This window comes from Gemmata palustris (assembly GCF_017939745.1).
GTDB lineage: Bacteria > Planctomycetota > Planctomycetia > Gemmatales > Gemmataceae > Gemmata > Gemmata palustris.
The window spans coordinates 1727791-1785461 of record NZ_JAGKQQ010000001.1 but is presented as its reverse complement, the minus strand read 5'-3'; the positions used below and the strand labels follow the sequence as shown (position 1 = coordinate 1785461).

At 65.6% G+C, this 57671-nt stretch carries 41 protein-coding genes, 1 tRNA gene and 8 pseudogenes (1 of these 50 running past the window's edge); 31 read left to right on the top strand and 19 right to left on the bottom strand.

The genetic code is table 11. The features are described from left to right. From J8F10_RS07205 to J8F10_RS07195, 3 genes are all read left to right on the top strand, one after another. Nucleotides 1–495, top strand: partial view of a MarR family winged helix-turn-helix transcriptional regulator gene (locus tag J8F10_RS07205; RefSeq protein WP_315854085.1) — the 3' portion only. 3 nt of this gene lie to the left of the window's left edge; 495 of the gene's 498 nt are visible here — the last part of the coding sequence; the start codon falls outside the window, past its left edge; the stop codon is at nt 493–495. A 218-nt stretch (nt 496–713) separates the two neighbouring features. After that, on the top strand, nt 714–1841 hold the full coding sequence (locus J8F10_RS07200) for an efflux RND transporter periplasmic adaptor subunit (protein ID WP_210653166.1): 1128 nt from the start codon (nt 714–716) through the stop codon (nt 1839–1841). Continuing rightward, on the top strand, nt 1838–4963 hold the full coding sequence (locus J8F10_RS07195) for an efflux RND transporter permease subunit (RefSeq protein ID WP_210653165.1): 3126 nt from the start codon (nt 1838–1840) through the stop codon (nt 4961–4963). Before J8F10_RS07200 ends, J8F10_RS07195 begins: the two co-directional genes overlap by 4 nt. A 106-nt stretch (nt 4964–5069) precedes the next feature. On the opposite strand, the gene J8F10_RS07190 is transcribed toward J8F10_RS07195, so the two are convergent. Further along, a complete protein-coding gene (locus tag J8F10_RS07190; protein WP_210653164.1) occupies nt 5070–5972 on the bottom strand; it encodes a hypothetical protein in 903 nt (300 codons plus the stop codon). After that, entirely contained in the window at nt 5969–7498 is a 1530-nt protein-coding gene (locus J8F10_RS07185; RefSeq protein ID WP_210653163.1) for an Hsp70 family protein, read from the bottom strand. The genes J8F10_RS07190 and J8F10_RS07185 overlap by 4 nt, the downstream gene beginning before the upstream one ends. A gap of 135 nt (nt 7499–7633) precedes the next feature. Here J8F10_RS07185 and J8F10_RS07180 point away from each other — a divergent pair, with 135 nt between their 5' ends. Continuing rightward, nucleotides 7634–8455 carry an arginase family protein gene (locus J8F10_RS07180; protein WP_210653162.1) on the top strand — a complete coding sequence of 274 codons (822 nt, stop codon included), beginning with the start codon at nt 7634–7636 and terminating at the stop codon, nt 8453–8455. Nucleotides 8456–8526: 71 nt separating this feature from the next. Here the strand turns inward: J8F10_RS07180 and J8F10_RS07175 are convergent, their stop codons facing one another. Beyond that, a complete protein-coding gene (locus J8F10_RS07175) occupies nt 8527–9060 on the bottom strand; it encodes a hypothetical protein (RefSeq protein ID WP_210653161.1) in 534 nt (177 codons plus the stop codon). A gap of 493 nt (nt 9061–9553) precedes the next feature. Here J8F10_RS07175 and J8F10_RS07170 point away from each other — a divergent pair, with 493 nt between their 5' ends. From J8F10_RS07170 to J8F10_RS07155, 4 genes are all read left to right on the top strand, one after another. Further along, a complete protein-coding gene (locus tag J8F10_RS07170; protein ID WP_210653160.1) occupies nt 9554–10111 on the top strand; it encodes a hypothetical protein in 558 nt (185 codons plus the stop codon). Between the two features lie 106 nt (nt 10112–10217). Further along, nucleotides 10218–10290, top strand: a tRNA-Ala gene (locus tag J8F10_RS07165). 114 nt (nt 10291–10404) lie between these two features. Beyond that, nucleotides 10405–11499: a tyrosine-type recombinase/integrase gene (locus J8F10_RS07160; RefSeq protein WP_210653159.1), complete on the top strand. Its 1095-nt coding sequence runs from the start codon at nt 10405–10407 to the stop codon at nt 11497–11499. A gap of 251 nt (nt 11500–11750) precedes the next feature. Further along, nucleotides 11751–12806 (top strand): phospholipase D-like domain-containing protein, encoded by a 1056-nt coding sequence (locus J8F10_RS07155; protein ID WP_210653158.1) that lies wholly within the window; start codon nt 11751–11753, stop codon nt 12804–12806. Between the two features lie 168 nt (nt 12807–12974). Here the strand turns inward: J8F10_RS07155 and J8F10_RS40285 are convergent. Beyond that, nucleotides 12975–13709, bottom strand: a pseudogene (locus J8F10_RS40285) (restriction endonuclease); the annotation flags it as partial. Between the two features lie 38 nt (nt 13710–13747). Between J8F10_RS40285 and J8F10_RS38540 the strand changes: the two are divergent. Together J8F10_RS38540 and J8F10_RS38535 are read left to right on the top strand one after the other, a co-directional pair. Continuing rightward, nucleotides 13748–13933 (top strand): annotated as a pseudogene (locus J8F10_RS38540) (transposase); the annotation flags it as partial. Between the two features lie 229 nt (nt 13934–14162). After that, a complete protein-coding gene (locus J8F10_RS38535) occupies nt 14163–14567 on the top strand; it encodes a transposase (RefSeq protein WP_315854084.1) in 405 nt (134 codons plus the stop codon). 20 nt (nt 14568–14587) lie between these two features. On the opposite strand, the pseudogene J8F10_RS40695 reads toward J8F10_RS38535, so the two are convergent. Continuing rightward, nucleotides 14588–15538 (bottom strand): annotated as a pseudogene (locus J8F10_RS40695) (restriction endonuclease subunit R); the annotation flags it as partial. Between the two features lie 74 nt (nt 15539–15612). Here J8F10_RS40695 and J8F10_RS40690 point away from each other — a divergent pair. Continuing rightward, nucleotides 15613–16020: pseudogene (locus J8F10_RS40690) on the top strand (hypothetical protein); the annotation flags it as partial. Nucleotides 16021–16111: 91 nt separating this feature from the next. Continuing rightward, the gene (locus J8F10_RS40685; RefSeq protein ID WP_210653154.1) at nt 16112–16339 is read left to right on the top strand and encodes an IS1 family transposase; all 228 of its coding nucleotides are present in this window, start codon (nt 16112–16114) and stop codon (nt 16337–16339) included. Nucleotides 16340–16347: 8 nt separating this feature from the next. Here the strand turns inward: J8F10_RS40685 and J8F10_RS07115 are convergent. The 3 genes and pseudogenes from J8F10_RS07115 to J8F10_RS07105 form a co-directional block, all read right to left on the bottom strand. Beyond that, nucleotides 16348–17654 (bottom strand): annotated as a pseudogene (locus tag J8F10_RS07115) (DEAD/DEAH box helicase family protein); the annotation flags it as partial. A gap of 8 nt (nt 17655–17662) precedes the next feature. Continuing rightward, entirely contained in the window at nt 17663–17869 is a 207-nt protein-coding gene (locus J8F10_RS07110) for a hypothetical protein (RefSeq protein WP_210653151.1), read from the bottom strand. A 45-nt stretch (nt 17870–17914) separates the two neighbouring features. Further along, nucleotides 17915–18502 carry a DNA methyltransferase gene (locus J8F10_RS07105; RefSeq protein WP_210653150.1) on the bottom strand — a complete coding sequence of 196 codons (588 nt, stop codon included), beginning with the start codon at nt 18500–18502 and terminating at the stop codon, nt 17915–17917. A 339-nt stretch (nt 18503–18841) separates the two neighbouring features. Here J8F10_RS07105 and J8F10_RS41095 point away from each other — a divergent pair. Next, nucleotides 18842–20165 (top strand): annotated as a pseudogene (locus tag J8F10_RS41095) (IS701 family transposase). On the opposite strand, the gene J8F10_RS07100 reads toward J8F10_RS41095, so the two are convergent. The 4 genes from J8F10_RS07100 to J8F10_RS07085 are packed head-to-tail and all read right to left on the bottom strand — an operon-like array spanning nt 20162 to nt 25686. Beyond that, nucleotides 20162–21082, bottom strand: coding sequence for a site-specific DNA-methyltransferase (locus tag J8F10_RS07100; protein ID WP_210653149.1), 921 nt, complete (start codon nt 21080–21082; stop codon nt 20162–20164). The pseudogene J8F10_RS41095 and the gene J8F10_RS07100 overlap by 4 nt on opposite strands. A gap of 9 nt (nt 21083–21091) precedes the next feature. Then, the gene (locus J8F10_RS07095) at nt 21092–21844 is read right to left on the bottom strand and encodes a DUF4391 domain-containing protein (RefSeq protein WP_210653148.1); all 753 of its coding nucleotides are present in this window, start codon (nt 21842–21844) and stop codon (nt 21092–21094) included. A 39-nt stretch (nt 21845–21883) separates the two neighbouring features. Continuing rightward, entirely contained in the window at nt 21884–22336 is a 453-nt protein-coding gene (locus tag J8F10_RS07090; RefSeq protein WP_210653147.1) for a PIN domain-containing protein, read from the bottom strand. Next, entirely contained in the window at nt 22333–25686 is a 3354-nt protein-coding gene (locus tag J8F10_RS07085; protein WP_210653146.1) for a helicase-related protein, read from the bottom strand. The genes J8F10_RS07090 and J8F10_RS07085 overlap by 4 nt, the downstream gene beginning before the upstream one ends. A 291-nt stretch (nt 25687–25977) precedes the next feature. Between J8F10_RS07085 and J8F10_RS07080 the strand changes: the two genes are divergently transcribed. The 4 genes from J8F10_RS07080 (at nt 25978) to J8F10_RS07065 (ending at nt 34123) form a co-directional block, all read left to right on the top strand. Next, a complete protein-coding gene (locus J8F10_RS07080; RefSeq protein ID WP_210653145.1) occupies nt 25978–27261 on the top strand; it encodes a PD-(D/E)XK nuclease family protein in 1284 nt (427 codons plus the stop codon). Further along, a complete protein-coding gene (locus tag J8F10_RS40280) occupies nt 27254–30271 on the top strand; it encodes a DEAD/DEAH box helicase family protein (protein WP_210653144.1) in 3018 nt (1005 codons plus the stop codon). The genes J8F10_RS07080 and J8F10_RS40280 overlap by 8 nt, the downstream gene beginning before the upstream one ends. A 55-nt stretch (nt 30272–30326) precedes the next feature. After that, on the top strand, nt 30327–32288 hold the full coding sequence (locus J8F10_RS07070; RefSeq protein ID WP_210653143.1) for a DNA cytosine methyltransferase: 1962 nt from the start codon (nt 30327–30329) through the stop codon (nt 32286–32288). A gap of 938 nt (nt 32289–33226) precedes the next feature. After that, nucleotides 33227–34123 carry a hypothetical protein gene (locus J8F10_RS07065; RefSeq protein WP_210653142.1) on the top strand — a complete coding sequence of 299 codons (897 nt, stop codon included), beginning with the start codon at nt 33227–33229 and terminating at the stop codon, nt 34121–34123. A gap of 4 nt (nt 34124–34127) precedes the next feature. Here J8F10_RS07065 and J8F10_RS07060 read toward each other — a convergent pair whose 3' ends face one another. After that, nucleotides 34128–34316: a hypothetical protein gene (locus tag J8F10_RS07060; protein ID WP_210653141.1), complete on the bottom strand. Its 189-nt coding sequence runs from the start codon at nt 34314–34316 to the stop codon at nt 34128–34130. Between the two features lie 467 nt (nt 34317–34783). On the opposite strand from J8F10_RS07060, the gene J8F10_RS07055 reads away from it, so the two are divergent. From J8F10_RS07055 to J8F10_RS07030, 6 genes are all read left to right on the top strand, one after another. Then, nucleotides 34784–36043: a hypothetical protein gene (locus J8F10_RS07055; protein ID WP_210653140.1), complete on the top strand. Its 1260-nt coding sequence runs from the start codon at nt 34784–34786 to the stop codon at nt 36041–36043. 83 nt (nt 36044–36126) lie between these two features. Further along, nucleotides 36127–36321, top strand: a complete 195-nt coding sequence (locus J8F10_RS07050) for a hypothetical protein (RefSeq protein ID WP_210653139.1) — start codon at nt 36127–36129, stop codon at nt 36319–36321. Then, a complete protein-coding gene (locus tag J8F10_RS07045; protein ID WP_210653138.1) occupies nt 36314–36634 on the top strand; it encodes a hypothetical protein in 321 nt (106 codons plus the stop codon). The genes J8F10_RS07050 and J8F10_RS07045 overlap by 8 nt, the downstream gene beginning before the upstream one ends. 2 nt (nt 36635–36636) lie before the next feature. Continuing rightward, entirely contained in the window at nt 36637–37500 is an 864-nt protein-coding gene (locus J8F10_RS40275; RefSeq protein WP_210653137.1) for a toprim domain-containing protein, read from the top strand. Nucleotides 37501–37902: 402 nt separating this feature from the next. Then, a complete protein-coding gene (locus tag J8F10_RS07035; protein ID WP_210653136.1) occupies nt 37903–39126 on the top strand; it encodes a hypothetical protein in 1224 nt (407 codons plus the stop codon). Between the two features lie 168 nt (nt 39127–39294). Continuing rightward, nucleotides 39295–39513 carry a hypothetical protein gene (locus J8F10_RS07030; protein ID WP_210653135.1) on the top strand — a complete coding sequence of 73 codons (219 nt, stop codon included), beginning with the start codon at nt 39295–39297 and terminating at the stop codon, nt 39511–39513. A 112-nt stretch (nt 39514–39625) separates the two neighbouring features. On the opposite strand, the gene J8F10_RS07025 is transcribed toward J8F10_RS07030, so the two are convergent. Further along, nucleotides 39626–40198, bottom strand: coding sequence for an NUDIX hydrolase (locus J8F10_RS07025; protein ID WP_210653134.1), 573 nt, complete (start codon nt 40196–40198; stop codon nt 39626–39628). A gap of 354 nt (nt 40199–40552) precedes the next feature. On the opposite strand from J8F10_RS07025, the gene J8F10_RS07020 reads away from it, so the two are divergent. The 8 genes and pseudogenes from J8F10_RS07020 to J8F10_RS06985 all read left to right on the top strand — a co-directional run bounded on the left by J8F10_RS07020 (nt 40553) and on the right by J8F10_RS06985 (nt 48254). Next, nucleotides 40553–40768: a hypothetical protein gene (locus J8F10_RS07020; protein ID WP_210653133.1), complete on the top strand. Its 216-nt coding sequence runs from the start codon at nt 40553–40555 to the stop codon at nt 40766–40768. 628 nt (nt 40769–41396) lie between these two features. Continuing rightward, nucleotides 41397–44684 (top strand): formate dehydrogenase, encoded by a 3288-nt coding sequence (gene fdh / locus J8F10_RS07010; protein WP_315854083.1) that lies wholly within the window; start codon nt 41397–41399, stop codon nt 44682–44684. Between the two features lie 125 nt (nt 44685–44809). Further along, the gene (locus J8F10_RS07005) at nt 44810–45796 is read left to right on the top strand and encodes a 4Fe-4S dicluster domain-containing protein (RefSeq protein WP_210653130.1); all 987 of its coding nucleotides are present in this window, start codon (nt 44810–44812) and stop codon (nt 45794–45796) included. Nucleotide 45797: 1 nt separating this feature from the next. Further along, entirely contained in the window at nt 45798–46700 is a 903-nt protein-coding gene (gene nrfD, locus J8F10_RS07000) for an NrfD/PsrC family molybdoenzyme membrane anchor subunit (RefSeq protein WP_210653129.1), read from the top strand. Between the two features lie 101 nt (nt 46701–46801). Next, nucleotides 46802–47140, top strand: a pseudogene (locus tag J8F10_RS40680) (multicopper oxidase domain-containing protein); the annotation flags it as partial. Between the two features lie 23 nt (nt 47141–47163). Further along, nucleotides 47164–47409 (top strand): annotated as a pseudogene (locus tag J8F10_RS06995) (NAD-dependent malic enzyme); the annotation flags it as partial. A 139-nt stretch (nt 47410–47548) separates the two neighbouring features. Beyond that, nucleotides 47549–47704 carry a hypothetical protein gene (locus J8F10_RS38520; RefSeq protein ID WP_246523002.1) on the top strand — a complete coding sequence of 52 codons (156 nt, stop codon included), beginning with the start codon at nt 47549–47551 and terminating at the stop codon, nt 47702–47704. Between the two features lie 79 nt (nt 47705–47783). Then, a complete protein-coding gene (locus J8F10_RS06985; protein WP_210653127.1) occupies nt 47784–48254 on the top strand; it encodes a TIGR03067 domain-containing protein in 471 nt (156 codons plus the stop codon). Between the two features lie 338 nt (nt 48255–48592). Here the strand turns inward: J8F10_RS06985 and J8F10_RS06980 are convergent, their stop codons facing one another. From J8F10_RS06980 to J8F10_RS06960, 5 genes are all read right to left on the bottom strand, one after another. Beyond that, the gene (locus J8F10_RS06980; protein ID WP_210653126.1) at nt 48593–52114 is read right to left on the bottom strand and encodes a hybrid sensor histidine kinase/response regulator; all 3522 of its coding nucleotides are present in this window, start codon (nt 52112–52114) and stop codon (nt 48593–48595) included. Continuing rightward, on the bottom strand, nt 52111–53970 hold the full coding sequence (locus tag J8F10_RS06975; RefSeq protein WP_210653125.1) for a serine/threonine-protein kinase: 1860 nt from the start codon (nt 53968–53970) through the stop codon (nt 52111–52113). The genes J8F10_RS06980 and J8F10_RS06975 overlap by 4 nt, the downstream gene beginning before the upstream one ends. Before the next feature lie 864 nt (nt 53971–54834). After that, the gene (locus J8F10_RS06970; protein WP_210653124.1) at nt 54835–55224 is read right to left on the bottom strand and encodes a tyrosine-type recombinase/integrase; all 390 of its coding nucleotides are present in this window, start codon (nt 55222–55224) and stop codon (nt 54835–54837) included. After that, complete coding sequence (locus J8F10_RS06965; protein WP_210653123.1) at nt 55221–56315, bottom strand: hypothetical protein; 1095 nt, start codon at nt 56313–56315, stop codon at nt 55221–55223. Before J8F10_RS06965 ends, J8F10_RS06970 begins: the two co-directional genes overlap by 4 nt. Nucleotides 56316–56694: 379 nt before the next feature. Then, nucleotides 56695–57285: a DUF2628 domain-containing protein gene (locus J8F10_RS06960; protein ID WP_210653122.1), complete on the bottom strand. Its 591-nt coding sequence runs from the start codon at nt 57283–57285 to the stop codon at nt 56695–56697. Nucleotides 57286–57671: the final 386 nt, after the last annotated feature.

The following is a 57671-nucleotide window of genomic DNA, read 5'->3' as shown; positions in this document are numbered from 1 at the left end:
CGACCAACGCTCTTGACATTCGATGCGAGTTGCATGTACAACATGGGTATGGAAGACCTCCCACCCGAGTACCGAATCGCGAACGAGTGCCTGGCCGGTCGGGTTCGGGTGCTGAACCGCGTTGTCACCGGCGTCTTTGACGACGCACTCCGGCCGCACAAGGTGCGCGTCAGTCAGATGAACGTGCTGGTTGCGATTGCGGCGGGCGGACCGGCGCGCGCTGCCGATGTGTGCCGGCGGTTGCGGCTCGAGAAATCAACGCTGAGCCGGGATCTCGATCGCCTCATCGAGCGCGGGTGGGTGCGAACCATTCCCACGGACGGCCGAACGCAACTTCTGGAAGCGACGACCGCGGGGCGGGAACTCATCAAGAGTCTGATGCCCGTTTGGGAAGAGGCACAAGCGCGCGTGAACGAGCTAATCGGCCCGGAGTTGGCCCGCAACATTTTCAACGCGATCGAAGGACTGCGCACTGCCGATCAGGAGTCGCGGTAGTTTTTTGCGGATTTTGTTGTATATGCAACGGAATTGCTTCCGGCGTTGCAACTTTGGCGGGGCAGGGTGGGCCTCGCGCCGTGTGTTGGGTGAGCGAATTCGCAGCGAGATGTAAGGCGCCGAGAGTACATGGGGTATGCTCACGACATCGATGTTGTATATGCAACATTTTGGGTAAAAGTTGAAATGGGACCGCCGAATTCGGCACGGGAGAGCAGATGAACAAGCGAATTCGATTCCTTGTGGGGGCTTCCATCGCGGGGCTCGCGGCGGGCGGAGGAGCCGTCGCGTACTCCACCGGCGCGCCACCCACGACCGCGACCAAAAGCGCGTTACCAGCGCCGTCCACAACCGTGTCGCGTGCGGTTCGAGTGAAAGAGGTCCGGTCCGAATCGGCGGCGAGCGAGCAGACCTACACGGGGGTCATTCGTGCCCGATACGAGACCGATCTCGCGTTCCGCGTCGGGGCCAAGATCGTGTCGCGACACGTCGAGGTCGGTCAGCGCGTGTCAGTCGGTACGCTGCTGTTTCGACTCGACGCGACCGACTACAAGCTCGCGGTGAAGGCGGCCGAAGCCGATCTGATCGCGGCCGAGGCCGAGGTAGTGCAGTCGGTCGCTGAGCACGAGCGACAGGTTCGGACCTACCGGAACGGGGTCGGTAGCGGGTCCGATCTGGACAAGGCGCGCTCGGCACAGGACGCCGCGGCCGGTCGGCGCGACCGGGCGAAGGAGTCCCTGACGCTCGCGCGGAACCGGCTCTCGTATTGCGAACTCATCGCCGACGCCGATGGCGTGATTACGACTCTCCCGGCGGAGACCGGGCAGGTCGTGGCCGAGGGGCAGATCGTTGCACGACTCGCTCGGGACGGAGAGCGCGAAGCGGTCGTGAATCTCCCCGAGAATCAGGCGATCGCGGCTCGAACGGCCCGCGCTTCTGTCACTCTGTGGTCCGCTCCCGGGGAGTCCTTCCCTGCCGTGCTTCGCGAACTCGCGCCGATCGCGGACCCGGTTACGCGCACGTATCAGGCTCGCTTCACGGTCCAAAATCCGAGTCCGAAGGTCGTGCTCGGCATGACCGCGACGGTTCACTTGTCGCCGTCGGGCGCGGAACCCGGATACATCCTCCCGCTGTCGTCGTTGCTCCGCACGGGGCCGAAGCCGGCGGTTTGGGTGGTAGAGCGTTCCACCGGTGCTCTCACACTCGTGCCGGTCGAGGTTCGGGAGTACCGGCACGAGACGGTGGTTCTGTCCGGCGGGGTTCGGTCCGGTCAGTGGGTGGTGACCGCCGGCGTTCAGAAACTCGACGTGGGTGTTACCGTCCGGGCGTGGGAGGAAACCCCGTGAACGCTCTCAATCTGTCGGCATGGGCAGTCAAGCACCCGGCGTTCGTCCTGTACCTCATCCTCGCGGCGGCCGTAGCGGGGTTGTACGCCTACCTCGGAATGGGTCGCGCGGAAGACCCGTCATTTACCATCAAGACGATGGTCGTGTCGGTGGACTGGCCCGGTGCGACGAGCGACGAAGTCCAGCGGCAAGTCGCCGACAAGATCGAGGAGAAGCTCCAGGAGACGCCGTACCTCGACTACCTGCGCACCTACTCACTCCCGGGCCGGGCGGTCGTCACTGTACAACTCCGCAACGACACCCCGCCGAAGTCTGTACCCGACATCTGGTACCAGGTGCGGAAGAAAGTGGGGGACATCAAGCACACGCTGCCGGAAGGCGTTCGCGGGCCGTTTCTTGATGACGAGTACGGCGATGTGTACGTGGCGATTTACGCCTTTACGGGTGCGGACTATACCCCGGCCGAACTCAAGCGGATTGCCGAAGACGCACGCCAGCGGCTCCTGCGCGTGAAAGATGTGAACAAAGTGGTGCTCGTCGGGGAGCGGCCGGAGAAGGTGTTCGTCGAGTTCTCGCACCGCAAGCTCGCGACCCTCGGGGTCGGTCCGCAACAGGTCTTCGACAGCCTCCGCCGGCAGAACGCGATCACCCCGGCCGGGAGCGTCGAGACCCCGACCGACCGCGTATACGTTCGAGTGGACGGGCCGTTCACAGCGGCCGAAAAGGTCCGCGCGGTCCCGGTTCACGCCAGCGGGCGCGTGTTTCGAGTGGGTGACATCGCGGACGTTCGGCGCGGGTACGAAGACCCACCGACATTCACCGTCCGGCACAACGGGAAGCCGGCGATCGAAGTCGCTGTCGCGATGCGGAACGGCGGTAATGTGCTCACCCTCGGGCGCGCCCTTGATGCCGAACTCAGCGCGATCGAAGCCGATCTCCCGGCCGGCGCCGCAGTCGAGCGCGTCGCGTTTCAGCCGCACGTGGTCGAGGAGTCGGTCGGCGAGTTCACCCGGTCTTTCGTGGAAGCACTCGTCATCGTTTTAGTGGTGAGCTTCCTCTCGCTCGGCTGGCGCAGCGGCGTCGTGGTGGCGCTCAGTGTTCCGCTTGTTCTCGCCGCCACACTGGTCGTGATGAACGCAGTGGGGATGGCTCTGGACCGGATCAGCTTGGGGGCGCTCATCCTCGCGCTGGGGTTGCTCGTGGACGACGCCATCATCGCGGTGGAGATGATGGTGGTGAAGATGGAGGAGGGCCACGACCGGATCACGGCGGCCACGTTCGCGTGGAGTAACACCGCGTTTCCGATGCTTACCGGAACCCTTGTCACGGTGGTCGGGTTCTTGCCGGTCGGTTTCGCGAAGTCCGGGGCAGGGGAGTACGCGGGCGGCATCTTCTGGGTGGTCGGCATCGCCCTGATCGCGTCGTGGCTCGTGGCGGTGGTGTTCACGCCCTATCTGGGGGTGAAACTGCTCCCCAATCTTTCTTCGCGACCTGTCGCCCACGGCGCTGGGTTTCACGGCCGCCCCAACGACGCGAATCACCCGCACCACGATCCGTACCACACTCGGATGTACCGGGTGCTGCGGTGGGCCATCACCGCGTGCGTGCGGCACCCGCGCACAGTTGTGGCTCTGACGGCGATGATGTTTGCGGGCTCGGTCTACGGGATGAAGTTCGTTCCGAAGCAGTTCTTCCCGCAATCGTCGCGGTCCGAACTGATGGTCGAACTGAGACTGCCCGGCGGGTCGTCGTTCACCGCGACCGAGGCCGAGGTCGCCAAGCTCGAAGCCGTGCTCGCGGGCGACCCGGACATCGATCACTTCACCGCCTACACCGGGGCTGGGGCGCCGCGCTTCTATCTGGCGCTCAATCCCGACTTGCCGGACCCGAGCTTCGCCAAGTTCGTGATCCAGGCACGCGATCCCGAAGCACGCGAGCGGCTCCGGACCCGACTGATGGAGCGATTCGCATCGGATACCGAGTTCGCGCTACCCCGCGTGCGCGTGGTGCGCCTCGAATTCGGCCCACCGGTCGGGTTCCCGGTTCAGTTCCGCGTGGTTGGCCCGGACCCGGCCAAGGTGCGCGTGATCGCTCACCGCGTGCGCGACATCATGCGCCAGAACCCGCACGCACGCGACGCTCAGCTCGAATGGGACGAACCGTCCAAGGTGGTGCGCCTGAAGGTCGATCAGGACCGCGCACGAGCGCTCGGACTGACTCCGCAAGATGTTTCTTCAACGCTCCAGACGCTCCTGACCGGTGTACCCGTGTCCCAGTACCGGGAGGGCATCGAGTTGATCGACGTCGTTGCTCGCGCGGTGCCGGAGGAGCGACTAAAACTCGGCGCGCTGCCGGACCTGACCGTCATCGCACCGGCCGGGCACGCGGTCCCGCTCTCTCAGGTGGCGACGGCCTCTTACGAACTCGAAGAGCCGATCCAGTGGCGCCGGGACCGGGAGACGGTGCTGACCGTCCGAGCGGACGTGGTCGATGGGGTGCAGGCCCCGGACGTGACTGCGCGTATCCTCACCGAACTGCGATCACTGAAGGCCGAACTCCCGCCCGGTTACCGGATCGACACCGGGGGAGCCGTGGAGGAGAGCCAGAAGGCGAACGAGGCGCTGTTCGCCGTGTTCCCAGTCATGATCGCGATCATGCTGACGCTGCTCATGGCCCAGGTTCAGAGCTTCAAGAAACTGTTCCTCGTGTTCGTGATTTCGCCGCTGGGACTCATTGGTGCGGTATCGGCGCTCCTGCTGTTCCACGCGCCGTTCGGGTTCAACGCCTTACTTGGCGTGATCGCGCTCGCAGGTATGGACATGCGGAACTCGGTCATTTTGATCGACCAGATCGATCACGATACCGCGAACGGGGCGTCGCTGTGGGACGCGGTGATCGAGTCCGCCGTTCGGCGCGCGCGGCCCGTGGTGCTGACGGCAGCGACCGCAATTCTGGCCATGCTCCCGCTCACCCGGAGCGTGTTCTGGGGACCCCTTGCGGTGACGATTATGGGGGGGCTTTCGGTCGCCACGTTCCTCACGCTCGGGAATCTGCCGGCTCTGTATGTTCTGCTGTTCCGCGTGAAGAAACCGGTGGCTCCGACTGAAGCGTTCCAAAATTGACTCCTGCGGAACAGTTGAAGTCGCGCGAACTTTACTCGTGCGACTTCAACTGTTCGCACTGCTGGTGGTTCGGCGCGATTCCGCAGTGCGATAAGGGGGCGGCGCGTTATTTCGGGGCGTGCTTCGCAGCCCACGTTCCTAACAGTTTGCACAGGTCCGCGGTGCCCAAATCCTTCCCGATGTAGCCGTCGAAGTTTTCAACCGGTTTCCCGAGCGCGAAGTCCGCAACGTAGCGCTCGATGGTCTTCTTCGCGACGCCGGTTGTTGCGCGGATCGTGTCGGCGTCGTGCCCGGCACGGTGGAGCGCGAGAATCAGGTGCGGGCGCCCCTTGGAAATCTCCATCGGCTCCGTCAAGAACCGGTACGCGCGCCCCACGAATTTCGGCGCATCCGGCTTGCCCTTCGCCTTCTTCAGCGACAACCCCACGCGCGAACACGAGAACACCGGCGCGGCACGCGGGGTTTCCGCTTCGGCGATGTGAACAGGGGACGTGGCGTCCCAGATTTTCCGCTGGTTAATGGTGCCGTCCAGCGTGGCTACGCTCGCGCTTTTCGTCTGCGCCAGCAGGTGATCGACCATCACGCACGGGCCGTCGAACATCGTGCCGTCGGCCCCGACGATGGTACGAATCAAAATGCCGAAGTACGCGGTACCGTCACCGAGCGCGAGATCGAGGCCCTTGAACGACCCGCCGCGGTACTCGCCCCGGGTGCGGTGGAAGTACCAGCGCCCGTCTTCGAGTTGAAGCGGGTCGCGGTGGGCGAACAGGTCCGGGTGCGCTCCGCCGGAATAGTACATTTCGAGTTCGGCGAACCGGTACCGCCCGCCCCCAACGACGAAGTCGCACTCGTTCATCAGGCGCCCGGCGATCTCCGCGAACCACGGTGCGAAGTGCTCTTCGTCGATCACGTGCGCCGGCTTGCGACCCAATTCAGCCAGAGGGGGTATGGGCGGTCCCGGTGGGTGAGACAGGAAGACGCTGATATTATTGGCGCGGTGCGCGGTCACTGTACCCTCAGCCCGCGCACCCACTCCGCGGCGCGGGCCAGTTCGTCGTCGGAGAGCCCGCCCGGGCGGTGGATCGCGGCGGTCACGGCCCGGCCGCTCGTCTCATCCGTCGCGGTTACCTCGATGCGACCATTTGAAGCGACCCCGCACTTCACGCGAACCGGCGAACCCTTCGGCAAATCGGGCGGCAATCCCTCGATCCAGCACTCGCCGACCGGGATACAGGCCTCGGCCTGGTGCGCTTCGCCCTGCAAAATGCGCACACGCACGCGGCTCTGGCTCTCTGCGGCGGTGAAATACAAGCGCGACACGGACGCCGGTAACTGCGTGTTCTTCACGATGAGTTTATCGTTCACGCGATCGGCGCCCGAACGCACCTCGACGCCGAGGCTGTGCGCGTTCACGCTGATCTCAACGACGTCGGCGAGGTCCGGTATTGGGGGGAGGGCCGCGCCCGTTTCCGTGGTGGCCGAGACGATCCCGGCGTGAACGGCCGCGCCGCGTGCGACTACCTCGCTGACCGCGAGGCTGCGGTCCGGCTCCTTGCCGGTCAGGTCCGTGAGCATCCGCGAGCAGGCCGGCATGTGCGTGCTCCCGCCGACCATCAGCACCTTGTCCACCGCGTCCCAGGTCAGTTGAGATTGCTTCAAGACCTGTTGCGCGGTGAGCCGCGTGCGAACTAAGAGGTCGCGCGTGAGCGCTTCAAATTCGGCGCGCGCGAGCGGGAACGTGAACTTGTGCCCGCCGTGGTTCACCGTGAAACTCGCCTGTTCGATCTTGCTCAGCGTCCGCTTCACGCGCTCGGCGGTGGAGTACAGGTGCGCGAGCGACTGCGGGTCGGTCCGCGGGTCGGCCCCGCACTGCTGCACGAACTGGTCGGCGGCCCAGTTCGCGAGGCGCTCGTCCCAGTCGCGCCCGCCGAGGCGCACGTCGCCCTCAATGGCGAGTACCTGGAACCGTTTGCGCCCCAGTTTCACGAGCGTGACGTCGAACGTGCCGCCGCCGAGGTCGTACACCAGCACCGTCCGCGGTTGGGCGCCGTCCTCGCCGGGCCGCACCGAGTACGCGAGCGCCGCGGCCGAGGGCTCGTCGATGATGTCGATGACGTTCAGCCCCGCGATCTTGCCCGCGTCCATCGTCGCCTTGCGGCGCGTGTCGTCGAAGTACGCAGGTACGGTGATGACGCACCCGGTCACCGGGCCGAGCTGCGCCGCGGCGTCCTGCGCGAGCTTCTTCAGAATGACGGCCGAGAGAGCCTCCGGACGGAACTCGCGCCCGGCGACCGGGGGGCCGTAATCGGGCAACCCCATGCGCCGCTTGACGAGGGTCGCGACGCGCTCGGGCTGCTCGAGCGCGATGTCGAGCGCGGCCTGCCCGACGACCGCGGCCCCGTCCGGTGCGAGGTAAACGGCCGAGGGCGTGAGCACCTCGCCGTCGCGGTTGGGCACGGTGAAGGGGCGCCCGCGATCATCGAGTGCTGCGACGGCACAGAACGTGGTGCCGAGGTCGATACCGATCAGCGACATGGGAAATTCTGAATGCGGAGGAAGAACGGAAGACCACCTCGATTCTAACGCAAATCGGCCCACGATGTGAGTGGGGACACCTCCCGCCCCCGGCTCCGAAGATCTCGGGGCGCCCGACCCCGTCTGGGATCACCGATGCGCGCGACTGTTACCGTCTTTCCGTTCGATTTATTCGGTAGTGCCGGTACCGGCGCGGGGGCGCGGCTCCTCGGCGACGCGGTCCACGAGATCCTCGACGACACGGACCGCGAAACGCGCCCGTGCCGCGCCGACGTGTTGCGCGGGACGGTCAAGGTGAAGGAGTTCGCGTTCGACGCGCTCGCGGAAGTCACCAACTGGCGCAAGCACGGCCGCCAGGCGGCGCGGCAAGCTCTGAAATCCAAAGAGTTTTTGCTGTGGCTCGGCGGCAACCACCTCGCCGCGCTACCCGTTCTCGAAGAACTGGGGGCCGACACGCTCGTGGTGCAGTTCGATGCGCACCTCGACGTGTACGCCTTCCACGACACCAAGACGGAACTCTCACACGGTAACTTCCTGACGCACTTCGAGGCCCCGCGCCCGCGCCTCGTGAACGTCGGGCACCGCGACCTGTTCCTCGCGCCGGAGGAGATCGGTGAGACGTTCGAGGCGGTCTACCCGGCGTGGGACGTTGCGGCGGATGTAGCGCGCGTGGCCGCGGAACTGCGTGTAAAAGCAAAAGCCGCGAAGCGCGTGTGGATCGACATCGATTGCGACGCGATCGACCCGACCGCGCTACCCGCGGTTCACGAACCGCTCCCGTTCGGGCTCGCACCTCCGGCGTTCCTCGCGCTGTTTGAGGCCGCGTGGGAGGGAAAAGTCGCAGGGGTTTCGATCACCGAGTTCGATCCGGGCCGGGACGTGCGCGACGCCAGCCTGAACTTGCTCGGTTGGCTCGTGGAATACGTGTTACTTAAGGCCGCGGCGCGTGCGCCCTGACCGATGTGGTCGAGGCACACGCGCGGCTTGTATTCCGGGTAGGCGAACGCAACCGGAATCGCGGCCGCAACTCACTCCCAGGAATCGGTATCCAATACTCGTTTCTTCCGCTTAACCGGAGTTGCGGCGGAGGAATTCGCGTTCGCGACCACGATCCCGAGGACCGCCAGCGCGCCGATTAGCAAAATCCCGCCGACCACGATCCCGATCACCTTGAGCGTCTTCGAGCGGCCGTCCGACGAGTTACTTGAGTTGTCGGTCGTCACCGGCGCCGGCGAGTACGTAGGTGCCGGTGTGCTCGGCTCTGCCGTGGGCGCGCTGGGGAGGATCGGGTTCCCACCGATGGCCGGGTTGGTCGGGAGCGTGGGCGCGGGCGGCGGGGAAGGGGTACTGGGTGGAACGAATGGGGGTGGGCTACTCGTGCCCGGGCTGGGCATCCCGGCCCCGGGGCCGCTGGTGATGTTCGTTCCGGTGAAGTGAACGCCGCACCGCGGGCAGTTCGAGATCGGGTTGATCGGCGACATCGTCGTTCCGAGTGACGCACCACACTTCCCGCAGGACCACGAGTAGGACGTGATCCCGCCGCCGAACCCCGGCCCCGGCATTCCACTAATCCCGCCCGAGAATCCACTTATTCCGCCCGGCATCCCGGTAATCCCCCCGTGGCCACTGATGCCCCCGGGCATCCCGGAAATGCCACTTATTCCGCCCCCGAAACCGGGCGGTTTTGTGGGATGGATGGGGGGAATCGGGGGCATGCTCGGAGGGCGCCCCGGCATCCCACCGATACCGCCGTAACCCGCGCCACTAATACCGCCCGGTGGACGTCCGGGCTGTGCGATACCAGGAGATAACAAAAAACCGAGAGCGAGCACGGAGAAAATGCTGACGATGGCGAAGCGGACGCGAAAAGGTGAGGGCCTGGGCATGGCAGCAGATCCGGTTAGAAGAGAAGACCGGCAGATGTTGAGAATAATGTAACTCCCATCGAACCGTGCCGCAATCTGGAAGTCGGCCACTTTTTGCGACTGTCGCATCCTTTTACTGTGCTCGCACGTCGTTATTGAAGAAGCTCCACACCCAACCGAGGCCGGTCCCATGCGCGGGGCATTCGTTCTGGCGGTGCTCATTTCGGGTTCCGCGGCCGCGGCCGACGAGACACGACAGTTGAAAGTTCACGCCCAGCGCGGCCTTCCCCCGGCCGAAACGGTGACCGTTTACCGCACAAAGGACGGAAAACGCGAATCGGTCGCGGAATCGGCGAAGCTCGACGCGGCACTAATCCTGCCGGTCGACGGCCCGTTCGAGGTGTGGGTGAAACTGAAGGGCGGGATCGCGGTAAAGGTGCTCGACAAGCTCACCGTGAAGGCCGGGCAAACGCACGACCTGAAGCTCGGGGACGTGCTCGGCACTGTCGAGGTGTTCGGCGACAATTTCCCACGTGCCGACAAAATCGTGCTGACCGACCCGCGCGACCCCGGACCGGGCGAAACGGGCCACGTCGCAGTGCAGGTCGCGACGGATTACCGCGTGGACATGGGCGTGCCGCCGGGCACCTACGCGGTGTGGGTGGTGCCTGCCAACGGCGCAAAGCCGCAGCGGGTGGAAGACAGCGTCCGCGTGCAAGCCGGGCGCAGCGCCCGGGTCGGGGGCTGAGTACGCGATTCCCCCCTTGCCGGAGCGCGTTCGCGCTTTAATATATGTAGGTCTGGCGCGAACCGCGAATGAACCCGCGGTGTCACTTAAACAACCAGAAGAGTTCGGGGCGATAGCTCAGTTGGTAGAGCGCTTCGTTCGCAACGAAGAGGTCGGGAGTTCGACTCTCCTTCGCTCCACTCGTCAGAAGTCCTTTAGCCGAAGCAGTTTGCTTACCGCCGGGTGGTCCGGCGTGCGACACGAAAGCTCAGGGTTTAGGCGTAGTCATACGCCAGAACTGGAGTGTCGCACCTATGTCACGTCCCAAGAACGCGATCCCCGGCTACAAATTCCACAAACCATCCGGTCAGGCCGTGATGCGGGTCACCCTCCCGGGTGGTCTGCGTAAATCGGTCTACCTCGGCGTGTTCGGAAGCCCCGAATCCAAAGCCGAGTACGCGCGCCGCGTGCAAGCCCTCGGAACGAGTATCCCCACTGCGGTCACTGCCCCGAGTGTGACCGACCTCACGGTCGCGGAACTTCTGGTCCAGTTCCTCGAACACGCGGATCGGCACTACCGAGGCGCCGACGGTAAACCCACCTCATCGATTTGGGCCTTCAAGCTCGTGGCAAAGCCCATGAAGGAGTTGTTCGCGTACCTTCCAGTGGGTGAGTTCGGGCCGAACGCGCTGAAGTCACTGCGTGCGCGCACGGTCGAGCTCGGTTGGTGCCGGAAGACCGTCAACGCTGCGGTCACGAGCGTGCGCACGATCTTCAAATGGGGCGTGTCCGAGGAGTTGGTTCCCGCCGAACTGCTCGCGCGGTTGGCGAGCGTCGCCGGATTACAGCGTGGGCGGAGCGAAGCTCCCGACCCGGAACCCGTAGCTCCGGTCACGGACGCCCACATGCAGGCCGTCATCCCACTGGTCCCGCGTGGCGTGCGCGGGCTGATCCTGTTCCAGCGATTCACCGGCGCCCGACCGGGCGAAGCGGTCGTGCTCCGCATGAAAGACATCAACACGTCGGGCGCGACCTGGATGTACACCCCGGCCGCGCACAAGAACACATGGCGCGGAAAGCGGCGAACCATCGCCATCGGTCCGCGGGGCAAGCAACTACTGGAGGAGTTCGCCACCGCGGACCCGAACGCCCCGGTGTTCCCCACGGGCGAAGGGACCGCGTACACCGTGAGCGGGTACCGGCAGGCGATCGAGCGCGCGTGCCTGAAGGCCAAAATCGAAGTGTGGTCCCCGAATCAGCTCCGGCACACGTTCGCGACCGAAGCGCGCCGACTGTTCGGGTTGGAAGGGGCGCAGGTCGCCCTCGGCCACAGTAAGGCGGACACTACGCAGATTTACGCCGAACGTGACAATACACTTTCTGCGAAGGTCGCATCTCAGATCGGCTGATTGGCACCGTAAGTTCGGGCGCTCTAGCGTGTGACAAGTTTACACGCGAGAGCGTTTTTGGTTCCCACCCACTTGCTTAGCGGATAGCCGCTATAGATGGGCGACCTGGATTATCATTTCCGCGAGCCGCGCGGATCGTTGCAGTCTCGCTCGGGTTCGCGCTGTACCGAACACCCTCACTGTGAAGGCACACTGAGTCAGTTCGCAACCCCGGGCAATTGGCGGATGCCCCTTGCCCCAGAAAGTCCACTATGCCCGTCGAACTGCTCTACCACAAACAAGACGGGGCGCTTTCTCCCTTCGACAAGGCCGTCGAGTCGATCTCCGCACAGACACCGCTACGGATCGCCTGTCCGTACCTTTCTCTCGGGTATTTGCAAGGGATGCTGCGGACGCCAGACTGGCGGTTGCTCACTGATGTCGAGGAGTGGCTGCGGACCCAAAGCAGCATGCAGCGGGAGCGCGTCATCGCCTTTCTGCGGGCGAACCGCCCACGCGTCCGGCACTACCCACGGCTGCATGCGAAGGTCGTGATCGGCTCGTCTTCTGCCATGCTTGGTTCGGCGAACCTGACTGACGCGGGTATCAGGCAGCGGGTCGAGGTGTCCACACTGCTCACCAACGAACCTCAAGTAGATGAACTGATCGGCTGGTTCGATGGCGTCTGGAAACAGGCTCCTCCCCTCGATAAGGAGCAAATGCGCCGGATCGTGCGCTTCGCCAACTCGCTTCCGACCCAACCAGCCCTCGTGGAAACGCTACCAGCGGCGATCTCGCCACCCCTCCTCAACCGTCCTGCGCCGCTGACGAAACGTGCAAAGTCCTTTCCACCTTCGGGCAACGACCTCTATGCCAACTTCGGCCACGAACCCGGATGGCGGGAGTGGGAAGACGCGCGGCAGTACGGCTTCGTCTGCGCCGGTGGGGGCAACGTTTTCTCGGCCCCGCTCTTTCGTTTGAGCCTCGGCGACCGGATTTGGGTGTACGCCCCGAGGTACGGTTACGTCGGCGTGGGGCGGGTCGCGGGAAATCCGAAACTGGCGAAGGACTTTCAGGTCAACCTACCGGGCGGGAAGACGGATTCACTCGACAACGTGCTCGGCCCCTACGCGAACGACAAAAATGGCGACCCAGATGAGGCGGAATACTTCGTCGCGGTGCGGTGGCTCGACACACGGCCGATCTCGGTGGCGTACTGGAAGAAGGGCCTGTACTCCAACCGGAACATCGTCACCCACCCGGACAAGGTACTCTGGCCAAAAACGCTCAAGTACCTCGTGAGGCAGTTCCCGAACTGCGACGACTAACTCGGTTTTGTGACCTTTTCACTTCGGCTGGTCCTGGCTGACGCCGAGCATCTGGCCGAACTCCGCGGCGAGATCTTCCCGCGTTCGGCCCTGTTCCCGCCAGCCGCTTGCGATGTCGCGGGCTTGCTTGATAATCGCCCGAGTCGCAAAGGCGGTGGTCGCGGTCTGGAACACGTCGTCCGCCGATGTGGCGACGGTGAAGTTCACAGGGTTTTCGGTGCCCTGTCGCAGGGCCTTGAAGTGGGCCTTCCCGCAGTCGATCTTGGCCTGCTCCTTCGCCCGCAGGTCGATTCCGAACAGCGACGGCTTCGTCTCGACGACCAGGTAGAGGCGTTCCACGCCGTCCTGCTCGATCAGCACCGCCCAGTCCGGGTTGTACGTGCCCAGCGGCGTCAGCACCTTGAACCAGCCGGGCAGTTTCGCGTACACCTTCACGGCCTCGTTCTTCTCCAACTGCTCGGCAAACGACCGCTCGCCGCTGAGGTCGTAGACCACCTGCTCGTGGACCGACTTGGTGGCGTCGAGCGTGTTCTTCAGGTAGCCCGTCAGCTCCTCGGTGCGGAATAGCTCCTGCGCGTAGTAGTGCTCGTCGCCGAGCCGCTGGTAGCGGATGCCGTCCACCAGGGCGAGCCGCTTCGTGTTGTTGATCGCCGCGGTGGCAAGCTCGATGAACTGCTGCGGGTTACGGGTGAAGTCGCCCAGCCGCCAGCTCTCGGTCAGGATGCGGGCGATGCTCTTCCGCGTCAGTTGCGTCTTGTCCTGGAGTTCGGTCAGGATGTCGGGCAGCTCGATGTCCCCTTCGTCCAGCACCGTCGGGGCCGAAACCGCCACCTCCTTGGCGTCGACGCCGCCCTTGTTGATGTCGATCTCGGCCTTGCGGAACTGCACCCGCGTCTTAGTGACTGTCCCATAAGGGGCAGTTGGGGTGGGTAAAATGGTTCATGAGAACCCAATCCTACCCGAGCGATGTAAGCGACGAGCAGTGGAGGTTAATCGAGCCTCACATCCCGGTCTATCCGGGCGGTCGGCCCCGCACGACCGACCTGCGGGATGTCGTCGATGCCGTGTTCTACATCTTGCGCACCGGGTGCCAGTGGCGCTACTTGCCCAAGGACTTCCCGCCCAAGTCCACGGTCTGGCGGTACTTCGACGAGTGGCGTCACAACGGTACCCTCGACACCATACACGACCTGCTCCGCAAGAAGGTCCGCACCCAGGAGAAGCCGTATGCGCGCGCACCACGGCGAGCGTCGATAGCCAGTCGGTGGACACGACCTCCGGCGGCGAGCAGCGGGGCCGGGACAACGCCAAGAACGTCGACGGGCGGAAGCGCCACATCGTCGTGGATTCCTTGGGGTGCTGCTGGCCGTGCTGGTGACCGCCGCGAGCGTGGACGATGCCCAAGCCGCGCAGGAACTGTTCCCCGCTTGGGGACAGCCGGTCGGCAAGGTGGTGCGGATGTACGCGGACAGCAAGTACCACAACTTCGCCCTCTACGCGTGGGTCGAGGACAACGCCCGGTGGGATCTGGTCATCGTGCGCCGCCCGGAGGGGTCGAAGGGGTGGGTGAAGCTGCCGATCCGGTGGACCGTGGAGCGCACGTTCGCGTGGCTGGGCACGTGCCGGCGGCTCACCAAGGACCGGGAGGAAAGCGTGATGTCAGCGGAGGCGTTCATCAAACTGGCCATGATCCACCTCATGCTCAACCGACTCGAACCCAAATATGCCGACCCCGAATTCCAATATCACAAAGCCGCGTGACAACCCCTTATGGGACATCACTTAGCGACCGGCGGGCCGGCGGCGATCGCCTTCGCGGCGTCCTTGATCAGCTTCTCGTTGTCGAACTCGACGCGGTATGTGGTCTTGTGCTTGATGCGGTCCCAGAGCGACCGGAACGCCTCGCCCTCCAGCACCGCCTGCCGGGTCTTGATCGTCCGCCGCTCGTCGGCGTTCTTGATGTCCAGCTTCCCGGCCAGTTTGCGGAGCAGCTCGCCGATCGCTGCCGCCTGGGGATGGTACGCCTCGGGCAGGGCCACCGTGCCGTCCTTGATGGCCGTGCGCAGTTTGTCCTGTACCTTCCGTTCCCGTCCACGTACCCGGCCTGCTTCAGGTGCCCCACAGCTCCTGTGACTTCTCGAACCCCAGCGGAACGTGCCCGCCCTTGCCGTCCGGGACCGCGATCGCGGCGAACTGGTGCTTCTCCACGACCCCGAACCGGATGCCGGTGTCCGCCTCGATCTCCTTCTGGAGGTTGTCGGCGAACTGCTGGTAGCTCTCGGTCGCCACCACCGTCAGCGTGTTCGTCTCGAAGCCGCGTTCGCGCGTGCCCTGCTGGTTCACGCACAGTCGCAGGCCCCGCCCGATGGTCTGCCGCCGCTCCCTCGGTCCCCATCTCGCGGATCGCGCAGATCTGGAACACGTTCGGGTTGTCCCACCCCTCGCGGAGAGCGGAGTGCGAGAAGATGAACTTCAGTTTCGTGTCGAGGCTGAGGAGCTCCCTTGTCCCGCATGATCAGGTTGTACGCCCGTTCGGCATTCTCGCGGTTGCCGGCGTTGTTCTCGGCGGTGTCCTGCCACGCCCCCTTCTTGTCGATCGAGAAGTACCCGTCGTGGACCTCCGTCGCGTCGCTCGTCGCGTCGATCCCCTCGAACAGGATCTGGTAGTCGGGGTGTTTCCCACCGGTTGGGATTGCCAGCCGCCGTCCTCGATCCCCTCGAACAGGATCTCCTCCTCCTCGAAGGCCCGCGCGCATGCCCCTTCTGGGTAGTGGCCCACCGGTTGGGATTGCTCTAAAGTGTTGGGATGCTGGACGCAACCCCCTCGTCCCCCGATTCCGCCGTGCCCCGGTGCGGTGCGACCCATGTGGTGCAACGGTCTCACCCACTCGGCACTCCGGGGTTCCGGTGCCGGGGTGCGACCGGCGGTTCGTTGCGGACCCGAAGACCGGACCGGTCCCGGAGGCCACGAAGGATCTGGTGCGGCGCCTGTTGGCCGAGCGCATGGGAATCCGGGCCATCGCGGGCCGTCGGGGTGTCCCGGTCGTGGCTCCAAGGGTTCGTCAACGAGCTGTATCGACAGGAGACCCCACACGAGCCGGACCGCCCCAAAAAGTGCGGCCCGGTCGTGATCGAGGCCGACGAATTGTGGAGCTTCGTGGGTTCCAAGGGTGATGTCCATTGGGTCTGGGTAGCCCTGGACTTGGGCACCCGGCGGGTGCTCGCAATGGTTCTCGGGGACCGGTCCGCAGCCACGGCCCAACGGCTCTGGGACGCGCTCCCGCGGGTACCGGACCGGGGTCACCGTGTACACCGACTTCCTCGCCTCGTACCGTGGCGTGATCCCACGCGCCCGGCATCGACCCGTGGGCAAGGACACGGGCCTCACCGCCCACATCGAACGGTTCTGGCTTACCCTGAGACAACGATGCGCCCGACTCGTGCGCAAGACTCTCACGTTCTCCAAGTGCCCCAGGAACCACCTCGGCGCCTTGTGGTATTTCATACGCCTGTACAACGAATCCCGACATTAGGGCCACTACCCCTTCTGGGGCTGGCCGTCCGTGCCGTACTTCCGGTACTTCTCGACCACGTCGATGAAGAACAGGCTCAGCACTTTGATGCCCCGCGGGCGCAGTCGCAGCTCCTTGTCGAGGTGTTCCTTGATGGTCCGGCGGATCATCTGCTGCTTGACCGCGTCCTGGTCCACGTCGCCGATCGCCTCGCCGTGCTTCAACCAGTGTTCCCGGCCGGGCACCTTGATTTCGATCAGCTCGGCCCCTTGGCAGTGCGAATCTCGCCCACGCGGCAGTTAGCGTACACGGCCCGCCCGGTCGTCTGCTCCAAATCGTCGCCGTCCTGGACAGTCACTTCCTTGCGGACCACGCCTGCGCCCTGTTGCACGTCCAGTTCGAGCTTCGCGGTGATCTTGCCCCGCGTGCTCTTCACCGACACCAGCCGGGCGTAAGCCTTGTTGTGCCCGCCCTCGACCTCCAGTGACGCCACCTCGATCTGCTTGACCAGCTTTTTGCTCGTAGGCGTCCACAGCGTCGAGCCGGTAGACCATGTGGTGCTTGTCGACGTGGTGGCCGAGTACCGCAGCGTGCAGAGCGGGCGCATCCGTTCCAGGGCCGCCTTGCCCTCACCCTGAAGGCCGCCGTCCACGCTCTGCGGCTCGTCCACGATGACGATCGGCCGGGTGGCCCGGATGAGGTCGATCGGCTTCTCGTCGTTGACCTTCTCGCTCTGCTTGTAGAGGTTGTTCACGTCCTTCTTGTTGATCGCCCCGACCGTCACGACCATCACCTGGATCTGCGGGCTGGTGGCGAAGTTCCGTACCTGCCCGAGCTTTGACGAGTCGTACAGGAAGTAGTTGTTGCCCTTCGAGAACGGCACGTTCCCGTACAGAGCGCGCAGATGGTCCGCGGTGATTTCGAGCGACTTGTACACGCCCTCCTTGATGGCCACGCTCGGCACCACGATCACGAACTTGGTGAAGCCGTAGCGGCGGTTCAGCTCGAAGATGGTGCGGAGGTAGACATACGTCTTCCCCGTCCCCGTCTCCATCTCGACGGTGAAGTTGAAGTCGTCCTGCTTCAGCTCCTCGGACGGCTTCAAACCGTGCCGGAGTTGCACGTCGCGCAGGTTCTTGAGCAGGTCGGTGTCGAGCAGTTGCAGCCGGTTGCCGATGCCGAGGTCGCTGCTGTCGGTGTCGAACAGGGACGCGGGGTCGCCGGGCATGGTGACTGTGAATTCGGTGCGGCACTGCTCCTGCCCGCGGAACAGGTCGCACACCGCCTCGATGGCGGCCAACTGGTAGTCCAGGTTGCCTTCAAAGTGCAGTTTCATGGTCGGCCTCACAGGCTGCGGACGTTGGTCAGCCCGTGCTGGGCCAAGATGGCGGTCATGTTCGTCTTGGCCACGTCGTTGTCGAACGCGCTATCGCGGAAAACGACCTGCGATTCCCCGGCCGGGTTTTGTTCCTTGTGCCACGCGACGATTCCCTGCGCCAGCGGCTCGACCTGCTTGGCCGCGATCTTCGTGGCCAGACAGACGAGCAGCACCCGCCGCCGATGCTGTGGACCGTACTCCCAGCGATCAGCTTCGGCTCAATCAGGACGCACAGGTCGAGTCCGAGCTTCAGCAGCAATTCGGTAAGGATGTCTTCTTCGCTGCGGTCGGCCGCGATGTGGTCGACCGCGTCGAACAAGTCCTTTCCGATGTCGGATGCATTCGAGTTCCAGGCCCGGATGTTTGAAGAGTCTTCCTTGTAAACGCGAAATCCCGCATCGCCGGCAAAGAGGGGTGGTCCGATCTGTACTTTTTGCAGCTCTTCGGATACGCTCCTTTGTGATCTCGGCGACATTGCGCGGCCTGCCAATTTCGTCGCAGAAGTCTACCGTCATCTTCTGGTCGATATTGTTTGGATCTAAAGGCTCAGGGAATTGAACCAGGATGTAGCGACGTGCCAATCCACCTTCCATGTTGAGTACCATCACGGCATCAGCAAGGCTTCCCGCCCCTGCGAAAAAATCAAGGACCAAATCGCCTGGGCTGCTGCCGAGATGCGTGAGAAGCCGTAAGAGACCAACGGGTTTTGGTGTGTCGAAAATGGATTTCTTACCGAACAGCAACTCAAGCTCTCTGGCAGCATGCTGATTTAACGGCATGTCTGGCAAAATGGACGGCGTAGTCATCCCTGGCTTGGCTTCGCTAAGGTATAGCTTGCATAGGAGTCGTGGCAGTCCCATTCACCCCCAGTACAACCTGCCCTCTTCCTGAAGGCGTTTCATCTCGACGGCCGAATGCCGCCAGCACGTGCCATCTCTCGGATACACGACATCCTTCGTATACGGGTTCGTTACGCCGTAGTGGAGAGATTCGACGTTACGGCCGCCCTTGGCGTTGGCTGTGGTCTGTACTTTCCGCGAAGTTATAGGCGGTTGGCGTAAGTTGTGGGGTCGGGGTAGACGAGTGCCGGCCCGTCCGGGAGGATGGCGTTACCACACGACCTCCCGACCCGAACGGACGCGGCCATGCCATCTTCGCATACTCCGGCCCCTCGGTGCCACTGGTTTTCAACCCTGGCCAAGGCTCTGGACCCGCGGTCCGGGCGGCGGCTCGCGGTCCTGTTCCTCGGGATCATCCTGACCCGCGGGCGCGCACCCTCGCGGGTTGGATCCGGGCCGCCGGGCTGTCGCCCCAGTACCGCCGGTGCTACGCCACGGCCGCGGCCGTGGGGCGCCGCACCGAGCGTATCGCCATGCGGTTGTTGGTCGAGGTTCTCAAGCCCATGGTGGCCGGTGCGCTCGGGTGGTGCTGGCCCTCGACGACACCCCGACGGAGCGGTACGGGCCCAAGGTTCGAGGGGCCGGGGCGCACCACAACCCGACACCCGGGCCGGCCGGGGGCCCGTTCGTGTACGGGCACGTGTGGGTGGTCCTCGGGTTGTTGGTGGGACACCCCTCGGGGGATTGGGCCCTCCCCTGTTGGCCCGCCTGTACATCCGCCGCAAAGATCTCAGGGCCATCCCGGGCCGGACCGGCCCGAGTTCGCAACCAAGTTGGTGATGGCCGTGGACCTGGTCCGGTGGGCCCACGGGTGGCTGAAGACGTGGGGCCGGGCCGTGTGGGTGGTGGCCGACGGGGCGTGCGCCAAGGCCCCGGTGCTCAAGGCCCTACTCGCGCTCCGGGTGACCATGGTGAGCCGGCTCCGAGGACGCGGCCCTGTGGACGGTGCCCCCGGCCCGCGATCCGAGCGCCCGCGGGCGGCCCCGCGTGTACGGGGAGCAGCGGGTGTCGCTCGCCAAGCGGGCCGGGCACAAGGGCGGGTGGACCACGGGCACGTTCACCCTGTATGGGAAGCCCGTGGAGAAGCGGTACAAGACGTTCGAGGCCACGTGGCGGCCGGCCGGGGGGCACGATCCGGGTCGTCCTGGTGGACGAACCCAAGGGGTGGGTCGCGTTCTTCTGCACGGACCCCACGGCCTCCGTGGCCGACATCCTGGGCCTGATCGCGGACCGGTTCTCGTTGGAAACCTGTTTCGAGATCTCAAACAGGTCGCGGGCGCCGGTCACCAGCAGGTACGCGGGGTCGCGTCGAACGTGGGATGCTTCCACCTGTGTGCGTGGTCCTCACGCTCACCGAGGTGTGGGCCTGGAACCAGAAGGCGGATGAACTGGTGGCCCATCGGGCGGCCTCCCCGTGGGACGATCCGAACCGGCGCCCGAGCCACGCGGACAAGCGCCGGGCCTGGCAACGGGAGCTGCTGGCCGAGGAAATTCAGGCCGTTGTGGGCGAGCACCACGACCCCGCGAGAATCCGCGCCCCGCGCACCGGTGCCTGGATCTGGCTGCTTAAACGCTATAAGTTCGCGGAAAGTACAGTGTGGTGTCGATCTTGCGAAACGGCCCCTTTGGGTCAGGTCCACTAGGCTCTTTAAAGACTTGATACTCGGCGTCAGCTTTTTCTGTACGCGGCATGAGGTTCAGATTGTCTTCAGCCATACTGCGAGATGATGTGGACGACACCGTCTTGCCGTACACGAGTATGTGATCATGCACAGAGCCAATGGTGCGGTCGTTGGGTGCCCCATCCCGTTTCCGCCAAATGAGGTCGATTACGAAGCATTCTTCTCCGAATACGTCGCTACATAACAATCGCAAGTTGGCGACTTCCGTTGAATCTATCGAAATGAATAAGACCCCATCCTCGCGGAGGAGATTTCTTGCCAACTTAAGCCTCGGAAACATCATGTTGAGCCAGTCGGTGTGGAACCGACCACTGGTTTCGGGGTTGCTGGTGAGAGCACGCCCCGCCCCATCAGTTTGGCCAGTCAGGCGTTTATAGTTTTCGATGCTGTCGCGGAAGTCATCTGGGTACACGAAGTCCTTGCCGGTGTTGTACGGAGGGTCAATAAAAATCATCTTGACTCGTCCGCTGTAGCTCTTTTGCAACAGCTTCAGCACTTCGAGGTTGTCGCCCTCAATCATCAGGTTTTGTGTCGTACTCCATTCAAGGCTGTCTTCTGGAGCGGGCCTTAACGTCCCAGTGCTGGGTGTGAGCGCGAGCCGCCGGGCCAACCGTTTGCCGTGCCAGTTGAGTCCGTACTTTTCCTCCCGCTCATCCACTTCGCTTCCAAGCAGTTGCTTCAATACGTCGAAGTCGATCTTTCCCTCGGTGAACGCCTCCGGGAACAGCTCGCGGAGCCGCGCGACGTTGTCGGCCAAGAGGTCCGCGGATCGGCTCTGCGGGTCGGCGGTGGTGATGGGCTTCATGACGAGTCCTTATCCGAGCAAAGCGGCGAGGCGATTCCGCTCGTCCGTCAGGCGTTTCACTTCGAGGTTCAGGTCCACCCGGCGGCTGAGTTGCGGCTCCTTCGTGGCCTGGGTCCGCAGCGTACCGATCTCGGCGTCGAGCCGCGCGATCTCGCGTACGGCATGCCGCCGTGCGTCCGCGGCCTCGCATGTCGGGGCCAGAGTGAACCTGCCGGTGAGCAGGGCCGCGTCCAGGGCGGTCATCCGGTCGAGCCAGCCTTGATAGACAACGAACAGGTCGTCCTTCGGCAAGGCGGCGAGGGGCAGGCTGTTCAAGAACGCCGTATCGGAAGCGTCCTCGGCCACGTCGACGCACACGACCCCGCCGTCGAGAACGGTTTTGCCGGCTTCGTTCTCCGCGTGCCGCAGGTGCGCGAGGGAGAACGTGACCGCCCCGCCGTCGGTCGTGATCAGCACCTGCGGGTACGGGATCGCCCGGTGCACCAGTTCCCGGAGCCGGGCCGCCTTCGCCGCGGGCCGCAGTGCGAGCGTCAGGACCGCGATTTCGAGGTACTCACGCGAAGCGTCCCGAAACGCCGGAACGCCGACGCTGCTCGGTTTGAGGGCGGCGACCCAGACGAGTTCGTCGATGCCGTCGGTGATGAGCCGCTTGTCCGTGGCGGTGGGGGCACCGTTCTCCAGTAGGTGCTTCTTCGCCACCCGCTGGTCGACGCGGGCCTGCGGCGGGAGTGCGAGTGCGTCGACGATCCGGTCCGCGTTCATGCCCGGTAGCCCCATAGTCGGGAAGGCTCGTTCCGCGGATCACAGTGAGGCGATGGCCTCGTCCGGCGGCAAGATGTCTGGTCGCGGCTGGTACGCGGGGCGGACCTGGAGCAGGTGTCCGTCGTCCGACACGATCCAGTCCGCGTTCCCGTCGAGGGCGCACAGAATGAAGACGAGGTCGTCGGGGTCGGGCGGGTGCGTGTGACACGTCGTCGAGGTCACCGAGACACTCGTGAACAGCTCCATGATGAACGCCAAGTAGCGCGCGGCCCGCTCCGGCGGGTGGTTGCGGCGGGCCAGTAGCTCCGCGTACTCGTCGATGATCTCCTGGCAGTACAACCCGTCGTGCTGGATCGCGACGCGGTTGACCAGATGCTGGAGCGGACTGGCGGGCTGCGGGGGATCGCTCGCCAGCCAACGCGAGCCCGCCCCGATGACCACGTTCGTGTCCAGGACGACGCGGCGGCGTGTTGAGGGTGTTGCTGTTGTCATTTGGGCTCCCCGTCACTGATCCCGAGCATCTGTTGAAACTCGCGGGCAAGGGCGGCCCGCGTCCGGCCCTGCTCCCGCCAGCCGCGGACGATCTCTTCGGCACGCGCGCGAATAGCGACCGCGTCGGCATTCTGTTGAGGCGAAACGCCGGTCACTTCGGCCGGCAGGATTGCGACGTAGGCTACCACCTCGAAATCGTTCATCCCCGCGAACTCGCCCTTATGGGCGTGGGTGCCGCCGGGCATGAACAGGCTCGCAGTAGACCGCTCCTCCTTCTTGCCGACGACCGACGCGACGGCGGCGGCGAGCAGTTTCTGGTAGTGCTCCATCCGCTCGCCGTGCCGGGTGAGCTTGTCGAAGCGGTCGCACGCGGCGGCGTCCGGTGCGGCCTGGTCGGCGCAGAGGCGTTTCAGGTGATCGAGGATGGCCTTGGCCTGGCTGAACGGGTACAGGACGGTCCCGTCGTCCGCGACTTGAACGAGGTAATGTGGGGCGAGCGGGTAGCCGGGCTCGGCCGGCTTGTTCGCGGTCTCGCCGACCGCCCGGAGGCAGAAGATCGCCCCCGGCGGCACCGGGTTCTCGCCGAGCCCGCCGGTGACAACCGCGAACGTGCACAGCGGGAGCGTCGCCAGCTGCGCCCGCCGCTCCTTCGGCTGCCGGGCGAGGTCGATGCGAAAGTCGTTCAGCGTCAGGTCGGAGATTGACACGCCGCTCGACAGGTCTTCCACGTCGATGACGGCGTCCTGGAGCTTGAGCAACTGCTTCCGGCGGTACTCCAGGTCGTTCATCTGGTTGCCGGACTGCTGCTCGATGACGTTCTCCTCGCCGGTCGCGGAGATGTCGAGGAGCACCATCCGGCCGCTCACCCGCTGTTCGAGGTTGATGTACTCTTCCAGCTCCATGTTGGGCCAGAAGTTGACGAGCTGGATGACCGCGTTGGGCGACCCGATGCGGTCGATCCGGCCGAACCGCTGGATGATGCGGACGGGGTTCCAGTGGATGTCGTAGTTCACCAGGAAGTCGCAGTCCTGGAGGTTCTGCCCCTCGGAGATGCAGTCGGTGGCGACGAGCAGGTCGATCTCGCCCTCGGCCGCCATGTCCGCGGGCCGCTCCTTGGCCCGCGGGGCGAACGCCGACAGGATGGTGGACATGTCCGTGTGGAGGTCCGGGAGGGTGCAACGGTTGCGGCCCGAGCCGGTCACCATCGCCGTCTGGAGGCCGAGCCGCCCGGCCCACGGGGCGAGGCAGTCGTAGAGGTACTGGGCGGTGTCCGCGAAGGCGGTGAAGACGATCACCTTCCGGTTCCCCGGGTTGATCGGGTTCCGCACCTTCTCCTCGATCACCTTCTTCAGTTCGCGCAGTTTCGCGTCGCGGTCGGGCTTCACCTGACGAGCGGCGGCGAGCAACTGGGACAGCCGGTCGCGGTCCTCCACCAGCTCCTGCCGCCAGCGAACCCGGTCCACGTCCTTGAGCAGGACTTTGACCTTGTTGCCGACCAACAGCGTCTCGAACTCCGGGGCGTCGATGTCCACGTCTTCGATGTCGACCTCTTCGACCTCGGCCGCGTGGGCGTCGATCCGACCCAGCACGCCCTGGACATCGCGGAGGTGCCGCTCGACCGTGAGGGCGAAGGCGGGGACGGCACTCTCCATCCGCTTGAGGACGTTGACCCGGAGCAACTGGATCAGGCTCTCCTCCCGCTGGCTCTGTTTGAACAGCCCCGTGCCGCCCTTCACCTGCTGGCTGTACTTCTTGTCGTATGCCGCCTGCTTGGCCGGGAGGACGTACTGGAGCGGGGCGTACGAGCTGAGGTTCAGGCGGCGGATCTCGTCGTTGATCTCGGCGATCGGCCGGAACTCGCGGGCCGCGTCCACGTCGGCCTTGATGTTCACCGGCTTGAGCCGCTCGGGGAACTTGCCCGTTTCCTTAGTGCCGTAATACTTCTCGACGTGCTTTCGGGACCGGGCGATGGTGAGCAGGTCGAGGAGCTGGAAGTAATCGAACCCGAGCATGTCCATCAGTCGGGCCGGGCGGCGGTCGGCCTCGTCCAGCTTCAGCCACTTATTGAACTGGGCCTGGGCCAGGCGGACGGTCGCCTCGACGCTCCCGACGCCCTGTTCGGCGAGGGCCGCGTCGTTGCCCTCCGTGGCGAAGGTGATCTGGTTCTTCAGGTCGGCAAGCCGGTTGTTCACCGGGGTCGCGGAGAGCATCAGTACGCGGGTGCGCACCCCGTCCTTGATGATCCGCCGCATCAGCTTGTCGTACCGGGTCTCGCCGCCCGCCTTGGGGGTCTTCTTGTTGCGGAAGTTGTGGGACTCGTCGATGACGACGAGGTCGTAGTTGCCCCAGTTGATGTGGGCCAAGTTGGTGTCGCCGGACATCCCCTCGTCGCGGGACAGGTCGGTGTGGTTTAGTACGTCGTAGTGGAAGCGGTCGCCGGCCAGCACGTTGCGGCGGTCGTTGGCCTTGTACAGGGTCCAGTTGTCCCGCAGGCGTTTCGGGCAAAGCACCAGCACGCGGTCGTTCCGCAGCTCGTAATACTTCACGACCGCGAGTGCCTCAAACGTCTTGCCCAGGCCGACGCTGTCGGCGATGATGCAACCGCCGAACCGCTCCAGCTTGTCGATCGCGCCGACCGCCCCGTCCCGCTGGAACCGGAACAGCTTCTTCCAGATTGCAGTGTTCTTGATCCCGGTTGCGGTTTTGACGATCCGCTCCTCGTCCAGTTCCTCCCCGTGCTGGTGGAAGAGGTTGAGGAGCGAGAGGTGATACGGGGTCTCCGCGGGTCGGTGGTCGACCAGTTCCTGGAGCCGCGTGAGCAACCGGCCTTTGGCATCCCCGCCGGCACGGGTGCCCTCCCAAAGCTGGGTGAACCACCCGCCCAGGAGCTTCGCTTCTTCCGGCGACTCCGCGAACTGGATCAAACCGTACAGGTCGCCGGGCGTCAGGCCCAGACCAGCGGTCGTCAGCGGGCAATTCCCCGTGAGGGCCGCGGTTCCTCCGGTGGTTGGGGGATGAACCACGATCGCCGACTGCGGGAGCGGGGCCGGGGCTTGCTGGACCCGGGTGCTCGCGCTCACCCACCGCGAGCAGTGTGCGGCGAGCCCCCGGGCCGTAAGTTGGTTCCGCCGCGGCCGGTCGGCGTCACCGCCGAGGAGCGCGAGGTTGTGGGCCGTGGGGTCGGGGAGGACCAGCCGGCACTCGGCCGCGGCGGTCACCAGTTCCCGGAGTTCGGCGAACGCGAAGAGAGACAGTTCGGTGGTAGCAAAGTCGACCGAGGAGCCCGGCAACAGAACGGCTTTCAGCACGTCAAGGACGCGGTTACTGCCGCTATTCGGAATCAGTCTCATGATCGCGGCCCGGGCAGGAGGCGACCGAATCGTGCGGGCGACCTCAGGTGTGGTTGACAAGATTCTAGCGGGTGCGATCGCGGGCAGACACTTGTTAACCTGATTACTATCCCTGCAGGACTATGGCAAACGCGTTCCAGTCGCACTCGCCTCAGCCCGTCTGTTCCGACGCGCGGGCGAACAACTGACATGGAAAAGGTGCTTGCCGATGCACCTAATGGAGGGTGGAACTTACGCCGACCGCTCGGTACGCCACTGCGACCAGAAATTAGCCCGGAAGGTAGCCCGTTCATGAACACGCCCGCCCTGACGGCGATCACGGTCAACGACATCGGCGAGTACATCCGGCACCAGTCGTGCGACCGCCGGTTCTATCTGAAGGTCCACTACGACCGCGAGGTCCGCCCGCTCCCGTTCTTCGACCGCTTGCTGAACACACTCGAACCCGTTCTATCACAGGTCGGAAAGGACCGCGAGGACCAGTGGGAAAAGGAACTCACCGACAACGGGTTCCGCGACCTGGCCGCCGGGTTGCTCAAGGGTAAGCACGACGACGTAACGTGGCAGGATTTCGCCGCAGAGTTGGCCAAACTCCCGCCCGGCATGCCCGCGTACGCGCGTCAGGTCCGGGTCCAGGCCGACCTCGGGGCGTTCGCCGTGTCCGGGCTGATCGACTTCGTCCTCGTGAAGTGGAACGCGGACCGTCCGCGGCTGTGGCTCGTGGAATGTAAGGCCAGCCGGCGGGACCGGACGTACCACCGCATTCAGGTCGCACTGTACCGCATGCTCCTCCAGCGGATGTTGGTGGGCCGAGCCGTCCTCATTGGCGGCGTGGTGATACCGGCCGACTCGATCGAGTGCATGATCGCCCGTATCGACGAGGACCGGAACACGAACCAATCGATCCTCACGCTGCCCGCACTCGACCTGACGTCCGAGGAAGCCGACATCGAGCGGCTGCTCGATGTCGGAGGTCGGCTCGATCGGGCGGTCGCACTGCCGCTCGGCGACATCGGCTACCGCCTCGATACCAAGTGTGACGGGTGCATCTACAACGTCCACTGCCTGACGGAGAGCGCTCGGCAACGACGACCCGAGCTGCTCGGCATCGAACCCGTTTCGGCCCGGCTGCTCCACGCCGCCGGGCTGAAGACCCTCGACGACTTGGCACAACCGGCGGTGTTCCCCCCGCCGGCGGTGGAAGCACTTCTCCGCAATCCCGGCTTCGACGAGAACCTGAAACTCTTGGAAGTCAGGGCCAAGGCCCGCCGGCACACGCTGCCGGCCGTGGGCTCGCCCGCACCGGCGGAAGAACACGATGTGGCATCGATCCCGAACACCGGGGTCGGGCACCTTCCCGCACACGAGGGCGACAACGGGCGACTCCTGCGCGTGTACCTGGCCGTGGACTACGACTACAGCGAGAACCGGATCGGGGCATTGTCGGCCCACGTCACCCGCAGCGACGGCCGCTTGCATACCCGCTTCGTCGATACCGCCGGCCGGTGGGAACCCGACCCGGAACTCTTAGTGACTGTCCCATATGTGCGAAAAAGCCTGAGAAATCGTGGGTGACAACTCGAAAATACGGCGATTTCGAGGCATATGGGACAGTCACTTAGAACAGATCTCCGACAAGCGCGACGACAGGGGCCGATCGGGGTTCACGAAGGACGCCCCCACGCGTGCCGTCCGCGGCAGGGATCTGGTCGAGTTCAAGACCGCACCCTGGAAGGGGAACAACTACGCGGACGACACTGCGGCCGAGCGGGAACTGATCCAGCGGTTCTTCCACAACTTGGTCGGCCTGATCGCGGACGAGGCCGGGCAGGACGCGGTGCCGGTACACTTCTACGTCTGGTCCCAGGGTGAGATCCGTCAACTGATCGAGGGGTGCTGTCGGGCGGGGTCGAACCTGCTCGGAAGCCTCCAGCAACTGTTCGGCTGCCGCGAGGGCCTTGAGCAGCTCATCTACTCGTGCGTCCGCGACGAGATCGACCGTCGGTTCGCCCTCGGGTGGACCGGCCGCGGGCTCGGCGTGGTGGCGTCCCTGCGGTGGTACGGCCGCCGCTACCACTGGCGACGAAAGGTGAACGGCGTCGCGTGCGACCTCGACCACGAGTTCACGCAGAACGTGTTCGACTTCAAGACGCAGCTCGATTGCGACGCGGCCGGCGGGTGGGCCAAGCCGGGCACGGGCACGAAGTACCAGTTCGAGATCCGTAGCCGGTTCTCCGACTCGCTCCCGGCGGCGTACTGGCACGCCGTCTGGCGGACACTGCCGGACCCCGCCACAGTGGAGGACTCGCGGCTTAAGAACTCGATCGAGAGGTACAACCGGGCGAAGGTGCCCAACATGCTCAAAACCTACCTCGCCGCCCGGTGTCACGCGCTGCGGTGGTTGGAGGAGAACGTAAATCCGAAGAACGCCGAGATTGTTAAACCGGTCGTCACCATCGCCGACCTCCCCGACTTCCACCTCGACCGCGACGACGTGGCGAAGGCGGCCCTCGACTTCCTGCGGCTCGACCAGCACGTGAAGAAGTCGAACTGGATCGCGGAACACCTGCTCCCGCCGATCGTGCGCGTCCCGCTCGGCCGCACCCTCCCGCTCCGCAAGGTCGGCGTGGGCGCGGACAAGAAGACGATCACCGGGCGGATCGAGTTGCACGGGTTCAACGGCCTGAAACTGACCGACCTGGAGACCCGGTGTTCGTTTGCCGCCGGCTCGTTCGTCCGCCTCTCACCGTGGAACTCCGACCCACAACGCGGGCAGACCGTCGCCCAGCTCACGAGCGGCGTCGGCCGTACCTGCATCGTCCAGTCGATCGACTGGTCCACGGGGGCCGTGACCTTGGAGAGCATGTACGCCGAGGCGGACGCGTACACCGTGGCGAGCGGGGGCAGCAAGCAGGCCGAAGTCCTGTTTACCGACAGCTACGCGACGCTCGACGAGAGCGTCACCGATTTCGTCGCGCGACGTGTCGACGGGCGGCTCCAGGATGTCTATGCGGTGTACGACTGGTTCGACCCGATCGACCCGGCACCGCCGGCACTGCCGGCCCCGCCTGTCGCCGAGACCGACCGGGTCCGCGGGCTGCTCGAATCGTTCCGCCTGCCGCCCGCCGACCAACCGCCGGAAAAGGACCAGGTGCAAGCGGTGCTCGACGGCCTCTCGACCCGCGTCCAACTCCTTCAGGGGCCGCCGGGAACCGGAAAAACGACGACGACCGCGTTGTCGGTACTCGTGCGGATTTTGTGCGGTCGCGGACCGGGGGACATTGTGCTGCTGTCGGCCCACACGCACCGGGCGTTGGACGAGTTGATGGCCCGCATCGATCGTTACACCGTGGCGTTCACCGGCCACGCGGCGAGCAGCGGGTTTGCGATGCCCCCACTTCGGCTCGTGAAGGTCCATTCGGGTGAGCCAACCATGAACCGCGTCGCGGGCACGGTCGAGAAGCTCGCCGTTTCGGTCCTGAAGACCAAGAAAAAGCTGACCGAGTTGACCGCTGGCGGGGTTCTCGTCCTTGGTGGGACGACGGCCGGGCTGCTCAAGTTAGCCAGCGAGGTGGACAAACTAACGACGTACAACAATAGGAACGGTCTCAAAGGTTCGCTCCTCGTGGTCGATGAGGCGAGCATGATGGTGTTCCCCCACTTCCTCGCTCTGGCCACATTGATCACTGACGATGGGCGGGTGATGCTCACCGGAGATCACCGCCAACTCGCCCCGATCACCGCGCACGACTGGGACAACGAGGACCGCCCGCCCACCGTGCTCTACCAGCCGTTCGCCAGCGCGTACGACGCCGTCCGGCGGATTATCGACTCCGCTGGTCCCGTCGGCGGCCCGCTGGTCCCGCCGGCCGCCGCGCGTCGGTCGGCTCTGCGGCAGACGTTTCGGCTCCCCCCAGTGGTGCGAGAGTTGATCGCCCGGATCTACCGGCAGGACCAGATCGAACTCACCGGGCCGGACCGCGAAGCCGTGGCTGGGGCCACTAGCGGGTCGTCGCTCTGGCACGACATCTGGAAGTGGAACATCGGCGTCTTCCTGGTCGTCCACGACGAAGACGGCTCGAAGCGGAGCAATGAGACCGAACTGGAAGTCGTTAACCAGATCTTGCAGGCCGCCCCGCCCCTCGGGCTGCGGTCGGTTGCGGTCATCACGCCGCACCGGGCACAGCGGAGTCTGTTCACCTCACGCCTGACGGTGCCGCACGGCGACGACCATGTGGTGGACACGATCGACACGGTCGAGCGGCTCCAGGGCGGGGAGCGGCCCACGGTGGTGGTGTCGGCGACCGTGAGCGACCCGACGGCGATCGAGTCCAACGTCGAGTTCATCCTCGACCTGAACCGTGCCAACGTGGCCTTTTCTCGGGTCCAGCAGCGGCTGATCGTGGTGTGCGCGCAGACGCTGTTGGACCACATTCCGGCCGAGGTCGAGCATTACCAGGCGGCGATGCTGTGGAAGGCGTTGCGCGAGCTGTGCAGCGTCGAAATCGGACGGGTCAATATCGGCGGTCACACCGTTCGGCTCCTGATGCCGCCTCCGACCGTGGTGACGGGGAGTTTCCGCTGAATCGTCGCGGTCGTACAGCTAACCGGATGTCCTTTACCCGAGTATGTGAGCCGCTTTGAGGCACGCACCTGCCCGCGTACACGTTAACGGCGTCCACCGCCCTGGGAAACCACGCCCCGACCTCTACGAGTTCTTCGACACATCGTTCGAGCCCGGTTGGCCGGACCGGTTCGGGGAGGCGCTGGCCGGTTGGTCCGCGTCGCCGGGCCAGACCCCGATACGCACCTTGAGCCTGTTTAGTGGTGCCGGGGGGCTTGACATCGGGTTCCACCAGGCGGGCTTTGATGTTCAGGTTGTCGTCGAACATGACGCGGCTTGCGCGCGAACGTTGCGCGCGAACACCGGACCGAACCGGCTCTTTCCAACCCTACACGTGTGCGAAGAGGATGTCTCCCGGTACAAGCCCCCGGCCGAGGGCACGTTCGACTTCATCCTCGGGTGCCCGCCCTGTCAATCGTTTTCAGCGGCGGGCCGACGCGCGCAGGGGGTGAACGGCACCGACGAGGAGCGTGGAACGCTGTTCCGTGCTTACATTCGGTTGCTCAAATCGCTCCGGCCGAAGGCATTCCTGTTCGAGAACGTGTCCGGCCTCACCGGCGCGAACGGCGGGCGGGCATGGGCCGAGGTCCAGGCGGCGTTCGCGGGGGCGGGGTATCGGGTGGCCCACCGTATTCTTGATGCGGCCGACTTCGGCGTGCCCCAGCACCGGGAGCGGTTGATCCTGGTTGGGGTGCGGAAAAAGCTCGGGGTGACATTTCGGTTTCCGGCACCGACCCACGGCCCCGATTCCGGGTCCGGTCGGTCACACTTCCGGTCCGACACCGCAGTCAGTGGTGCGGCCGTGAGTGAGATCGAGCAGAGAGTTACGTTGGGCGGGCGCTACGGCCACCTGTTGACGGACATCCCGCCGGGGCTGAACTACACCTTTTACACGGCGCGGCTCGGCCACCCCAGACCCGTGTTCGCCTGGCGGTCGAAGTTCTCCGACTTCTTGTACAAGGCCGATCCGGCCGCCCCGGTTCGGACGCTGAAAGCGGAAGAGGGCGGGTTTACCGGGCCGTTTCACTGGGAAGCTCGACCGTTTAGTGCCGCCGAGAAAAAGCGGCTTCAGACGATACCTGACGGGTATGAACTGTGCGGAAATCGGGGTGAGGTCAACGCCCAGATCGGGAACGCGGTCCCGTGCCACTTCGCCCGCGTCTTGGCTCTGGCCGTCCGCGCACAAGTGTTCGGAACCGAGTTCCCGTTCTTGCTTCCGACACTGGGCCCAGAGGACGCGCTCGGATTCCGAGGCCGTAAACGACTGCTTACGAGCCTGAACCAGGACCGCGCGACCGCGGGGTATCGCACCGCAACGCCTGCTGAACCGATCCAGGCGGACCGGCGGCGGATCTACGGCGTGAATTGGGACACGAACTTCAATCTGGTTGAAGCCCCGGAAGCGGAAGCGAGCGTGTGGGTCACCGTCGGCGGGACGCCTCGTTGCTGGCACATCGGGTTGTCACATGATCATGTGCCCGGCCCGCCGGTGTTCACGGTCGCCCTGACACCGAGCGACGCCGTGCAGTGGCCGGTCGGCTTGGAGCGAATCGTTCTCACGGGCGACCGGCTCGATGACGCGCTGTTCTCGGCCTCCTGGAGGGCGTTGGATGCCGAACTGGTTCGCCACACGGGGCGTGCCGATCTGGTTCAGATCAACGGATTTTATCGCAACCCGCATGGAGTCTCCTGCAGTTTGAGCCTCGCTACCGAGGCGGCACGCGACGAGCGTTGGGAGACGGTGGCCCGAGTCCTACAACGCGATGGGGTCGGTGAGACACTGACGACACGGAAGCTGGCGAAAGCCTGGGGCATGAAGGTGACAGAAGTGCGGCCGTTCGCCGTGTTTCTGCGTTCTCTGGGGTATGAGGTGCGGAGCCGCAATACGAACGCCCAGATCGGCCCGGGCCGGTTCCTCGTACCGTACCCATTTCCGACTATGACTGCGAAAAGTGTCCAGCGTCACAAGCCCCTCTGAGATTGGTTGCCCCGGGCCGTTGATGCCGACCTCAGGTTAAGGGCACCTTTTCCTCCACGCATCTTCTGCGGCCCCTTCCGAACGGCTCAGACGAGCTGAATAACGCCCTGTGCTGCGTCAGAACAATTTAACCGCGAAGATGCTCGTCTGGGAGCAACGGCGTGAACGGCTGAACCTGTGTGGCGGAGTGATTCCGTTAATTGTGGCGGCGCATCGGGGAGCTGTGAAGTTAGCGGCATCGTAAGCAGAGATGTGCGGTTCTACGCGGTGAAAACGAAACCACCCGCGTCAGGATGGGCGAACCCGACGCGGGGCTGTTCCGAGGGCGAACCGGAACGGAATTCGGTACTGGTGTTGGAAGGAAACCCGGCCGTGGGCGCGGCCGGATTATCAGGGCGAGGGCGACTTTGGGCAGGCTGGGCAAAGCGATCCGGGCGAACTCGGACGATTCTATTTGGGCGATCCTGGGCGACGTCGAGAAGCAAAAGCACGAGCCGTACCGACAGGTAAACAATTCTGAAAATTAGCCCGAACAACCAAACCCGTAAGACCTTGCGCCAAGGCGTGAGAAACGGGGGGAGCACGGGGTCGGATTTGCCTCGTCGTGAAAGCCGACACCCCTGATGGAGGCGTCGAGGTTTCCGGCGGTGGTCCATTTGACTTGCTGTGTAGCGCAGGGTAATAATGGGGATAGACCGGCCGCGGGAACCGAACTGAATGGGCGACAGTTCAGTATTCCGCGGCCGGTCAATTTTTTGCGCGCACACCCAAAACCACTCTAAACGCTGAAACCCGGTTGGGTCCATTGTCGCTGGCGAAGCGCATCACTTTAGCTACCTGACCACAACCACTCCAACAAAACAAGTTCCCCCACTACCTCTGATGATCCGAGTACGAAGCGGGGCACTCGCCCGGCTGTAGTACACGGAATCGCACCCGTGGGACTCGAACACCGCAACGGGCGGACGTACTTTTACCGCTCGCGCCGGGTCGGGGAACTCGTGCGGCGCGAGTACGTCGGGTCCGGGTACGTGGCCGCCCTCAGCGCCCGATGGGACGAGATTGAGCGCGACCGGCGCGGCTTCGCCGCGTGGCAGGAAGCCGAACGGGGCCGCGAGGCCGACGAGATCCTGGCCACCGGTGCCGCGTTCGACCGACTCGCCGACCGGGTGTTCCGAGCGGTCATGCACCTGACCGGGCACACGTTGCACAAGCGCAGTTCATGGCGCCGCACGAGGGGAGTCCGAGCCGTGGCGACGATCCAAGAAATGGGAGCTGCGCCCGTGACCGGAGCGACGACTCGAAGCAAATGCGAGCCTCTCGACACAGAGACGCAGGCTCTCATCGAGCAGTCGGGGCCGAGCGGCCCGGTCGCCTACGGCGCGGTGCAGGCGCTGATGCAGAACCCGAAACAGGTCGAGGCCCTCGGGTTCACCGCACTCACCGCCCGGGTCACACTCATCGGGGTACTCGCGAAAAAGGATCCCGGGATCGCAGCCGTTCTGGCCGCTCAGTGCGAACACCAGACCCGTACCCTGCTGGCGGATAGCGGGCCGGACCCGAGCCTCGCCGAGTGGATGGCCGCGGCCCGGGTGGTCAACAACTGGCTCACGGTTCACAACCTGGAAGCGCTCGCCACGGAGCCCCCGGCCGGAGGCGCAACCGCCGGGGCGCTCGACAGGCGACTGACCCAGGCCGAGAAGCGCTTGCACGCCTCATTGAAGTCGCTGGCCGTGCTACGCCGGTTGCGGAAACCGATCGCGGTCACGCAGGTGAACATCGCGAAGGGCGGTCCGCTGGTGGTGAACAACGGCACGACCGAGGGGAGCCCGTGAACTTCTACGACCTGTTGAGCCGGCGCCCGCGAGTCGAGTGGTCGCGCACGTGCCCGGGGTGCCGAGTCCCGGACGCGGTGGCGGTGCGGAGCGCGCCGGGGAAGCTGCGGTTCTGGTACTGCGAGCGGGAGTGCGGGTGGTCGTGCTGGCGCCCGCCGGCCCCGTTCGACTGCCCGACGTGCGGGGCCGTCATGATGTGGGCGCATTCCCGATGCTCGGTCGGGTGCGACAAGTGTGGGTTGCGCGTCCGGACCGAGTGAATTATCCGCCTCTAACTGCGGCCGTTTCGGCAACAATTCGCCCGCCCCGATCCAGAACGATCCCGCGATTGCGTTCCCGAGCCGACCCGTCCACCGACGGCCCGGATGCGGCCAGCGTGTCGCTTCCACCCGTGTGCCCGAGCCACGAAACGCAATAAGACGCAACGCCACCCAGAAGCCCTCGATCGGCCTTCCACGTCGCGCACCGAGGCCCGGGTCGGTCGCGGGAGCGGCGCCGGAATCTGAAATAACCGCGATACGCCTCCCGTACCGACATTCGGGAACGACTCAAACAGCCGGTATAGTTCGCATTTGGTCAGGTAGATCAGAAATTCCCGAGCCGTTCGGAGCGTGGGGCCGCGCCCAAACCCTATACCCGAGCGGCGGTCGCCGAGGGGCCATGTCCGAGCTTCCAATGCACCTCAACGAACTGGAGGCCCAGTTCGCCGGCACCCTCGCAACCTTCGGGAGCGGGGATCTCGCCGTTGGTATTTTCCCCCTGAGCGACGTGCCGCCAGCAGACGGGCCGATCGTACTCGAGCGCGCGTCCCTTCCCGCGGAGTGCTTACCCCGCACGACGTGGATCCGGATGCTGGGGTGGGCCGTTCTGCCGGACCAAGCTGGGCACGAGCACCCGCTCTTGTACGTGCTCGCCGGGACCGAGGCTTCGGAATGCGGGCCGGTCGCGGCATTTCTGGATCTCTCCTGTCGGGCCGGAGCCGCCTGCTACCGGCTCGCCCCGGGAGCAGCGGCCGTGGGCGTCGGGAACGCTCCCGAGTTGGACTGGCTCAACACCTTGTACTCGTACTTGAAAGGGACCGAACAGGTCGTTGAAGGGGCCGGGTACAGCCAAATCCCCAACGTGTTCGCCGCGTCCACGCTCGTTCTGGGCGTGCTCCGGCGGACCTTGGCCGGTGAGCCGGTGGGTCCGTTGGCGCAGTGCTTGTACCCCGGCGTTCCCGGCGAACAAGGGGGCACGCGGATCGCGCGGGTCCGAGCGATGACCCGGGAGGAGTACTTCGCGGCCACGACCCCACCCGACCAGGTCCGGGAATGGCTCGCGCACCGCTATCGGAGCGCGCCGGTCGCGGGGGTGGAGCACGCACCGAGTCGTGACCGCATGGCCTTCGAGCGGCTCGCGCTATTCGCGGAGTTCCTGAGCGCCGCGGGGCACCCCGTGGACGACACGGTTGGAGCGTGCGTCGGCGCCGGGTGGGTTCACATCGCACACGCGACCGTCCGTGAAACGGTTCCCTCCGAAATTCCGGCCCACCTGCACCACCTGAACTTGTCGGTGGGGCGCCACGAACTCCTGGCGATCCGCCCCACCGTGTTAAACGCTCGGGTGCCGGACGCGCCCGCTCCTGGCTCGGGTGCTCCGGGAAGCGCCCCCGTGCCGGTGTGGGACGGGCTCCGCGAGCTCGCTCGGGGTCTCCGCTTGAAGGGGAAACAGGCCCGGATCGTGAACGCGATCTGTGACGGGGGCGGGTCGGTCCCGATCGCGACGCTCGGCACGCGCTTTCAGTGGAACAATCCCGTGGACAACTGGAACAGCACGCGCAAGCGGCTCAACACCAAGTTCCGCGGGCGCGGGTGGCGGTTCGTCACCGCGGACAACAACGCGGTCGTCGAACCGGTGCCCCCGAGCGGTCGAAAATAGGTCGCGAAAAGCGCGCCTGCGACCGACATTCGACCGCCCCCGGGCGGCGATGAACCTCCTGTCCCAAGTGAACAGGAGGACCAATGACACGCCGCCCGTATGACCCGCTCGCGTTCGTCCCGCACCCGGACGTGGTCCGCGACAAGCTCCGCGAAACACTCACCTTAGCCGAGCGCCTGCGCTTGCTGCTCGAACTGGCCGAGCGCCTTCAACTCCCGCTCACCACCGCCGATCTGGTCCCCGCGCCCGCCGAGCGGAAGGCGGTGACCGGTGAGTAACCCGCTCGTCGACCCGACCGCTCTGTCCCTGTCCGCCGTGGCCCGGCGCTTGCCCGGGCGCAACGGCACCCACGCGAACCCATCGACCGTGGCCCGGTGGGTCCACAAGGGTGCGACCGCGCCGGACGGGCAGCGCGTGAAGCTCGCCGCGGTCCGCATCGGCGGCACGTTGTACGTGACCGAGCGGGCCCTCGCGGATTTTCTCACCGCACTGAATGGCCCGGCCACCACCGAAGTACCCCCGCGCTCACCTGCGGCGCGCCGCAAAGCCGCGGACGAGGCCGTCCGCAAGCTCAACCAGATGGGGGCGTAGTTGTGACACACGAAAGCCAGTGGCGGCGCGTCTCGCGGGACGAGCCGTGCCCCGTTTGCAGCAAGTTCGATTGGTGCCTGATCGCGGAGGACAAGAGCGCGGCGATTTGCCCCCGCACCGAATCGCCGAAGCGCTGTGGCGGTGCCGGGTTCCTGCATCGGCTCACCGACGCTCCACGGGCGCGCGAGCCGCGGCGCGTGGTGTTCCCGCGCCGCGCCGTCCCGCCCGACCTGACGGCACTCGCGACCCGCTACCGCGAAGCCGCAGGTGTTGAACGGCTCACCGCGATCGCGGCGCAATTGGGCGTGAGCGGTGCCAGCCTCACGGCCTTTGGGGTGGGCTGGGCCGAGAACTATCCGGCGTGGACGTTCCCGATGACTAACCCCGAGACCGGCACCGTAACCGGTATCCGGTTGCGCCCGCTTTCTGGACGGAAGTTCAGTGTAACCGGGGGTAAGGAGGCATTGTTCCTGCCCGACAGCATGGCTCCCGACGAGGTACTGCTCGTCTGCGAAGGGGAAACCGATGCGCTCGCCGCGCACACCCTCGGGTTCGGGAACGCGGTCGGGCGCCCGTCGTGTACGGGCGGAACGACCGCCCTCGTCGCCCTGGTGTGCGACCTCGAGCCGGCCCGCGTCGTTATCGCCCGCGACAACGACGAACCCGGCACCCGCGGTGCCGACGCACTGGCAATGACACTGGCACTCTACGCCCGCGACGTGCGCGTGATCGCACCGCCCGACGGGGTGAAAGATGTGCGTGAATGGGTCGCGTCCGGCGCGACTCGCGACGACCTCGAACAACACGCCCGCGCCACCGGCCCGCGGCGCCTGAACCCGCACCTCCGGGCGAAAGGAACAACGTGACCGCGACCGAACCGAGATTGGAACTGTTCCCCGAGCGGGTGAGCAAAACGCAGTGCAAGATCACCCTGAAGCTCGACGGGAACGTGCTGTTTGTGGATACGCTCAATCCGGCCAGTGCCGCCGCACGCGCGAAGTTCGTGGGCACTGTGACCGCAAAACTCGGGGGCATTGACCCCGCGTTACTCGAGGCCGAGTTGATCAAGCTCGCCGCGCCCGACCCGGCCGCCGCGCCCGCACCGGACGCGCCGCTACGCGAGGTAGACGTGCGGCGCGTGGCGCGCCCCGAGCTCTTCCACACCCCGAGCGTCTCCGGGATCACCGTACCCATCGTGCTGGACGCGGGCGACAAGCTGGTCCCGCGCTGGCGCACGTACCTGCGCTGGGGGGTGCGGGCGCCGCGAAGTGGTGGACCCGCCCGACCGGCTGGTGCTACCCGACGACTCGGTCCTGCACCTCGCCCCCGACCCGGGCGCGCCGCCCGGCACGGACCCGCCCGCGTGGTCCGCCGACGCGCGCCGGGACTGGCTCGCGGGCGAACCCCCGCTCGAGCCCGCGCGCGTGTTCGGGAACGTGTGCGAGCGGTTCGCGCACTACCTGGACTTCGCGCCCGAGGCGGCCCCCGGGGCGACCGCGACGCTCGCGTTGTGGACCGTGTTCACGTACCTGTTCCCGGCCTGGGACGCGGTCCCGTACCTGTACGTCGGCGGCCCGATGGGGAGCGGCAAGAGCCGCGTCCTCGAGGTACTCCAGCGCCTCGCGTTCCGCCCGTTCTCCTCGTCCAACGTGAGCGCCCCGACCGTGTTCCGCACGCTCCACGCGTCGGGCGGGGTGATGCTGTTCGACGAGGCCGAGCGCCTCAAGCAGTCGACCCCGGAGCAGCAGGAGATCCAGTCCGTGTTCCTCGCCGGATACAAGCGCGGCGGGTGCGCCACGCGCCTCGAGCCTTTGCCCGAGGGCGGGTTCCGCCCGGTCCAGTTCGTGGTGTACGGGCCGAAGGCGCTCGCGTGCATCGCGGGGCTGCCCCCGACCCTGGCGAGCCGGTGCGTCCCGATCACCATGTTCCGCAGCGCGGGGGACTCGCCCAAGCCGAAGCGCCGGATCGACGAGGACCCGGGCGCGTGGCAAGCGGTGCGCGACGACCTCCACGCTCTGGCCCTGGAGCACGGCCCGGAGTGGGTCGAGCTCCCGTCGCGGACGAAGGTGGTCCCGCCCGGCATCGGAGGGCGCAATTACGAGCTCTGGCAGCCACTCCTGGGGCTCGCGTGGTGGCTGCAGAGGCGCGGGTGCGAGGGGCTGTTAGAATTGATGCAGGCCCACGCGGTCGCGAGTGTGGCGGGCGCGAAGGACGATTCGGTCCCGGAGGCCGACGAGGTACTGCTCGAACTCCTGGCGGAGGCGGTCCGCGCGCACAACCCGCCGACGACGCGAAGCCTACTCGATTCCGCGAAGCTACGCGACGAGGCGACGTTCAAGTTGTGGCACCCGAAGACCGTGGGAGCCCGGCTGAAGAACTACGGGATCCCGGTGCCGCCAAAGACCAACGGGGAGCGCCGGTACCGGGACGTGACGCCGGGACAGTTGCTCCAGATCCAACAGCGGTACGGCGTGGAGCTCGGGTTGGCCTGACCACCCCACCCGCGGATTGTCCCTTTGGTCCCTTTGGTCCCTGCCAGGGACCAAAACAGGGACAATCCGCGACCGGGAGGCGGTGCCAAATTTGCTAGAGAATGAGCAGGATCATCGCACTTTTATCGTGAGCAGGGACAATAGGGACGATCCACGGGTGGGGGTATCATGATGCGCTATGACGTGGTCGCCTTCCTGAAGGGGCTGGACAACCCGCCTCCGGACGTCGTGCCCGGGGACCTGCCCGCGGAATGGGAAGCCGTGTACCGCGAGCGGGCCGCCGCCCACGAACGGTCCGCCGGTGTGCCGCGCGAACTGGCCGAGCACTTCGCACTGCTCGACACGCTCGAACAGATGAAGCTGTGGCAGCAGCACCCGACGTCCTGATACCGGTTGCCGCGGTGCCCCCTCGGCCCGCCTCGGGCCGATTCGGTGGCCAACGGCACGGTCGCGGGGTGCGGCCCTAACCGGACAATTCACTCCGAAGCCCGCCCGCGCGCTACTCGACGGCCGCCCGGTCCACACAGGCCGGGGCGGTCGCCAGGGCGAGCAGGGCCATCTGGCAGAGCAGCGGGATCTCGCCCCGCCCGGCCGCGGCCCACAACTCCGCCCGGGACAGCAGGAGCACCTCCGCCTCTTCCAGGTCGCCCCCCACCGGGGGCGCGACCCGCCGGCACCCGGTCGCGCGGAACAGGTGCGCGACCGGCCCGCCCTGGTTCCCGTGGACCGTGTACGCGCCGAGCCCGGTCCACGCGGCCGCCTCGCACCCGGTCTCCTCCAGGAGCTCCCGCCGGGCCGCCGCGAGCGGCTCCTCGCCCGGCTCGATGTGGCCGCCCGGGAACACGAACCCGACCCGGCGCGGGCCGTGACGGTACTGGCGGTAGGTGATGACCCGGCCGGCGTCCGCCTCGGCGAAGATGCACACGAACGACGGCATGTCCAACTGGTAATAGTCGTCCACCCGCCGGCCGTCCGGCAGTTCGACCGTCTCCACGCGGACGCGGAGGTGGGGCGCGGCGTCCAGCACTGTCCGACTGGCCACCACGGTCCACGGCTTGAGTTCCTTCGGCACGTGAGGCCCCCAAATGCGGGAGCCCGGAGCGGACCCGCCTTCCCAATACTACGACCGCCGCAGCCCCAAGCCGTCGCTTGTGTGCCGGTAGACGTTCAAGGTGACGGTCTGTGGTCGGCTGGTCCTACACCCATATCCGACGGCATGGCACTTCCTGAGGTCTCCGGCGCGTTTCCTGCAGCGGTGTGGGCGTACATCCTATGGGCGCATCCGCGGATCTGGTGTGGAGTGGACGCCTCGCCCTTCTGGGGGGCGAGATGCTCGCCGGCGGGGCCGAGCAGGTCGAGTTCGCCGAACTGTGCCACTTCAAGAGGCACTATGCCGCCGCCGCCCGCTTTTTCCCGCGACGCCTTCGTGGCAGGACCCGAATTGGCTGACGCGGTTGCGGCGTTCACCCGCTACAATGCCGCGTGCGGCGCGGCGCTGGCGCGGTGCAGTCAGGGGGTGGACACTGACACGCTGAGCGAGGCGGACCGCGCCCTCTGGGGCCGGCAAGCCATCGACTGGCTCCGCCAAAATCTCGCCTGTTGGAGCAAAGCCCTCGACGGCGGCAACGCCCAGACTGAGTGACTGTCCCATATGTGTGAAAATGCCCGAGATATCGCGGGGTGATCACGCGAAAGTACGGCGATTTCGAGACATATGGGACAGTCACTAATACTCAGGTTCAGCAGAAGATGCGACACTGGAAGGCCGACCGCGACTTCATCGGCGACCGCGGGCTCCTTGGCCTCTCTCGACCACCGGCTGAGGAGCGCGAGCAGTGGAAGAGAAGCTGGTCCGACATGGACGCGCTCCTCCATCGCGCGAGCGCACCCGAATGAGCCCCACCACACGGTGCCTTACTTCACCCGCAGCCCCGAGGGCTCTCGAATGGGCCAATGCGACGACAAACGCGGTTCGCCCTCGAAACACAGCCGGCGATCGCGTTCAACGCGCCGGCCAAGTCGGCCGGCGGCCCGAAACGGACGACCGAGCGAGATCGGCACAAATACCTCCCATGATACCGTCCTGACCAGTTCGATAATCCGGTTACCATCAAGCTGCTACCAGCGACACAGCCCGCGAGTTCTATCCGACCAAGAAGGCTCTTTACGCTCCGATGAATTTGCCCGTTTCTCGTCGAAATCAGGGGAAAGGCGAATTAGGCACACTTGCTGCAGTGCTCGCCAATAACCCGTCTTCCGAGGTCCACACCATGTTCAGCTTGCCGATCGCCTCGAAGCCGCAGCCGTTCAGCCCGCAAACCGCCGCGAAGTCGTCCCGGTTGCGCGGGGCCACGATTACAGAAAGCGTCTGCCCGTACTGCGCGGTCGGGTGCGGGCAACTGATCTACACCAAGGGCGGGCAGCTCATCGACATTGAGGGCGACCCGCGCAGCCCGGTCAACGAGGGAACGCTCTGTCCGAAGGGTGCGAACGCGTTCCAACTGGCCGTGAATCCGCACCGTATCACGCAGGTGCTCTACCGCGCGCCGTACTCGGACAAGTGGGAAACGAAGTCGCTCGAATGGGCGCTCGGGCGAATCGCCGAGAAGGTGAAGGACGCCCGCGACGCCGACTTCAAGACCCGCAACGCCGATGGCCGGCTCCTCAACCACGTCACGAGCTTCGGCACCCTTGGCGGGGCCACGATCGACAACGAAGAGAACTACCTTATCAAGAAGCTTTTCGGCGGCGGGCTGGGGGTCGTCTCGATCGAGAATCAGGCGAGAATTTGACACTCCGCCTCGGTGCCCGGTCTGGGCGCCTCGTTCGGGCGGGGGGCTGCGACGAACTTCCAGCAAGATATGGCGAACAGCGATTGCATCCTGTTCATGGGTACGAACACCGCGGAGGCGCATCCGGTTGCCTTCCGCTGGCCGATGAAGGCGAAGGAGAACGGCGCGACGCTCATCCACGTCGATCCGCGGTTCACGCGCACTTCGGCCCTGTGTGACGTGTTCGTAGACATCCGCGCGGGGAGCGACATCGCGTTCCTCGGCGGGTTGGTGAACCACGTCCTGACTCAGGACAAGTGGTTCAAGGAGTACGTACTCGCGTACACGAACGCTTCGAGCATCATTCAGGACGGCTTCCGGGACAGCGAAGACCTGGACGGCCTGTTCAGCGGCTATCACGGTGACGGTGCGACCGGCAAGTACGACGCGCAGGAGGGGCACTGGGGATTTACAGGATGCGGAAATCAAGAATCAGGTGCCGGCGCGAACGGAACGATGCTGAAGGAGGAACCGGGCATTCAGGGCCACGACCTCCAGGGAGGTGCTCAAGCCCATTCCGCGCCGCGCGAGGATGTGGCGGGAGCGGACGAGCCGCTGCGCGATCCGACGCTGCAACACCCCAGTTGCGTGTTTCAGATCCTGAAACGCCACTTCGCACGGTACACGCCGGAGGTGGTTTCCCGGGTGTGCGGTTGCACGCCGGAGCAACTGACCCGCGTCGCGGAGCTGCTGTGCGCCAACTCGGGCCGCGAGCGGACCACCTGTATCGCTTACGCGCTCGGCTGGACACAGCACACGACCGGCGTGCAGATGATTCGCACCGCGGGCATCCTCCAACTCCTCCTGGGGAACATGGGCCGGCCCGGCGGCGGAATCATGGCGATGCGCGGCCACTCCACCATCCAGGGATCGACCGACCTCGCCACCCTGTACGACGCGCTGCCCGGCTACCTGCCGCAACCGGCCGCGGACAAGGAGCACGAGACGCTCGACGAGTACGTGAAGCACGAGGGCATGACCACCGGGGTGTGGGCTGACTTCCGCAAGTACATCGTCTCGCTGCTCAAGGCGTGGTACGGCTCGGCGGCAACACCCGAAAACGACTTCGGGTTCGGGTGGCTGCCCCGCGTTGACGCCGACTACTCGCAACTCGCCTACTTCGACCGCATGGCAAAGGGCGAAATAAAGGGGTACTTCCTCTTCGGCCAGAACCCCGGCGGGGGCGGACCGAACGCCGGTCTGCACCGTGCGGGGTTGCGCAACCTCGACTGGCTGGTGGTCGCGGACTGGTTCGAGATCGAAAGCGCCGTGTTCTGGAGGTCCGACCCCACCGGTCCGCCGCCCGCCGACATCAAGACGGAGGTGTTCTTCCTCCCGGCCGCCGCGGCCCCGGAAAAGGAGGGCTCGCTCACCAACACGCAGCGGATGCTCCAGTGGCACCACAAGGCGATGGACCCGCAGGGCGACAGCCGGTCGGACGCTTGGTTCCTCTACAAACTCGGCAAGCGGCTCAAAGAACTGTACGCCGGCTCGATCGACCCGAAGGACCAAGCGCTGCTGAATCTCACCTGGGATTACGACTACGACGAGGAGCCGCGATTGCCCGACGGTACACGGAGCCGGATCGAAGGTGAACCCGACCTGGAGAAGGTGCTCCAGGAAATCAACGGCCACAGGTTGAACGAGACCGACCCTTCGACACGCGAGCCGAAGCTGGTATCGAGTTTCTCCGAGTTGAAGGCCGACGGCACGACCGCGTGCGGGTGCTGGCTCTACAGCGGTGTGTGCCCCGCGCCGGACCGGAACCGATCCAAGGAGCGGGTTCGCACCGACAACCCGCTGCACCCGGAGTGGGGCTTCGCGTGGCCCGACAACCGCCGCGTGCTCTACAACCGCGCCTCCGCGGACCCGGACGGCAAGCCGTGGTCGGAGCGCAAGAAGCTCGTGTGGTGGGACGAATCACAGCGCCGCTGGGTGGGGCTCGACCGGCCCGATTTCGAGGTGGGTAAGCCGCCGGGCTACCGTCCGCCGCCGGACGCGACCGGCATGGCCGCCATCGGCGGGGACCGGCCGTTCATCACCAAGCCCGACGGCCTCGGCTGGCTCTACGCGCCCGCCGTGAAGGACGGCCCGTTACCCACGCACTACGAGCCGGTGGAGTCGCCCGTCGGCAATCTGCTCTACCCGAAGCAGACGTGCAGCCCGACGGTCCGGATGTTCGACGGGCCGCTCAATCGACTGTCCCGCACGCCGACCGGCGAGTTCCCGGTTGTGGCGACCACGTTCCGGCTGACCGAGCACTACCTCAGCGGCCCGATGAGCCGGTTCAACTCGTGGCTGAACGAACTTCAGCCGGAGATGTTCGTCGAACTCAGTCCCGAACTGGCCGCGGAGCGCGGAATTGTTCACGCGGACTGGTTGACAGTGGTGTCGGGCCGCGGGCGGATCGAGGCCCGCGCAATGGTAACTCGGCGGCTCCGGCCCCTCCTGATCGAGGGGCGCATCGTCCACCAAATCGGACTGCCGTTCCACTGGGCGTTCGCGGGGGAAGTTGTCGGCGGGAACGCAAACGACCTGACCTCGCTGGTGGCCGACCCGAACGTGAGCATGCACGAGAGCAAAGCGTTCGCGTGCCAAGTTCTCGCGGGCCGACTGGAAGGAACCGCAGCGGGACCGACCGTGAAAGCGGTGCGCTGGCCGATTCGCGGCGGCATCCCCGTAACGCCGACTTCGGCCCAACCCGAAGGGGAGCCCGAACATGGCTGAAAGTAGCAGGCGCGCTCCGTGTGCCGTTGCGACCGAGTACTGATCGCCTACGAGATTCGACCCGGTAGCCACGGCACACGGAGCGCGCCTGCTACTTTGGAAGCCGACCCGAGGGGAACGTGAACATGGCGATTGAAGAACTGGAGGTCGTCAAGCGCTCATCAGCCCAGGAGACCGCGGCGCGCGGGTGGCTCCGGGCCGTTGTGGAACGACTGCTGGTCCCGCTGCGCCGCGGAAAGCGGCCCGAGCGCCAGCCCGCCGTGGGGTTCTACACCGACACGACGGTGTGCATCGGGTGCAAGGCGTGCGAGGTCGCGTGCAAGCAGTGGAACCAGCTCCCGGCCGACGGGTTCGCGTTCACCGGCAACAGCTACGACAACACCGGCGAACTCTCGGCCTCGTCGTGGCGCCACGTCAAGTTCATCGAACAATTTCCGATGCCCGAGCCGATTTCGCAACTCGTGCCGCGGGCCGCGCCGCAGCGGATCGCGCTCGACGTGCTGCCGACCCCGGAACCGGTACCCGAGACACCGGGGCAGCCCGACTGGGGGCGGTGGTTGATGATGTCGGACGTGTGCAAGCACTGCGCCGCGGCCCCGTGCCAGCAGGCGTGCCCGACGGGCGCGATCATCTACAACGAGTTCGCCAACGTCTACATCCAGTCCGACATCTGCAACGGCTGCACGTACTGCGTCGCGGCGTGCCCGTTCGGGGTCATCACGCGAAGCACGATCTCCGGCCACGCGCGCAAGTGTACGCTCTGTTACGACCGGCAGAAGGACGGGCTCGTCCCGGCGTGCGCGAAGGTCTGTCCGACGGCGTCGATCCAGTTCGGGCCGATCGACGAGTTGCGCGAGCGCGCCCGGAAACGCACCGCAGAGTTGCAGGCGAAGGGCGTGACCGGCGCACATGTCTACGGGGACGCCGCGACGGAGACGTACACCGAGTTGCACTCGTTCTACCTCCTCGTTGACAAGCCGGAGGTCTACGGCCTGCCCGCCAAGCCGTTCAACCCCTGGATTCACATGCCGGGGGACTACGGGCGCACTTTGCTCGTGGGTGTACTCACTCTCACCGTTCTGCTCGTCGTCTTTCTGATTCGAGGGGCGTGAGATGCGGACGAAGGCCAACGCCCCGGGCCAGGGCGGCTACGCGAACCAGGTCATAACAAAGCCACCCGCGTGGCACACGCTGGTCGTTTTCGACGTCCTGTTCAACAACCTGACCACGGGCCTGTTCTTGGTGGCGGCGATCGGCGAGTTGGCGCGCCCCGCGGTCTTCGAGCCGGTCGCCACGTGGGCCTACCCGCTCGCGCTGGTGCTACTCCTCATCGACCTCGGGACGCTCGTCCTCGATCTCGGCGACAAGCTCCGATTTCACCACATGCTCCGCGTGTTCAAACCGAGTTCCCCGATGTCCCTCGGGACGTGGTGCCTCACCATCTACTCGCTCTTCCTGACCGCGATCCTCGCGATCGAGTTCGTGGCCTTGCTGGCGTGGCTTCCCGGTGATACGGGCCTCGTGTGGTGGGCGCGGAAGTTCGCGGTGGTCGGCGGGATCCCGTTCTGCTTCGGTTCGGCGGCGTACAAGGGGGTGCTATTCAGTACGACCGCCCAACCCGGCTGGAAGGACGCTCGTTGGCTCGGCGCGTACCTCGTGAACTCCGCGCTGTGGCTCGGCGCCGGAGAGTTACTCGTCATCGCGGCGCTGATGGGCGAGTCGCGGGCCGTGGATCTGCTCGTTACGGCCGTGGGACTGCTCGCGGTACTCAACCTGATCGTGCTCGGGTTACTGGCGAACGACCTGCATCCGACCCTCGCCCAACTCTACCCTCGGGAGGAACGAAGATTCGCAGGCGCCGTGCTGGTACTCGTCGGGGTGGCCCTTCCGATCGGGCTGTTACTTGCCGGCAGCGGGGTTGTGATCGCGTCCGCGGTGCTGGCCGCCGTCGTATCGGCGAACCTCGGTGTCCGGTTCGTACTCGTCCGGCTGCCGCACGCCGTGACCAAAGCCTGATTCCCTCGAAAGGAGCTCGACATGTACCGTCCCTCGGTTCGGGTTGGCGCGGTGGCCTCGCGGTCGCGCTGATCGCGGCTTTGAGCTGCTCACCCGCGCGCGTGACTCTCGACGGCACCAATCCGTGTGCGTCTGACAGCGCGAGCGAAAACCCGCCGCTGATCGATCCGCCGTTCCTGTCCAGCACCGACGGGAAACTCGCAGTGGATCTGACAGCCGCGCCCGGCCTGTTCGAGCTTGCGGGTGAGTGCTACGAGGGGGTGCTCTACAACGGCGCGTACATTCCGCCCGTGTGGCGCGTGCGGCCCGGCGACACGCTCTCCGTTACGTTCCGTAACAAGCTCCCAGAGATGACGAATCTTCACCTCCACGGCATGAACGTTTCTCCGCGGGGCAACAGCGACAGCGTGTTCCTCCACATCCACCCCGATCAGTCGTTCGCTCACCGCGTCAAGATCCCGCGAACCGTCCCAACCCGGAGATGGACGTCGTCGTCGTCACGGACGACGAGCGCATCTTGGGCATTGGCGACCAGGGGGCCGGCGGGTTGGGCATCCCCATCGGCAAACTCTCCTTGTACACGCTCATCGGGGGCATCCGCCCCGAACGAACGATGCCCGTCTTACTGGACGTTGGGACCAACAACCCGGACCGGCTCAACGATCCCGAGTACCTCGGCTGGCGTCACGAGCGCGTGAGCGGTCAGCAGGCGGGATACGGCGTAAGCCTCGAGCTCGTCGCGCACCGCGTTATCGACCCTCCTGCGTGACATCCTCGGCAACCCGTTCCGCCCCGTACCCTTCTCCCCCGAGTGGCGCACTTCCACCGCGGTCGGGCTCGCGTCCCAGATGTACGAGTCGCGTGACTTCTCCGCGATGCCGATCCTGGCCGATGCCCTTCAGGACGCCGGGTGCGACCGCGCCGACGTACTAGACCACTGCCGGGGTCCGGGGCCACACGTGCGCGGGTGCTGGGTTGTGGATCTCGTACTGGGGAAGGGATGAGACGGTTCTGTGAGAGCTTGCAAATTGTATAGTATTTGGGGGATGATGGTCACTTGAGCGAATTCTGAGTGCGCCAAGATTGGGAACTCTCGAACAGGTAGCTAAAAGGTACCCGATGACCGCGTTAGTGACATTCCTTATCTTCGTGCCGCTCTACGCCTCGGCGACGGACAAGGCCGAGAAGTTGATCGCGGAAGAACAGAAGAAGCTCCAAGGCACTTGGAAGGTCGTGAAGGCAGAACCTGAAGAGCTGAAAGTGAAGGACGACTACCGCGTCACCTTCAAGGGCGACAAAGTGACGTTCGGGGACCGTCCGGCTATTAAATTCAAACTCGGTCCGATGAAAGATCCGAAGTGGTTCGACATCTACGTTGAGTTGGAAGAGGGGGGCGAAGAGCTCTTCGGTCCGGGGATTTACAAGTTGGACGGGGAGATGCTGATCATCGCGACAGTCACCGAGTCCGAGGGCGCGGTGTTCAAACCCCGGCCGAAAAACTTTACAGACAGGTTCTTCGGTCAAAGGCTCCATCTTGAGCGAGTGAAAAAGTAAAGTTATTGGCACTTCTTTGCGGCCTTGCCTTTGCCGGATGGCTGGCACAAGGGCAACTCGACTGACTTCACTTCCATCAACGACACGGGCCAGGGATTGTTCCCTGCCCCGCTCTGTTCCCGTGGTGTCTACTTGCCGACCTGGGGCACGGAACGCTCACGGCAACGCCGACCGGTTCGACTCGGGCCGCGAGTGGGAACCGCGACCGACGGGGTTGATCCAGACCCACTCGCGGCCCGAGTCGAACCGGTCGATAGCGGTGCTGGAACAGCGGTCTCCGCGCGGGTGGGGTGAAATGTGCTCGGCTGACGCAATCAGCCTGTCGCAGAGCGACGAGCTTACGGGGTCTCGTCCAAAACTTCTCGCACCTTTCGGGTCAGCCCGAGCGGGGTGAACGGCTTCTGGAGAAAGGCGTCCGTGGCTTCGAGGACGCCGTGCCGGACGACGGCGTCGTCGGTGTACCCGCTCATGTACAGTACCTTCACCCCCGGGCGCCGGACCCGGAGCGCGTCGGCGACTTCCCGCCCGCTGCGCTCCGGCATCACCACGTCCGTCAGGACCAGGTGGATAGGGCCGGAATGGTCCGAAACCAGCCGTTCCGCTTCGGCCCCGCCGGTCGCCTCCAGCACCGTGTACCCCTGCGCCCGCAGCGCGGTCCGTGCGAGCCCGCGGACCCCGTTGTCGTCCTCGACCAACAGGACCGTCTCGGTTCCGCGCGGGGCAACGGAGATCCCCCCGGACGGGCGCTCCGAGCGAGCGGCCCCGACCGCGGGCAACAAGACGCTGAACGTCGTACCGACCCCGACCTCACTGTACACGCTCACGTGTCCGCTGTACGTTTTGACGACCCCGTAGACGGTGGCGAGGCCCAGCCCGGTTCCCTTGCCGAACTCTTTAGTCGTAAAGAACGGCTCGAAGATCTGGGTTTGCACCTCATCCGTCATGCCCACGCCCGTGTCGCTCACGCTCAGCCGGACGTACCGGCCGGGGGCGAGTTCGGGGTACCGGGTGCCGTCGTCCAATGTGAGGTTCGCCGTCTCGATGGTGAGGCGCCCGCCCTTGGGCATCGCGTCGCGCGCGTTGACCGCGAGGTTCAAAATCACCTGTTCGATCTGTCCGGGGTCCGCTTTGACTGCCCACAGACCGGGGGCCAGGAACGTGGCCAGAGTGATGTCTTCGCCGATGAGTCGGCGGAGCATCTTTCCGATCGAGTCCACTAGTTCGTTAAAGTCGAGCACCTTCGGCGCGACAATCGCTTTGCGGCTGAATGCCAGGAGCTGCCCCGTCAGCCCGGCCGCGCGCTCACCGGCCTCCCGTATGGCAACGACCGCGTCCCGGTGCGGGTTCGGGGCGGGCAACTGGGTCATCAGCAGTTCGCCGTACCCGTTAATAATGGTGAGAAGATTGTTGAAGTCGTGCGCGACCCCGCCCGCGAGTCGCCCTACGGCTTCCATCTTCTGCGCCTGACTGAAGCGCTCTTCCAGTCTCTTGCGCTCGGTAATATCACGGGCGATGCCGATCAGCCCGGTGACGCGCCCGGTGGGGTCGCGGTACGGGGCCTTCGTCGTCAGGTACGTGCGGGTCACCCCCGCCACGGTGCCGACGTCTTCGGTGGTTTGGGGCGTGCCGGTTTCTATCACACGCCGGTCGCTGTCCGTGAAAGCCCGCGCGGCCTCCGGGGGAAGTAGCGCGCCGTCGTCCTGGCCGAGTACCTCCGCGATCTCCTTCCCGAAGAACCGGGCTCCGGCGGGGTTGATAATGAGGTACCGGCCCCGGGCGTCCTTCATGAAGACGGCGTCCGAGATGCCCTCGATGACGGCGCTCAGCAGGGTATGGTTCTCGTGCAACCGCTCCTCGGCGAGGCGCCGGGCGGTGACGTCCACCATGATGCCGCGGAGCTTGATGGGTTCCCCGCCCTCGACGACCACGCTCACGATGTCGCGCAGCCACACGGTGGCCCCGGTGGCGGTGACCATCCGGTACTCGAAATCGTGGTTCCGACGGTCACGGGTGGCGCGCAGGCAGTAGTCCGCCGCCCACTCCCGGTCGTCCGGGTGGATGTGTTTTACCCAAAAATCGGGCTCGTCGAGCCACTGCACGGACGGGTACCCGAGTAACCGCTCGGCCTGCTGGCTCACGAACGTGAACCGGAACGTCCGCGCGTCCGCCTCCCACACGATCCCATCAATGTTCGTGACCAGTTCCTCGTACTGCTGCTGCGACTGGCGCAGGGCCTCCTCCGCACGTTTGCGCTCGGTCAGGTCGACGTGGCACCCGATCATCCGTACCGGGGTGGGGTTCGCGTCGCGGACGAACTCGCCCCGGGCGTAGATCCACCGGTACGTTCCGTCCTTGTGAAGCATCTGGAACTCCGCCGCGTGCTCCGCGCGCTCCCCGGCGAGGTACCCGCGCAGCGCCGTCAGCACGTTGGGCATGTCGTCGGGGTGGAGCCGGGTTTCCCATTCGAGGTAACTGGAACCGATCTCGTGCTCCTCGTACCCGAGTTGGCCCTTCCACTCGCGCGAGAACACGACCTCGTTTGTCCGAAGATCCCAGTCCCACAGCCCGATGTTGGAGGCCCGGACCGCGAGCCGCAAGCGCTCCTCGCTCTCGCGGAGTGCTTCTGCGACCCGCTCGCGCTCGGTGACGTCCTGCACCGTGCCGACCAGCCCGACCGCCCGCCCGTCCTCGTACACCGGTTCGGCGAACTCCTGGACACAGCGCACGGTCCCGTCCGGGCGCACGATGTGGTGGTCGATGCGGTACGGTTGCCCGGTCCGGACCGCATCGGAGACCGCCGCCCGGATCGCCCCCTCGTCGCCGGGGGGTACGCGGCGAAAGAAGTCTTCGGACGTCCCCGAGAACGCGGCCGGGTCGGTGCCGAAGATGCGGAACACCTCGTCGGACCAGCGGAGCCGGTCCGGGGCGAACTCCTGTTCCCAGTTTCCGAGGTGCGCGATGCGCTGGGCACGGGCCAAGCGCGCCTCACTCGCACGCAGGGTTTCTTCCGCCCGCGTGCGGTCGGTCACGTCGCGGCAAACGGACAGGACGTGCGCGGTCCCCCGATACGGCACGAGGGCGCTCCATGCCTCCAACCAGCGCCACGCCCCGTCCCCGGCGCGCACGCGGACCGTAAACAGGCCCGCGGTACCGGCCAGCACCTGTTTCCAGTACCGCTCACCCGCTTCAGTGTCGTCGGGGTGAACGACCTCGAACTTGTGGGCCGGCACCCGTCCGAGGAGCCGGCCCACCGACGGGCTGGCGTAGACGGTCCGGCCCTCGAGGTCCAGCAAGTACACCAGATCGTTGGAGTTGTCCGAGAGCAGCCGGTATAGTTCCTCGCGCTCGCGGAGCGCCTCTTGCGCCCGGGCGCGCTCGGCGATCTCCGCTCGCAGGGCCTCGTTCGCCCGTGCGAGATCGGCGGTCTTTTCGCGCACCCGGTCTTCGAGTTCGGCGTTGGCCACCCGGAGCCGCTCCTCGGCCGCGATCCGCTCGGTGTCGTCGCGGGCCAGAATCAACCCGAGGGGGCCGCGCTCGGTGTGAAGGCGGGTGAGAGTCAGGTTGACCGCGATCCACGATTCGCCGGCCCCGCAGCGCAGGTGGTACCCCTCCCGTGAGTGGAACGTCTGGGTCGTGTGCAGGGCGCGGCGCAAGTGACTCAGCTCGGCGGTGCCGTCGTCGGAGCGGAACAGTCGATCGAGCGAGAGCCCCAGGAGGTCCGCGCGCCGCGTGCCCGTCATCCGCTGGGCCACGGGGTTCACGTCCACGACGCCCGCCGAACCCGGGTCCACGATGAACGCCGCGTCCCCCATTTCCTCGAACAGGGTCTGGGCCAGCTCTGCCACGTCGTGGGGCTTCACGGCTTGCCCTCCGGGCGCCAGACGAACAACTCGACGTCGTCGACCCAAACCTGATCGGTCGCCGCTTGGGGCGTCGCGGCGAGGTCGATTACCAAGTTGCGATGGAGGCGCTGAGTGGGATAGGGTGGGAGTTCGCAGACAACTAAGTAAGTGCGCCACTGGGTCGTCGGTATGACCCAGTTGGGACACCGGTACAGCCACGGGGCCGGGCCGGAGGCACTGGGGTCCGCAGAGAGTTGCGGACCGAGGCCGCGAACCCGGGCCGCAACCGGCCCCGTTTCGTCGTCCGGGATCGCGACCGGCATGCCGGAATAGACGGCCAAACTTCCGTGCCCGTGGAGGGAACGGGCGCGGTAGCGCAGCACCAGCACCGCTCCGGCGGGCGGTGCCTGTGCCAGGGGTTGGTAGGTGCCCAGGAGATTCCCACTCTGGGACGGGTCCAGGTTCGTGAGCAGGAGGGCCGGGTTGTCGGGCCGGTCCCGCGGGCGGTCCAGGGTGATTTGACGGCTCGCGCTCCACCCCGCGGAGTTCCCACCCCGCCACAGCGCGCCCGCGTGCCCCGGAGCCAGACAGTCCCCGTCGAACCCGCCGGCTTTTACGAGGTTTTGCCCGCTCGGTGCGACCGCCCGTAGCAGATCGGGCCAGTTGGTCACCACGCGCTGCGCCAGCGTGCGATCCTGAAGTGGATAGACGAACCCCCAAGCGCTCGGGGAACGGATCGCCAGAACGGGCCGAGGAGCGGGCCAGACAGAAAGCGGAAGGCCGGGCGGAAGGGGCGTGCCCCCCGCTTCCGCCGGCACTCTTTCCACAGGCGCGCCCAGACTGCCCACCAAGCCTCGACCGTCCGGCCCTGTAAAGAGCGCCAAATCATCGGACCGATCGTAGAGGACGACCAGCCGGTCCGGGCGCTCGCCGTCCACTGCCTGAGTACCGGAAGGCTCGGGATCGGCCACCGCGGTCGGGCGCCACCACTTGGCCACCGCCAGCGGAAGAATCACCAGCGCGGCGATTATCCCGAGCGCGGCAAGCGCCCGGTGATTCACGCGGCCGGCGTTTTTGCGGCACGCTCCGGCCAGGGCCGTTTGGAACTGCTTAATCGAAGCGTAGCGCTCGTCCGGGTCGCGGGCCAACCCGCGCCGGAGGGCGTCGTCGAGCGACTTGGGCAGCCGGGGGTTGTGACGAAGGGCGGGAACGTACACGCGGCCGGGGAGCCGACCGGTAAACAGTTCGTAAGCGACGGTGGCCAGCGAGAAGACGTCGGCACGTTCGTCGAGCGCCAGGCCCGCACGGTACTCCGGGGCACAGTAATCGAGCGTGCCACAAAAGTACCCGCCCTCGAGCCGCGCACCCGCGCCGGTGTGTGCGACCGAGATCCCGAAGTCGGTGATCTTGATTTCCCCGTCGTCGGCGAACAGGACGTTCTCGGGCTTGAGGTCGAGGTGCAAAATCCCTCGCTCGTGGATGTGATCGAGCGCCCCGGCAATGCGGTCCAAAAGCCGTGTGGCCTCGTCCGGCGGCCACGGATGACCGGGGCGCATCCGGGACCGAAGCGCACCGCCCGCCGCGAACTCCATGACCATATAGTTGTAGCCTCCGACCTCCCCGGCGTCGTAAACGGTGACGACGTGCGGGTGCGTCAGTGACGCCATCAACTGCGGCTCGCGCAGCCACGTCGGGGGCGCCGGATTCTCGCCCGCCGGGGCGCACAGAATCTTCACGGCCACAGTGCGCTGGAGGGTGCGGTGAACGGCGCAGTACACCGTGCTCGTACTGCCCTCGCCGATTTTTTCCCCGAGGTCCAGCCCCGGGATGCGGGGCTGGACCTCGGGGGAACCATTCTGGGACGTGCCGGACATCGGACATTTCCGTCCTTTCCGCCAGAGTCAACCGACTCAGTTCGCGAACTGCATTATCAGGAGCACACTTAACGAGAACCGTCAACAGATCGGCGCCGCGCCGCTCGGCTTCTCAACGAAACTGCCGTGACAAGGTTTAACCGCCGCGCGAGTGGCCCCCGGAGTTCTGGTGCCTGCCACCGACCCCCGGGCGAACGAAATACGTGATTGACTGTTGGGCAGTATACCACGCTTCAATTCCTAAAGGCGTCGGAGGAACGCACGCATTTTTATCCCACTTTGCCAACTCGCCGCAAAAACGGCTGGCGTATAACGTGCGCGACCGCACACAAGACGCGAGAGAACAACCGGGTAGTGCGGGTGAGTACCCGGGTGGTGTTCGGGATGTCGGGTGCGGTGGCATCGGCCCTGAGCGGGTCGGCGAACACGTGCTTCGTGGAGCGTCACAACGGTATCGACCGGGGCTATTGCAATCGGAAGGTGCGCAAGAGCCACGGGTTCTCGAAGGACGGGGACGTTCACCGGGTGACGACGGCGTTGAGCTGCTTTAGTTACAACTCCTGTTAACCCGCGCGGACACCCTGTGCGTGAAAGGCGAAGGCGAACACCGACGGCGGCCGCTGGATTGACCGACGTACGTTCCGACTACGCCAAAATACCCCATAACTACGCCGATATAACGCAAGGGATCGCTTTCAAAGCAAAGCTTGCAAAGGCGACGGAGACGTGCGATACTCTACAAATCCCTGTGTTTTCGTGTGTTTGACTGACGCGATGGGACTTCACAGGTTTTGATTCGCAACGAAGAGGTCGGGAGTTCGACTCTCCTTCGCTCCACTCCGTGAACCTCAGTGACACCCGATGTCACTGAGGTTTTTTCGTTGACACTTCCAGTGTTTCGCACTGTGCCCGTTCTTCGCTCAAACGCGCCGTCATCGCTCTCATCGTGTCAGGAATAGCCAGAAATTGCCCCTTCGGGTCACCAGTTCCAGCACTTTCGGGAACCGGTTGGTGTGGTTCCGCTCGGTTCGGGGCGAACGCGGGGAGCCGTTCAACCGCTTGCCGCACTTCGAGCAATTTCGGATCGGTGTACGTGTTCATCGTGAGCTTGATGTCGGAGTGCCGCATGGCGGCTTGTGCGGTTCGCGGCGCGGTGCCCGATGTCGAAAGCCTAGTGCCGAACGTGGTCCGCATGGCGTGAACATCAATTGTTCGGCCGCGCTCGTCGCGCTTCGGGATGCCGGCCGCTTTCATGTCCCGGTCGAGAACGCAGCGCAACCCGGCCGGGACGGTGAACAACCGGGCCGCAGCGTCGAGGTTCTTCGCCGCGATCCACTGGCGGAGTTCCGCGGCCAAGTCGAGCGGAGCGGGATCGTCGAGCCGGCGCGGTTCTTCTCGTTCGCGGCCTCCAGCCAGACGCATTCCGAACCGGGGGTCAGGTCGAGCCGGGAAACGTTCAGCGAGCGCAATTCGCCCGATCGCAATCCGGTGTAGATGAGCGTGCGGTAGACGAGAACTCTTTCCCGCCCAAGTGCGAGCAACCGTTCGGTGACTTCCGGCCGAATGTCCGCGGACATCTCCCCTTTTCGTTTACCGGTGCGAGCCGTGCGGGCGTCGTCGAGCGGGCGGCTTGCGGCCACGATCAGCAGCCTACCAATTTCGTCCGCGTTGAGGGCGCGGCGCTGGCGGCGGGGGTCGAGGCGACGGTCGGCGAGCGGGATACCCGCGAGGTCGTGTTCCCGAATCCGCTTCGTCGCGGCGAGCCAGTTCGCGAACGACACGATGCTTTGGCGGTAGTAGTTTCGAGTCGCGGCGCCCATCTCGTCGGTAATCGCCTTCACGAACCAAGGCTCGATTTTGTCGCGGCGCAGGTCGCGGAGCGCGTCGAGTGCCAGTTCGCGACACAGGCGATTAACGGCGCGTTCCGCGTTCGCCCGGTACACGGCGCTCACTTCGGCGACAACGAGCGATTGCAGGTAGGCAGCGAGATGTGAATCGATGGGGTCGGCGGCAGCGCGGGCGGTATCGAGTTCAGTGGCGTCGAGAACGCCGACGCGAACCTGCTCGGCTTCTTTCTCCCACGCGGCGAGTTTCTGCCGAGCGTTCGTCTCGTCGCGGCATCCCGTCGAACGATCGACCGTGTTACCCGTGTGGTCCCGGAAGCGCGCGTAGTAGGTGCCCGTCTCTACGGTCACGGTTCGTGTGCCGTTTTCGGCCTCCGTTACTGGGGCAGTGTGAGATTTGCCGCGGCTCTTCCACCGTGCGAACAGTTGCCCGTTCTTCTCGGTGAGGGTCGCGGATTGCGGAACGGGTCGGTGCAAAGTGCGGCGGAACAGAGTACCCATGAGCGGAAAGCCTCGATTAGAAGGCCACCAGCCCGGATATCGCCTCTCACGACGACATTCGGGCGGTAGCCGCGAGCAGAAGCCGTCTACCAGAATCGACTCTGGCGCGCCATCTGAGCTGGTGCCGGGTCGAATTCGGTCGGTTCTTGTCCGGTCGGGCGTTCGGCGCGGAACGCGCGCGGCGGTCGAGCCGCGGGGAGCGTTCCGCCTCTTCTACTTCGTAGAAGTCGGCGGTGTAGTAGTACGACCGGTCCCCGCGGGTCTCCCACCCCATGTGGCACCTCACCGACATTCTACCCTGTGCAACGTTTTCGCGCGAGCCCCACTTGCCCGGATTCGGGGCTGAAACGCGACGCACTCGACCAGTGGAGCGGGTCGGCTACCCGGCGATAAAGACAACACGCGGAGCCATACGAATGGTACCGATCAGGAACGCGGCCATGAAACAGAGGGCGACCACTCCCAATGCACCGGCGAAGTCGGTCCCGCCACGGTCGGCGAGCGCGGCCCGGTCGCCCGGTCGGTGCGGGTGCCCGTTCCGCACCTCCGCAATTACCTGGCGCACGTGCGCCAAATACCAGCGGTTCGCCCGCGCCCCGCAGACCACCGCGACCGTGAACCCGACGACCGGTGTGAGGAGCGGCGGCGGGGCCGGCCACCCGAGCAGGCCGCAGAACACCACTTCCTCGAGTGTGACTTCTGCGAGGATGATCGCGAACAACACGAACGCCCGCCGGTACATCCGGCGGTAGCCGAGCCAGGCGTAACTCAGGACGAAGGCGGCGCGGTTGAACCCGGTGCCACTGTCGGGGCGCTTTGACAACTTCCGCCACGACGCGAGGTAAAAGGCGGCGTTCGGCCCGACGACGGCGCGTAAATCCTCTTCCTCGTCCGCGGCTATGGGTCGCGGGGCCGATTCACCTTCGGGTTCGGCGCCCGGATCGGGACGAGGTGGAACGGGCAAGTACATCACAACCTCGCGTTGTTTGGATTCGACTTTGCGAAACTTCGCGGTCGGGTCGGTTGACGGTCCTCACGCACCCGGCGGGCGCGCGATCGGCATTCGCGGTGGTGTCCCGTATCGGCTTGAACCCGGCGCGTCGTGTCGCTGCCCGCTGCTACAAGTTGCCCGCGAACGCCTGGTTCAAAGTGCTTGAACCGCGACCAGCGGAATTGTTCATAAAGCAGAGCCTTCGCGTCCCTACCCTCTGGGAAAATGCGCCGCTCTATCGGCTTCTTGGTGGCGTTGGCCTTGTTCTTGGCGAGGGTGTGGAGGTCGTCGAGGCGCTTGATGAACAGCTAACCCGGCACTCAATCCGATTGATGCCCACAGCAGTTCCGCTGTCGGGGCGAGAA

Coding starts and splice junctions, on each gene's coding strand:
- J8F10_RS07200 (WP_210653166.1), top strand. CDS start 714: ATGAACAAGCGAATTCGATTCCTTGTGGGGGCTTCCATCGCGGGGCTC.
- J8F10_RS07185 (WP_210653163.1), bottom strand. CDS start 7,498: ATGTCGCTGATCGGTATCGACCTCGGCACCACGTTCTGTGCCGTCGCA.
- J8F10_RS07180 (WP_210653162.1), top strand. CDS start 7,634: ATGCGCGCGACTGTTACCGTCTTTCCGTTCGATTTATTCGGTAGTGCC.
- J8F10_RS07175 (WP_210653161.1), bottom strand. CDS start 9,060: ATGCCGGGGCCGGGGTTCGGCGGCGGGATCACGTCCTACTCGTGGTCC.
- J8F10_RS07170 (WP_210653160.1), top strand. CDS start 9,554: ATGCGCGGGGCATTCGTTCTGGCGGTGCTCATTTCGGGTTCCGCGGCC.
- J8F10_RS07160 (WP_210653159.1), top strand. CDS start 10,405: ATGTCACGTCCCAAGAACGCGATCCCCGGCTACAAATTCCACAAACCA.
- J8F10_RS07155 (WP_210653158.1), top strand. CDS start 11,751: ATGCCCGTCGAACTGCTCTACCACAAACAAGACGGGGCGCTTTCTCCC.
- J8F10_RS07105 (WP_210653150.1), bottom strand. CDS start 18,502: ATGACTACGCCGTCCATTTTGCCAGACATGCCGTTAAATCAGCATGCT.
- J8F10_RS07100 (WP_210653149.1), bottom strand. CDS start 21,082: ATGAAGCCCATCACCACCGCCGACCCGCAGAGCCGATCCGCGGACCTC.
- J8F10_RS07095 (WP_210653148.1), bottom strand. CDS start 21,844: ATGAACGCGGACCGGATCGTCGACGCACTCGCACTCCCGCCGCAGGCC.
- J8F10_RS07090 (WP_210653147.1), bottom strand. CDS start 22,336: ATGACAACAGCAACACCCTCAACACGCCGCCGCGTCGTCCTGGACACG.
- J8F10_RS07085 (WP_210653146.1), bottom strand. CDS start 25,686: ATGAGACTGATTCCGAATAGCGGCAGTAACCGCGTCCTTGACGTGCTG.
- J8F10_RS07080 (WP_210653145.1), top strand. CDS start 25,978: ATGAACACGCCCGCCCTGACGGCGATCACGGTCAACGACATCGGCGAG.
- J8F10_RS07060 (WP_210653141.1), bottom strand. CDS start 34,316: ATGACGGCCCCGCACGTCGGGCAGTCGAACGGGGCCGGCGGGCGCCAG.
- J8F10_RS07055 (WP_210653140.1), top strand. CDS start 34,784: ATGTCCGAGCTTCCAATGCACCTCAACGAACTGGAGGCCCAGTTCGCC.
- J8F10_RS07050 (WP_210653139.1), top strand. CDS start 36,127: ATGACACGCCGCCCGTATGACCCGCTCGCGTTCGTCCCGCACCCGGAC.
- J8F10_RS07030 (WP_210653135.1), top strand. CDS start 39,295: ATGATGCGCTATGACGTGGTCGCCTTCCTGAAGGGGCTGGACAACCCG.
- J8F10_RS07005 (WP_210653130.1), top strand. CDS start 44,810: ATGGCGATTGAAGAACTGGAGGTCGTCAAGCGCTCATCAGCCCAGGAG.
- nrfD (WP_210653129.1), top strand. CDS start 45,798: ATGCGGACGAAGGCCAACGCCCCGGGCCAGGGCGGCTACGCGAACCAG.
- J8F10_RS38520 (WP_246523002.1), top strand. CDS start 47,549: ATGTACGAGTCGCGTGACTTCTCCGCGATGCCGATCCTGGCCGATGCC.
- J8F10_RS06975 (WP_210653125.1), bottom strand. CDS start 53,970: ATGTCCGGCACGTCCCAGAATGGTTCCCCCGAGGTCCAGCCCCGCATC.
- J8F10_RS06970 (WP_210653124.1), bottom strand. CDS start 55,224: ATGAAAGCGGCCGGCATCCCGAAGCGCGACGAGCGCGGCCGAACAATT.
- J8F10_RS06965 (WP_210653123.1), bottom strand. CDS start 56,315: ATGGGTACTCTGTTCCGCCGCACTTTGCACCGACCCGTTCCGCAATCC.
- J8F10_RS06960 (WP_210653122.1), bottom strand. CDS start 57,285: ATGTACTTGCCCGTTCCACCTCGTCCCGATCCGGGCGCCGAACCCGAA.